55 protein-coding genes and 1 pseudogene (2 of these 56 cut by a window edge) are annotated in these 56,117 nt (G+C 60.2%); 35 read left to right on the top strand and 21 right to left on the bottom strand.

Annotated elements, in window-relative coordinates; genetic code table 11:
• Window positions 1–132: the start of a LysR family transcriptional regulator gene (locus ABH944_RS24915; protein WP_404609876.1), read on the bottom strand. The gene continues 819 nt to the left of window position 1, outside the view; the window shows 132 of its 951 coding nt (coding positions 1–132); its start codon is at window positions 130–132; its stop codon lies off the left edge, out of view.
• Window positions 133–333: 201 nt separating this feature from the next.
• On the opposite strand from ABH944_RS24915, the gene ABH944_RS24910 reads away from it, so the two are divergent.
• The 4 genes from ABH944_RS24910 (at window position 334) to ABH944_RS24895 (ending at window position 4,796) form a co-directional block, all read left to right on the top strand.
• Window positions 334–1,770 (top strand): amidohydrolase, encoded by a 1,437-nt coding sequence (locus ABH944_RS24910; protein WP_404609877.1) that lies wholly within the window; start codon window positions 334–336, stop codon window positions 1,768–1,770.
• 36 nt (window positions 1,771–1,806) lie between these two features.
• Window positions 1,807–2,607 carry an alpha/beta fold hydrolase gene (locus ABH944_RS24905; protein ID WP_404609878.1) on the top strand — a complete coding sequence of 267 codons (801 nt, stop codon included), beginning with the start codon at window positions 1,807–1,809 and terminating at the stop codon, window positions 2,605–2,607.
• A gap of 127 nt (window positions 2,608–2,734) precedes the next feature.
• A complete protein-coding gene (locus tag ABH944_RS24900; protein ID WP_404609879.1) occupies window positions 2,735–2,986 on the top strand; it encodes a DUF4148 domain-containing protein in 252 nt (83 codons plus the stop codon).
• A gap of 658 nt (window positions 2,987–3,644) precedes the next feature.
• Window positions 3,645–4,796, top strand: a complete 1,152-nt coding sequence (locus tag ABH944_RS24895; protein WP_404609880.1) for a sterol desaturase family protein — start codon at window positions 3,645–3,647, stop codon at window positions 4,794–4,796.
• Here ABH944_RS24895 and ABH944_RS24890 read toward each other — a convergent pair.
• Window positions 4,786–5,703: a LysR substrate-binding domain-containing protein gene (locus ABH944_RS24890; RefSeq protein ID WP_404609881.1), complete on the bottom strand. Its 918-nt coding sequence runs from the start codon at window positions 5,701–5,703 to the stop codon at window positions 4,786–4,788. The genes ABH944_RS24895 and ABH944_RS24890 overlap by 11 nt on opposite strands.
• A gap of 156 nt (window positions 5,704–5,859) precedes the next feature.
• Between ABH944_RS24890 and ABH944_RS24885 the strand changes: the two genes are divergently transcribed.
• Entirely contained in the window at window positions 5,860–6,279 is a 420-nt protein-coding gene (locus ABH944_RS24885) for a cupin domain-containing protein (RefSeq protein ID WP_404609882.1), read from the top strand.
• Window positions 6,280–6,430: 151 nt separating this feature from the next.
• The gene (gene ampC, locus ABH944_RS24880; RefSeq protein WP_404609883.1) at window positions 6,431–7,618 is read left to right on the top strand and encodes a class C beta-lactamase; all 1,188 of its coding nucleotides are present in this window, start codon (window positions 6,431–6,433) and stop codon (window positions 7,616–7,618) included.
• Window positions 7,619–7,752: 134 nt separating this feature from the next.
• Here ampC and ABH944_RS24875 read toward each other — a convergent pair whose 3' ends face one another.
• Window positions 7,753–9,042, bottom strand: coding sequence for an MFS transporter (locus ABH944_RS24875; RefSeq protein WP_404609884.1), 1,290 nt, complete (start codon window positions 9,040–9,042; stop codon window positions 7,753–7,755).
• 51 nt (window positions 9,043–9,093) lie between these two features.
• The gene (phnA, locus tag ABH944_RS24870; protein WP_404609885.1) at window positions 9,094–10,323 is read right to left on the bottom strand and encodes a phosphonoacetate hydrolase; all 1,230 of its coding nucleotides are present in this window, start codon (window positions 10,321–10,323) and stop codon (window positions 9,094–9,096) included.
• Between the two features lie 97 nt (window positions 10,324–10,420).
• On the opposite strand from phnA, the gene ABH944_RS24865 reads away from it, so the two are divergent.
• Complete coding sequence (locus ABH944_RS24865) at window positions 10,421–11,320, top strand: LysR substrate-binding domain-containing protein (RefSeq protein WP_404609886.1); 900 nt, start codon at window positions 10,421–10,423, stop codon at window positions 11,318–11,320.
• Between the two features lie 144 nt (window positions 11,321–11,464).
• Here the strand turns inward: ABH944_RS24865 and ABH944_RS24860 are convergent, their stop codons facing one another.
• Window positions 11,465–12,418, bottom strand: coding sequence for a LysR substrate-binding domain-containing protein (locus ABH944_RS24860; protein WP_404609887.1), 954 nt, complete (start codon window positions 12,416–12,418; stop codon window positions 11,465–11,467).
• A gap of 175 nt (window positions 12,419–12,593) precedes the next feature.
• Between ABH944_RS24860 and ABH944_RS24855 the strand changes: the two genes are divergently transcribed.
• The 5 genes from ABH944_RS24855 to ABH944_RS24835 all read left to right on the top strand — a co-directional run bounded on the left by ABH944_RS24855 (window position 12,594) and on the right by ABH944_RS24835 (window position 19,458).
• Window positions 12,594–13,514, top strand: coding sequence for an ABC transporter permease (locus ABH944_RS24855; RefSeq protein WP_404609888.1), 921 nt, complete (start codon window positions 12,594–12,596; stop codon window positions 13,512–13,514).
• Window positions 13,480–14,388: an ABC transporter permease gene (locus tag ABH944_RS24850; protein WP_404609889.1), complete on the top strand. Its 909-nt coding sequence runs from the start codon at window positions 13,480–13,482 to the stop codon at window positions 14,386–14,388. Before ABH944_RS24855 ends, ABH944_RS24850 begins: the two co-directional genes overlap by 35 nt.
• 89 nt (window positions 14,389–14,477) lie before the next feature.
• Window positions 14,478–16,058, top strand: coding sequence for an ABC transporter substrate-binding protein (locus ABH944_RS24845; protein ID WP_404609890.1), 1,581 nt, complete (start codon window positions 14,478–14,480; stop codon window positions 16,056–16,058).
• A 26-nt stretch (window positions 16,059–16,084) separates the two neighbouring features.
• The gene (gene argH / locus ABH944_RS24840; protein WP_404609891.1) at window positions 16,085–17,593 is read left to right on the top strand and encodes an argininosuccinate lyase; all 1,509 of its coding nucleotides are present in this window, start codon (window positions 16,085–16,087) and stop codon (window positions 17,591–17,593) included.
• Window positions 17,594–17,604: 11 nt separating this feature from the next.
• A complete protein-coding gene (locus ABH944_RS24835; protein WP_404609892.1) occupies window positions 17,605–19,458 on the top strand; it encodes a dipeptide ABC transporter ATP-binding protein in 1,854 nt (617 codons plus the stop codon).
• 182 nt (window positions 19,459–19,640) lie between these two features.
• Here ABH944_RS24835 and ABH944_RS24830 read toward each other — a convergent pair.
• Window positions 19,641–19,877 (bottom strand): annotated as a pseudogene (locus ABH944_RS24830) (MFS transporter); the annotation flags it as partial.
• An 8-nt stretch (window positions 19,878–19,885) separates the two neighbouring features.
• On the opposite strand from ABH944_RS24830, the gene ABH944_RS24825 reads away from it, so the two are divergent.
• The gene (locus ABH944_RS24825; protein ID WP_404609893.1) at window positions 19,886–20,278 is read left to right on the top strand and encodes a LysR substrate-binding domain-containing protein; all 393 of its coding nucleotides are present in this window, start codon (window positions 19,886–19,888) and stop codon (window positions 20,276–20,278) included.
• On the opposite strand, the gene ABH944_RS24820 is transcribed toward ABH944_RS24825, so the two are convergent.
• Window positions 20,275–22,032: an IlvD/Edd family dehydratase gene (locus tag ABH944_RS24820; protein ID WP_404609894.1), complete on the bottom strand. Its 1,758-nt coding sequence runs from the start codon at window positions 22,030–22,032 to the stop codon at window positions 20,275–20,277. The two genes, ABH944_RS24825 and ABH944_RS24820, sit on opposite strands and share 4 nt — an antisense overlap.
• Here ABH944_RS24820 and ABH944_RS24815 point away from each other — a divergent pair.
• Both ABH944_RS24815 and ABH944_RS24810 read left to right on the top strand, forming a co-directional pair.
• The gene (locus tag ABH944_RS24815; protein WP_404609895.1) at window positions 22,031–22,207 is read left to right on the top strand and encodes a hypothetical protein; all 177 of its coding nucleotides are present in this window, start codon (window positions 22,031–22,033) and stop codon (window positions 22,205–22,207) included. The genes ABH944_RS24820 and ABH944_RS24815 overlap by 2 nt on opposite strands.
• 271 nt (window positions 22,208–22,478) lie before the next feature.
• Window positions 22,479–23,600 (top strand): ATP-binding protein, encoded by a 1,122-nt coding sequence (locus ABH944_RS24810; protein WP_404609896.1) that lies wholly within the window; start codon window positions 22,479–22,481, stop codon window positions 23,598–23,600.
• Between the two features lie 53 nt (window positions 23,601–23,653).
• On the opposite strand, the gene ABH944_RS24805 is transcribed toward ABH944_RS24810, so the two are convergent.
• From ABH944_RS24805 to ABH944_RS24785, 5 genes are all read right to left on the bottom strand, one after another.
• Window positions 23,654–24,121 carry a response regulator gene (locus tag ABH944_RS24805; RefSeq protein WP_404609897.1) on the bottom strand — a complete coding sequence of 156 codons (468 nt, stop codon included), beginning with the start codon at window positions 24,119–24,121 and terminating at the stop codon, window positions 23,654–23,656.
• 294 nt (window positions 24,122–24,415) lie between these two features.
• The gene (locus ABH944_RS24800) at window positions 24,416–24,964 is read right to left on the bottom strand and encodes a YbaK/EbsC family protein (RefSeq protein ID WP_404609898.1); all 549 of its coding nucleotides are present in this window, start codon (window positions 24,962–24,964) and stop codon (window positions 24,416–24,418) included.
• Window positions 24,965–24,990: 26 nt separating this feature from the next.
• Window positions 24,991–25,209: a pyridoxal-phosphate dependent enzyme gene (locus tag ABH944_RS24795; protein WP_404609899.1), complete on the bottom strand. Its 219-nt coding sequence runs from the start codon at window positions 25,207–25,209 to the stop codon at window positions 24,991–24,993.
• Window positions 25,199–25,486, bottom strand: coding sequence for a pyridoxal-phosphate dependent enzyme (locus tag ABH944_RS24790; RefSeq protein WP_404609900.1), 288 nt, complete (start codon window positions 25,484–25,486; stop codon window positions 25,199–25,201). The genes ABH944_RS24795 and ABH944_RS24790 overlap by 11 nt, the downstream gene beginning before the upstream one ends.
• Window positions 25,487–25,728: 242 nt before the next feature.
• The gene (locus ABH944_RS24785) at window positions 25,729–26,157 is read right to left on the bottom strand and encodes a PRC-barrel domain-containing protein (protein WP_097270310.1); all 429 of its coding nucleotides are present in this window, start codon (window positions 26,155–26,157) and stop codon (window positions 25,729–25,731) included.
• 237 nt (window positions 26,158–26,394) lie between these two features.
• Here ABH944_RS24785 and ABH944_RS24780 point away from each other — a divergent pair, with 237 nt between their 5' ends.
• Window positions 26,395–28,305, top strand: coding sequence for a S9 family peptidase (locus tag ABH944_RS24780; RefSeq protein WP_404609901.1), 1,911 nt, complete (start codon window positions 26,395–26,397; stop codon window positions 28,303–28,305).
• An 82-nt stretch (window positions 28,306–28,387) separates the two neighbouring features.
• Here the strand turns inward: ABH944_RS24780 and gcvA are convergent, their stop codons facing one another.
• Entirely contained in the window at window positions 28,388–29,305 is a 918-nt protein-coding gene (gene gcvA / locus ABH944_RS24775) for a transcriptional regulator GcvA (protein ID WP_404609902.1), read from the bottom strand.
• A 177-nt stretch (window positions 29,306–29,482) separates the two neighbouring features.
• Between gcvA and ABH944_RS24770 the strand changes: the two genes are divergently transcribed.
• From ABH944_RS24770 to ABH944_RS24740, 7 genes are all read left to right on the top strand, one after another.
• The gene (locus ABH944_RS24770; RefSeq protein ID WP_404609903.1) at window positions 29,483–30,328 is read left to right on the top strand and encodes a transketolase; all 846 of its coding nucleotides are present in this window, start codon (window positions 29,483–29,485) and stop codon (window positions 30,326–30,328) included.
• Complete coding sequence (locus ABH944_RS24765; RefSeq protein ID WP_404609904.1) at window positions 30,325–31,323, top strand: transketolase family protein; 999 nt, start codon at window positions 30,325–30,327, stop codon at window positions 31,321–31,323. The genes ABH944_RS24770 and ABH944_RS24765 overlap by 4 nt, the downstream gene beginning before the upstream one ends.
• An 88-nt stretch (window positions 31,324–31,411) precedes the next feature.
• The gene (locus ABH944_RS24760; protein WP_062084241.1) at window positions 31,412–32,176 is read left to right on the top strand and encodes an SDR family NAD(P)-dependent oxidoreductase; all 765 of its coding nucleotides are present in this window, start codon (window positions 31,412–31,414) and stop codon (window positions 32,174–32,176) included.
• A gap of 176 nt (window positions 32,177–32,352) precedes the next feature.
• On the top strand, window positions 32,353–33,396 hold the full coding sequence (locus ABH944_RS24755; RefSeq protein ID WP_404609905.1) for a TRAP transporter substrate-binding protein: 1,044 nt from the start codon (window positions 32,353–32,355) through the stop codon (window positions 33,394–33,396).
• Between the two features lie 4 nt (window positions 33,397–33,400).
• A complete protein-coding gene (locus ABH944_RS24750; RefSeq protein ID WP_404609906.1) occupies window positions 33,401–35,260 on the top strand; it encodes a TRAP transporter large permease in 1,860 nt (619 codons plus the stop codon).
• 149 nt (window positions 35,261–35,409) lie between these two features.
• Entirely contained in the window at window positions 35,410–37,476 is a 2,067-nt protein-coding gene (tkt, locus tag ABH944_RS24745; protein WP_404609907.1) for a transketolase, read from the top strand.
• Window positions 37,469–38,434 carry a D-2-hydroxyacid dehydrogenase gene (locus ABH944_RS24740; RefSeq protein WP_404609908.1) on the top strand — a complete coding sequence of 322 codons (966 nt, stop codon included), beginning with the start codon at window positions 37,469–37,471 and terminating at the stop codon, window positions 38,432–38,434. Before tkt ends, ABH944_RS24740 begins: the two co-directional genes overlap by 8 nt.
• A gap of 33 nt (window positions 38,435–38,467) precedes the next feature.
• On the opposite strand, the gene ABH944_RS24735 is transcribed toward ABH944_RS24740, so the two are convergent.
• Window positions 38,468–38,701 carry a hypothetical protein gene (locus ABH944_RS24735; protein WP_404609909.1) on the bottom strand — a complete coding sequence of 78 codons (234 nt, stop codon included), beginning with the start codon at window positions 38,699–38,701 and terminating at the stop codon, window positions 38,468–38,470.
• Between the two features lie 349 nt (window positions 38,702–39,050).
• Here ABH944_RS24735 and ABH944_RS24730 point away from each other — a divergent pair, with 349 nt between their 5' ends.
• Window positions 39,051–39,500 (top strand): ester cyclase, encoded by a 450-nt coding sequence (locus ABH944_RS24730; RefSeq protein ID WP_404609910.1) that lies wholly within the window; start codon window positions 39,051–39,053, stop codon window positions 39,498–39,500.
• 153 nt (window positions 39,501–39,653) lie between these two features.
• On the opposite strand, the gene ABH944_RS24725 is transcribed toward ABH944_RS24730, so the two are convergent.
• A complete protein-coding gene (locus ABH944_RS24725) occupies window positions 39,654–40,193 on the bottom strand; it encodes a carboxymuconolactone decarboxylase family protein (protein WP_404609911.1) in 540 nt (179 codons plus the stop codon).
• 50 nt (window positions 40,194–40,243) lie between these two features.
• Window positions 40,244–40,993, bottom strand: coding sequence for an SDR family NAD(P)-dependent oxidoreductase (locus tag ABH944_RS24720; protein ID WP_404609912.1), 750 nt, complete (start codon window positions 40,991–40,993; stop codon window positions 40,244–40,246).
• Between the two features lie 125 nt (window positions 40,994–41,118).
• Between ABH944_RS24720 and ABH944_RS24715 the strand changes: the two genes are divergently transcribed.
• From ABH944_RS24715 to ABH944_RS24700, 4 genes are all read left to right on the top strand, one after another.
• The gene (locus ABH944_RS24715) at window positions 41,119–42,039 is read left to right on the top strand and encodes a LysR family transcriptional regulator (RefSeq protein ID WP_404609913.1); all 921 of its coding nucleotides are present in this window, start codon (window positions 41,119–41,121) and stop codon (window positions 42,037–42,039) included.
• A 195-nt stretch (window positions 42,040–42,234) separates the two neighbouring features.
• Complete coding sequence (locus ABH944_RS24710) at window positions 42,235–43,149, top strand: dioxygenase family protein (RefSeq protein ID WP_404609914.1); 915 nt, start codon at window positions 42,235–42,237, stop codon at window positions 43,147–43,149.
• Window positions 43,150–43,162: 13 nt separating this feature from the next.
• On the top strand, window positions 43,163–43,921 hold the full coding sequence (locus ABH944_RS24705; RefSeq protein WP_404609915.1) for an SDR family NAD(P)-dependent oxidoreductase: 759 nt from the start codon (window positions 43,163–43,165) through the stop codon (window positions 43,919–43,921).
• Between the two features lie 18 nt (window positions 43,922–43,939).
• Complete coding sequence (locus ABH944_RS24700; protein WP_404609916.1) at window positions 43,940–44,821, top strand: beta-keto acid cleavage family enzyme; 882 nt, start codon at window positions 43,940–43,942, stop codon at window positions 44,819–44,821.
• A 224-nt stretch (window positions 44,822–45,045) separates the two neighbouring features.
• Here ABH944_RS24700 and ABH944_RS24695 read toward each other — a convergent pair whose 3' ends face one another.
• From ABH944_RS24695 to ABH944_RS24685, 3 genes are all read right to left on the bottom strand, one after another.
• The gene (locus ABH944_RS24695) at window positions 45,046–45,222 is read right to left on the bottom strand and encodes a DUF1427 family protein (protein WP_404609917.1); all 177 of its coding nucleotides are present in this window, start codon (window positions 45,220–45,222) and stop codon (window positions 45,046–45,048) included.
• Window positions 45,223–45,280: 58 nt separating this feature from the next.
• Window positions 45,281–46,240, bottom strand: a complete 960-nt coding sequence (locus ABH944_RS24690; RefSeq protein WP_404609918.1) for a quinone oxidoreductase family protein — start codon at window positions 46,238–46,240, stop codon at window positions 45,281–45,283.
• A gap of 142 nt (window positions 46,241–46,382) precedes the next feature.
• Window positions 46,383–47,198: an AraC family transcriptional regulator gene (locus ABH944_RS24685; protein WP_404609919.1), complete on the bottom strand. Its 816-nt coding sequence runs from the start codon at window positions 47,196–47,198 to the stop codon at window positions 46,383–46,385.
• Window positions 47,199–47,438: 240 nt separating this feature from the next.
• On the opposite strand from ABH944_RS24685, the gene ABH944_RS24680 reads away from it, so the two are divergent.
• Complete coding sequence (locus tag ABH944_RS24680) at window positions 47,439–47,609, top strand: hypothetical protein (RefSeq protein WP_404609920.1); 171 nt, start codon at window positions 47,439–47,441, stop codon at window positions 47,607–47,609.
• A gap of 134 nt (window positions 47,610–47,743) precedes the next feature.
• A complete protein-coding gene (locus ABH944_RS24675; protein WP_404609921.1) occupies window positions 47,744–48,049 on the top strand; it encodes a superinfection immunity protein in 306 nt (101 codons plus the stop codon).
• Between the two features lie 125 nt (window positions 48,050–48,174).
• On the opposite strand, the gene ABH944_RS24670 is transcribed toward ABH944_RS24675, so the two are convergent.
• On the bottom strand, window positions 48,175–49,161 hold the full coding sequence (locus tag ABH944_RS24670) for a LysR family transcriptional regulator (protein ID WP_404609922.1): 987 nt from the start codon (window positions 49,159–49,161) through the stop codon (window positions 48,175–48,177).
• Window positions 49,162–49,572: 411 nt separating this feature from the next.
• Here ABH944_RS24670 and ABH944_RS24665 point away from each other — a divergent pair, with 411 nt between their 5' ends.
• The 5 genes from ABH944_RS24665 (at window position 49,573) to ABH944_RS24645 (ending at window position 55,617) form a co-directional block, all read left to right on the top strand.
• The gene (locus tag ABH944_RS24665) at window positions 49,573–50,355 is read left to right on the top strand and encodes an acetoacetate decarboxylase (RefSeq protein ID WP_404609923.1); all 783 of its coding nucleotides are present in this window, start codon (window positions 49,573–49,575) and stop codon (window positions 50,353–50,355) included.
• A 32-nt stretch (window positions 50,356–50,387) separates the two neighbouring features.
• Entirely contained in the window at window positions 50,388–51,170 is a 783-nt protein-coding gene (locus tag ABH944_RS24660) for a 3-hydroxybutyrate dehydrogenase (RefSeq protein WP_404609924.1), read from the top strand.
• 10 nt (window positions 51,171–51,180) lie between these two features.
• Window positions 51,181–52,434, top strand: coding sequence for a DUF3734 domain-containing protein (locus ABH944_RS24655; protein ID WP_404609925.1), 1,254 nt, complete (start codon window positions 51,181–51,183; stop codon window positions 52,432–52,434).
• 259 nt (window positions 52,435–52,693) lie between these two features.
• Window positions 52,694–53,860, top strand: a complete 1,167-nt coding sequence (locus ABH944_RS24650; protein WP_404609926.1) for a mandelate racemase/muconate lactonizing enzyme family protein — start codon at window positions 52,694–52,696, stop codon at window positions 53,858–53,860.
• Window positions 53,861–53,985: 125 nt separating this feature from the next.
• Window positions 53,986–55,617: an NAD-dependent malic enzyme gene (locus ABH944_RS24645; RefSeq protein ID WP_404609927.1), complete on the top strand. Its 1,632-nt coding sequence runs from the start codon at window positions 53,986–53,988 to the stop codon at window positions 55,615–55,617.
• Window positions 55,618–55,725: 108 nt separating this feature from the next.
• Here the strand turns inward: ABH944_RS24645 and ABH944_RS24640 are convergent, their stop codons facing one another.
• Window positions 55,726–56,117: the 3' portion of a hypothetical protein gene (locus ABH944_RS24640; protein ID WP_404609928.1), read on the bottom strand. The gene runs 130 nt beyond the window's last position; only the last 392 of its 522 coding nucleotides appear in the window; its start codon lies beyond the right edge, outside the window; the stop codon is at window positions 55,726–55,728.

Below are 56,117 nucleotides of genomic sequence, written 5' to 3'. Positions count from 1 at the left end.
ATTCAGATCTTCCTCGAGCTCGCGTATCGCCTTGGTAATGGCGGCTGGCGAGAGGTCCGTGGCGCGGGCTGCGTTCCGGATGCTGCCGGTGTCGGCTATTGCAACAAGTGCGCGGAGTTGATGTAGCTTCATGGTCAATGTATGACGCCAAATTTTGTCAGGAGGAGACAACCGGGAGTCAACAGCAACACTTTCATTGAGGTGTTGGCTTGTCATCTGTCGACATACTCTACGCCAGCAGAAAGCGGAAAGATTGGCGGCCGCCGGCCGCCGCGAACCTTACGGAACCGCCTACCGACTACCGGCTACCCATCCCGAACGAATGGAGGTTATGTGAAGCACGCAGCACAGGTGAAGCGTCTTATCGAGGCAAAACAGCAGCGATACCTTGAACTGGCCAATGAAATCTGGGCACATGCCGAGATGCGCTACAGCGAATATCGCTCGGCCGAGTTGCATGCGGCGCTGCTCGAGGAGGAAGGGTTTCGCGTGACGCGTGGCGTAGCCGGAATGCCGACGGCGTTTGTGGCGGAGGCGGGCAGTGGTGGCCCGGTCATCGGATTTCTTGGTGAATACGATGCCCTGGCCGGACTGAGCCAGGAGAGCGGCGCGCTGACCTGCGTACCGGCCACTGACGCAGTCAACACCAACGGACACGGCTGCGGCCATCACCTGCTCGGCGCAGGCGCACATCTCGCGGCCGTCGCCGCGAGAGATTATTTTGCCGCAAACAACATCAGCGCCACGGTGAGGTTCTACGGTTGCCCCGCCGAGGAAGCGGCTGCCGGCAAGACGTTCATGGCGCGCGACGGCTTGTTCGATGACCTCGACGTTGCGTTGAGCTGGCACCCGTCGGTAGCCAATTCGGTGTTCATGAACGCCACGCTCGCGAACGTCCAGGCGTATTTCCGCTTTCACGGCAAGGCTGCGCACGCGGCATTGGCGCCGCATCTTGGGCGCAGCGCGCTGGACGCCGCGGAACTCATGAATGTGGGTGTCAACTATCTGCGCGAGCACATGCCGGATCAGGCGCGCGTGCATTTCGCCTACATCAATTCCGGCGGCATTTCGACCAACGTGGTGCCGGTGCTCGCCGAACTGCTTTATACCGTGCGATCTCCTCACAGTGCGGACGCGCGCGACCTGTTCGAGCGCGTCAAGCAGATCGCGCACGGCGCCGCATTGATGACCGGCACGCGTCTCGAGATCGTTTTCGACAAGGCCTGCTCGAACGTGCTGCATAACGACACGCTCGATCACGTTCTCGACGCGAACATGCGCGCGCTCGGCGGTTTCGACGTCAGCGACCGCGACGTCGAATTCGCCAGGCAGATTCAGCAGACCATATCGCCGGGCGATTTGGAGAACAGCGCCCGTCATTTCGCGGCGGCCCTTCGCGACCCGCAGCCGATCGTGACTGAAATCCAGCCGTATCGGGCTGACATGATACGGCCGGTGACAGGCTCGACCGATGTCGGCGATGTCACCTGGGTCGTCCCGACCACGCAATGCCTGACGTCGTGCTTCGCGTGGGGAACCGGTTTTCACTCATGGCAAATGGTCTCGCAGGGAAAGGCGACGCTGGCTCACCGGGGCATGTTGCTCGCCGCGCAGACGCTGGCGGCGACGGCGGTTGATCTGGCCGGGCAACCGGATGTGCTGCGCGCAGCGAAAGCGGAACTTGACAAGAAGCGCGGGTACAAGCCCTATGATTGCCCGATTCCGCCCGACGTCCTGCCTCCGCCGGCGCGTATTCTGGCGACCGCCTGAGCGTCGCTGGTCTGGCATATCGGCCAGGAGCTATCCATGCGCGTTCTCAAACTCGCCGGGCACGATGCGACGCTGCGCTTCCATGACCTTCCCGGGTCGGGCACGCCGCTGGTGTTTATCCACGGGCTTGGCTGCGCGTCCTCGCACGACTACCCGCCAGTGATTGCGGATCCGGCGTTGACCGGGCGACGCAGCATCCTGGTCGATTTGCTGGGATCCTGGTATAGCGACCGGCCCGAGCATTTTGGATATCGTGTGGAGGATCATGCTCGAATCGTCGTCGAACTTATTCAGAGTCTCGAACGCGAAGTCGATCTCTTCGGTCATAGCATGGGCGGGGCCGTTGCTATTGTCGCTGCTACGATGGCGCCTCGCGAGGTGCGCAGTCTGGTGCTCGCAGAGCCGAATCTTGATGCGGGCGGGGGATTGCTCAGCCGCAAGATTGCCGGCTATTCCGAATCTGAGTATGTGCGGGACGGCCACGCGCAAATGGCCGCGACCGCGACGAAAAAAGGCAATCCCGGTTGGGCGGCTACTCTCTCGGCCTCCTGTCCCAGAGCAGTCCATCGTGCTGCTACATCGCTGGTACAAGGCGAATCACAGCCGTGGCGCCAATTGCTGCTTGGGCTGCAGATGCCGCGCTCAGTGATTTTCGGCGAGCACTCGCTACCGCATCCCGACACCGTCAACTTGCCGAAGGAGGGTGTCACGGTCGGCATCGTGCAAAACGCAGGGCACTTCATGATGCGGGACAATCCAGCGGGTCTGGCGTCTGCCATCAATGCCGCGTTGTCGGGCGAGTGTTCGGGCGACTCTCTTAACGATTCTTGCGGATAGCTTTCGGGTATCTCGGGTGGCGACACATTTTGCTTTTCACGCCTTTCAGTTGCTGCAGATTCACACCTATACTTGGCTGAGCGAGGCTGGTCCATCCTCATCTAGCGCCTCGCCAGGAGTGTGGATCATGAACATGCCTCGAATGATGGTGCCGCTTGCCGCTACGCTCGTTCTTCTCCCCGCGGTTGCGTTCGCGCAAACATCGAATGCCGGCCCTGTGACCCGGACGAAGGTGACGCAGGAACTCAGGGAACTGATTGGAGTGGGATATCAGCCTGACCTTGTACGGTATGACTATCCGAACGACCTCGTTGCAGCGCAAAAGCGTCTTGACGCCAAACGTGCAGCTCAGGGTATTTCCACGGCTCCAACGCAGTAGTGGACATGCCGGTTTGGGAGTGCCGCGATGCGGAACCCGGCAGGCTCACTTCACGAGCGTCCGCGCTGACAACGGATGATGAATGTTGCCGCTCTCAAACGGCGGAAAGCGGTCGAAATCGGCGCGCATCTGATGAAACACGCTTCCGGTGTTAGCGCTCCAACAGCACGTCGATAATGACGATTACCGCCTGGATTAATCAAGTATCCGGATCATATCGAACTCGCTGACCATTCCCGTCTCACTGCAACATGGCCACCCGCGTGCATGGTGACGTTCGGGGCGCTCGAACTCATGCAAAGCCTTGCCCCTCGAAACCGGCTCCGTCATAAAGCCATTTCGTTTTTATGCCTTACCCGGTCATCTTCAGCGTTGACGAAGCCGGATAATGCAAGCGTAATATAAATGTCGGCTAAGTGAAGCATCGGCAAAATTGACGCGGCTTTTTGGTTGTTTCCACCACGAAGCACTGGCGTTCGCACGCCATATCGCTGGTTAGCAAGCAGTGTTTGCGCAGATTCTGTACGATCCCAGTCAATCGATGATCAGCTAGTGCGGCTACGCTCCCGCGGACGGCGCGCTGCCATCGAATCATTGGCTGCGTGAACCTGGGCGCTTCGTCTTCGTCATGGCCGGGACCACATTGCTGAGATTGTGCATGGACAAGATCATCGTTTTCATACTTCCTGTTTTTGTTGTCCTGATCGGCACCGAGTTTGCTTACGGCTGGTTCAGGCAACGTAATACCTATCGGCTGAGCGACGCACTGAGCAGTCTCAGCCAGGGGCTGATAAGCCAGTTGCTGGCGTTGGTCACGCAGCTCTTTCAAATTGGTTTGTATGTCGTTGTGTTCAATGCGCTGACGTCAACGCCCAACGTCAAGTTCTGGGACACCTGGTACGGCTGGCTGATCGCGATTGTCCTGTTCGATTTCTTCGACTATTGGTTGCATCGCGCGGGGCATGAGTGCGCTGTGATGTGGGCAGCCCATGTCGTCCATCATCAAAGCCAGCACTTCAATTTCTCGACCGCCTTGAGGCAAGAAAGTACCGTCTTGCTCATTGGCTGGATCTTCTACCTGCCCATAGCGGTGATAGGCGTGCCGCCGGAGCAGTTTGGTCTTGCCGGACTGATCGTCCTCTTGTATCAGTTCTGGATTCACACTGAACACGTCGGCAAACTCGGCTGGTTCGATCGCGTGTTTTCGTCGCCTTCCAACCATCGTGTGCATCATGCGGTCAACGACCAGTACATCAACAAGAACTACGGCGGCATGTTTGTGATCTGGGACAGGATGTTCGGGACTTTCGCAGAGGAAGAGGAGCCCTGCGTCTATGGAACGAGGACGCCCCTGCGGAGTTGGGATCCTGGCTGGGCAATCTTTGCGGAATACTGGTCGCTCGTGCAGGCAACGCGGCAAGCGAAGGGGGCAGACAAGTGGCGTATCTGGCTCAACCCTCCGGGTTGGCGACCTTCCGGCTCCAGTGAAGATTTTCATGCAGACATTCAGGCTGAGTCCTCTGCGCCGGCGTTCGACCTGGACGCGGCGAAGCGGTTACATGGAGAGTCGGTTGCCGGCGGCGCAGCGATATTTGCTGTCGTGCAATTTGCCCTGATGATGGGCGCAACGGCCATTTATCTTTGGTACGCGGAAGAACTTTCATATTCGACGGAGCTGGGGCTGACCGCCATTGTCGTCGCCGGACTTTGGGTTCTAGGCGCTTACTTGCAACGCCGTGTGAGCGTCATCCCGGTCATCCTGGTCGACCTGGCGGGCGTAGCGGCCGCGGTCCTGATGTTCAGGGCCTGATAGTCGTTTCCGAAGCCGATCGGGTTTCTCCACAGCCGGCCGCTTCCGCGAGAATCCAGTCACGGAACAATTGCGTGGCGGGGGACATGTGCTTCGATTTCAGCCATGTCAGCCAGTAGCTGCCCGTTCTCACTTCCGAATGGAAGGGGCGAACGAGGAGTTCCGCCTGAAGCTCCCTGGCGAACATGAGCGGGGGAGCCAGCGCTATACCCGCGCCTTGTACCGCAGCTTCCACCATCAAGCGTGACGAATCGAAAACCGGACCATTGACTGGCCACGGATCGAGTCCGGCTGCGTGAAACCAGCCGATCCATTCGTCGGTGCGATACGAACGAAGCAGCGTCTCCTTCGCCAGGTCATGCGGTGTGGAAAGCCTTCTCGCAATATCGGGTGCGCAAAGCACAGTAAGCGGGGCATCAAGCAACGTGACATTGTGCGTTGCAGGCCAGGCGCCGTCACCGAAGCGAATCGCAAAGTCCAGTCCCTCTGCCGCCAGGTCGACCAGATTGTTATGGGTCATCAGCCGCAACTCCACAAAGGGGTGCGTCTGCCGAAACGACTTGAGCCGTGGCAGCAGCCAGCCCACTGCAAAAGTCCCGACAACGCCGATAGTCAACACTTCGTGAAAACGTCCGCCCTCGAATTGCTTCAGCACGCCCTCGATGCGCCCGAATGCATCGGTCAATACCGGAAGCAGCGCGCGGCTTTCGTCGGTCATGCCCAGTCCGCGTGGCAAGCGTTTGAACAGGGTAGTGCCGAGCCGCTCTTCGAGCATCCGAACCTGCTGGCTGACGGCAGCCTGCGTCACATTGAGTTCGAGTGCCGCGCGCGTGAAGCTCAGGTGCCGCGCCGATGCTTCGAAAGCGCGCAGGGCGTTCAGTGGGAGATGAGGCCGGATGGAGTTCATGACATAAGTTTTTCTTTACCCAGACAGAAATTATGCTCGCTTGCGGACAATGCGCAAAGCGACGATATTTTCGTCGCTGCCCGGTGCTTGAGTCCGTCGGAGTATCAGCGGTAAGCGCCAGGCCGATGGCCGGCATTTTTGACAGAAGGAACAATCGTGAAGACATGTCTTTCCATTCCCGTCGTTCTGGGGGCCTTGCTTTCGATGCAATCCGCCTTCGCTGCCAACGCGGCGCCTGCAGCAAAAGAGACGCGGGTTCTGGAAAGAGTGGTTGTAAACGGCACCAATCGGGAGATGGGCATGGGGGTGTCCGAGTTTCCGCCTAATGCCGCGAAACCCCGTCACATGGCGACCGGACCCGAGGTCTGTTATGTGATAAAGGGCGAGATAATCTTGCAGGTGGAGGGGCAACCGGTCCAGGACATCCATGCGGGTGGGAGTTTTCAGATTGCGGCCAATGCGATTCACGTCACCAGGGCCGGACCGGATGGCGCGACTGTCATTGCTACCTGGACATCCACACCCGGGAAACCGTTTAACGTTTCTTCTCCGAATGTTTCGAGTTTTCCGGAGTAATCGGAAACCGTGCGCTCTGTCTTGCGTCAAACGCCGCAGGCTCGATCAAGAGTCAGCCGGGAAAGCACAAGCCGCTGGTTTCGCTTGGTCTGCGCCAGCCGCCCAAACACCTTCTCATCCTATGTTCAGCTTGCTTGCCTACGGAGATTTCATGCGTCCCGGTTTTTTCAAGAAGTTACTGATTTCCACCTTGGTGTCTTCATGTCTTCCAGCGTCCAGCGCATTTTCAGAAAGCGCAAATAGACAGCAAGAAATCTCCGCCGTGATTGACCGCGCAATACGTCCGGTGATGCAGGAATACAAAATTCCAGGAATGGCGGTCGCGGTAACCATCAACGGGGAGAGTTATTTTTTCAACTACGGTGTGGCGTCACTTGAAACACGACGGCCGATTACAAACGAAACGCTCTTTGAGATGGGATCGGATAGCAAGACATTTACGGCAACACTGGCTTCGTACGCGCAGGTCAATGGCAAGCTTTCGTTGTCCGACAGCGCCAGTAAATATTTGCCGTCCCTGCGCGGCAGCAGCTTTGACAACATCAGCCTGCTCAATCTGGGCACGCACACGGCCGGCGGTCTCCCGTTGCAAGTGCCGGATGGTATTCACAATACCAATCAGTTGATGGAATATTTCCGGCACTGGCAACCCACTTATGCCGCGAGTACATACAGAGCCTACTCGAACCCGAGTATTGGCATGCTCGGCATGATCGCTGCCCGAAGCATGAATGAGTCCTTTGACGACGCGATTGAAAAGAAGTTATTCCCCATGCTTGGAATGACGCACAGCTATATCAATGTGCCGCCGGATCAGATGAAGGATTACGCCCAGGGCTACACCAAGCAGGGCGCCTCGATCAGGCTGAACGCCGGGGTCCTGTCCTCGGAAGCGTACGGGGTGAAATCGAACACGGCGGACATGGTCAGGTTTATTGCAGCGAACATGCAGATGATCAAGATTGACAGCAAGTTGCAACGCGCGATTGACAACACCCACACCGGATATTTCAGGTCGGGTGAAATAACGCAGGACCTCATATGGGAGCAATACCCCTATCCTGTGGAACTGAAACAGGTTTTGGAAGGCAATTCGGACAAGATGATTTTGCAGGCTACGAAAGCAACTGAGTTAAACCCTCCGCTCCAGCCACAAGCCAATACGCTGATCAACAAAACCGGATCAACCAACGGGTTTTCATCCTATCTTGCCTTTGTTCCCGCTCAAAAATTGGGGATCGTCATACTTGCAAATAAAAGTTATCCCATCGCTCAAAGGGTGACTGCTGCGTATCAGATATTGACCCAACTTGGCAGTCAGTCCAGTCCAAAGAACTGACCGGTTTCCCGACCGCGCCACCCGCCGCGTCAACGGGCGGACCTGCAACGCCCGGCCGGTCACCAATCAAGCTTTCGAAACGACGCCGATCCGGCGCGATCGGGTTGTCACGCCCCATCGTTCTGACCCGCCAATCAGCGCCTGATCAGCATCGAAAGCACGGCGCTTGCTGCGCAAAGCCCCGCGACAATCGGAAAGATGATCGACGTATGGCCGGTCGTATCGATGATGTGTCCGATCACCGGTTCGCCGATTCCAGCGAACATGTACGACATGGTGTTGAGTACGCCTGTCGCTGTACCCGCCGCTCGGCGCCCGAAAATGTCGGGACACAGGGCCCAGAACGAAGAGGCGGGTCCGAACACAAAAAAGCCGCATAAAAACAGAAGCGCAATCGCAAGCATGCTGCCGTGAGGCACGAACATCATGAAGATCGCGGTCGCACAGGCGAGCACCATGTACCAGACGATCGCCAGATAGCGGCGCCCCTGGAACAGCACGTCGGAAATCCAGCTATTCGACAGTGATCCAAGCGCCATGCCTATGGGTAATGCGACCGTAATCCATTTCGGATCGATCAGCGCCGATGAGCTCTTCCAGTCCATGCCGAGAAAGTGGACCGGCACCCAGACCACCAGCGCATACCGTGCGGCGTTCTGAAAGCCGATCGCGAGGCCCGTGATATAGAGCCTCCAGTTCTTCATCACCAGCGCATAGCGCTGCGCACTCGTCAGTTCATCGTCCGGCTCGACAGCCGATGTTGTGTCGCCCGTTTTATCCACGGCAGGCAGATGCCGGGCCTCCGGCCGTTCAGCAACGAAGAGCAGCAACACCAGGGCGCCGAGCAGCATGGAAAGCGGTGCAAGACGGAAGATCCAGACCCACCCGAGATGCATGGTTCCCAAGATGACGACCGGGAAAATATAGGCTAGCACCGAAGAGAATCCGGAGAAGCCAATGTAGATGCCGTACACAAAACCGCGATGGTCGTGGCCCCACCAGTTGGAGAGCAAGCGGCTGCCCGGTGCGAAACCCATCGACTGGAAATAGCCGTTGAGTCCCCAGGCCAGCAGAAAGAACAGGAACGTATGGCCGAAACTGAACAACCAGTTCGCCGCCAGCGAGAGGATGGCCCCGGCGATCATCATCGTCTTGCCGCCCAGTTTGTCCCCCAGGTTACCGTTGATGAACTGACCGCCTGCATAACACCAGAGCATCGTCGCGCTGATCCAGCCGATCTCGTACTTCGACAGGCCGTAGTCGTGCTGAATGCCGGCAACCGCAAACCCCAGCGTTTGCCGGCCGGTGTAGTAGAACAGGTAGCAGAAGGTCACGCCGATCAACGCACGCCACTTGTATTGCGCGAAACTCGTGCTCCGTTCGACGGATGTGTATCGCAACGCGTCAGGTCTATCTGAGGGCATTACTGTCTCCATGCGGCGCGCGGTCTTTGCCGCGCTGACCGTTTTTTGTTATCAGGCGAGGTGATTGAGTGCGAGGTCGATGACGTCGAAATTGCGTAAGCGCCGTGTACCGTCAATGCCGCCAAGCTTGCGGTTGAAAATGAGCGGCACTTTCTGTTCGGACAGGCCGCCGTGAGAACGCAGCGGCACGGTGAGTCCGGACAGATCGTGTTTATCGGAAGCACTGCCAAGCACCGTCAGCCTTTCGCCGAGTACCACCACTTCACCAATCCGGTCCGGCGGCAGCTCGAACTGCTTGCTTGCCTGCGCCCGTGTCAGTACAGACTCAACACCGCCGATAGCCGCGAGAAAAGCCATGACGTCACGCTGTTTCTGTTCGTCGTGGTCATGCAAATAGACCGTCGCGTACGAGCCGAGCGCACCGTGATGCTTGACGTACGGATCGGTGATCGGCAGGAGCACACGCGTGGTTTGCGCGCCGTACCGTGCATCGAGCCGGTCCTGCAGGAATACGATATTGGGCCGTCCGATCGAATCGGTTTTCGCGTTCATGCCGTGATCGGCGGTGATCGCGAGGACCGCGCCTTCTGCGTGCAGGCGCTGCAGGTAGTCATCCATCATCGCGTAGAAAGCATTCGCTTCCGGCGTACCCGGTGCGTGTTTATGCTGCACATAGTCCGTGGTGGACAGGTACATCAGGTCGGGGCGCTCCTTGCGCAGGAGGGACAGGCCGGCAGCGAACACAAATTCCGATAGCTCCGAGCTGTACACCGAAGGCACAGGCATGCCGACTCTCGCGAGGATGTTCTCGATGCCGTGCTGCTGCAACGTCACCTGGTCAGCTTTTTCAGCCGAGAAACAGATTCCCTCAAGCCGGTGGCCAAGCAGGCTGCGCAGCTTGTCCTTCGCGGTAACAGCAGCGACCCGTTGGCCCGCACGCGCCATCTCCGCAAGAATCGTGGGCGCGCGCAGGTATTTGGCGTCGTTCATCAGGACTTCGGTGCGCGTCTCTTCGTCGTAGAAGAAATTGCCGCAAATGCCATGTACCGACGGCGGCGCGCCGGTGACGATCGACAGGTTGTTCGGGTTCGTGAACGAGGGCACGACGCAGTCCCCCGCCAATACCGTTCCTCCCGAACCCAGGCTCGCCAGGAACGGCGCCTTGCCCGCCAGGATCGCCTGGTTGATGTATTCCTGCTCGCAACCATCGACGCACACAACGATCGTGGGGGCAGAGGGCAATTGATAAGTCCGGGAATTGACAGTGATCGACTGGGTCATGATGAAGGCCTCCTGAGTGGAATACCGTCAGCGTATGATGATCAATTTGCTCACACAATCGATAAAATTGTGCAGAATTTGTTAAATAAACTCACATATGCGATCCAAGCTTCCTCCGCTTAACGCGTTGCGTGTTTTCGAAGTAGCTGCCCGCGCGGGCAGCTACTCCGCTGCCGCGCGTGAGCTCAACCTGACGCACGGGGCGGTGAGCCGTCATATCGCCGTTCTTGAAGACTGGCTCGGCCAGCCGCTGTTCGTGCGCGAGGGACAGAGCATGGTTGCGTCCGGGCACGCGCGGGCTTTCGCTCGCGAAATCAGCGCGGCCTTCGACCACATGGCGGATGCGGCGGAACGATATGGCAAGAGCCAGCACGTCAAGGTGATTCGGGTCAGCGCGTCGGCCACCGTCGCCATGCGCTGGCTGATTCCTCGCCTGCCCTTGTTCGCGGCGGTCTGCCCGGACGTTGACGTGCGCGTTTCCACGGCGCTGTCCTCCGATTCCGCGCTACGCGGCAGTTTTGATCTGGCCATCCGCCGCGAGGTCCCCGCAGGGGGCCAGTTCCAGGCGTGGCCATTGTTCGAAGAGCGCAACACGGTGATCGCGAGTCCGGCGCTGATCGCGCAATCCGGCATTTCGTCTGTTCAACAACTTGCCGACGAAACGTGGCTCACGACGGAATCGCGTCCACGGGACTGGGAGATGTGGACGGACGCAGCTGGTCAACCGTCCCTTCGAGCGGGCCGAACCTTGAGGTTCGATCATTTTTTTGTGACTTTGCAGGCGGTTGTCGATGGTCTGGGATTCGGCATCGGGCCATTTCCCACGCTCGACGCCGATTGCTCGGCAGGGCGTGTGCAGAAGCTGTTTCCCGATCTGACTTCGAAGGGCGCAACTTACTATGCGTTGTTACCGCTGGATGCCGATAAGCCCGTGCACATGAGGGATTTTATTGACTGGCTGAGGTCAAGCGGCGAGAACGAGCGTTCCGGCAAATAGCGGATCAACTCCACTCGGAGTCATCAGGCGCTTGCCATGTTCAATTCGATGAATCGGACTACTTTCTAAAGCACTCGAAAAGTTGCGCCTAAAAAGCAGGATGCCGCGCGCTCAAAAGAGCTGACAAAGAATCGCGTGCGCCAATCAGATGACTGCGGTGGGCACGCTCTTGCGCGAACTGATCTTGCCGTCGATCTGCGGAAGGAACTCTTGTTTGAAGAGTTGCTGCATGACGTGCATGAAGTCTGTCACGATTCGGGAGCGCGGCTCGTGGGTCGGAAGGACCATGGCCACCTCGTACGAGATCGACGGGGTCAGCCGGCGGCATACCGCGCCGGGGTATCGGGTGTAGGTGGCGGAGAACGGGTCGCATACCGTCAGGCCCAGACCGCCGGCTACCATGCGGCACGCCGAGTGCGCCAGCGCGGTTTCCACCGGGCGTTCGCAAGTCACGCCCGCCGCGTCCATCGCCATTTCCAGGCGCATGCGGATGGGGCTGTTAGGGCTAAGGGAAATCAGGGGCTGGCCCCGCAGGTCCTCAATCCTGATCACTTTCTTGCGAGCAAGCGGATGGTCGCTCGGAAGCATGCACACGGCCTCGACAGCGGGGAACGGGATGATATCGATCCCTGGGTATTCGCTTCCCATGGTCTGGACAAAACCAATGTCGACCTGGTTGGCCGCGGTCAGCTCCATGATGCCCAACGATTGCCGCACGTCCAGCGACGTAGTCACGCCGGGCCGATCGCGGGAAAAGCGGCGCACACCTTCGGTTACCACGCTAAGACCCAACGCGCTCATTGCGGCTATACGCAGGGTACCCGTGCGCAGTGTTTTCAAGTCCTGCGCCACGCGCTCGATCTGTTCAATGCCTTGATAAAAGCGATCGACTTCCCTGAACAGGCGCCGTGCTTCCGCGCCCGGTATCAGGCGATTTCCCTCCCGGCGAAACAGGCGCACATGCAAGGTCTGCTCGAAATCCTTGATCAACCGGCTCACCGCCGGCTGGCTGATTTTCAGCATCTCCGCGGCGATCGTCATGCTGCCGGTGATCATGACTTTGCGAAATGCTTCGAGTTGCCGAGGGTTCAGTTGCATGGCGACCACCAACAATAAACAGGGGGGAAACTTCAGCATAACATTTTGTTATGCGCGTCTAATGCCGTATGGGTTTGCGTTAGGAATATCGGAGCGGAATTATCACTTCCGTTGTAACCGCTTTGCCACATGCCATCGGCTTGCCCGTTGGTTCCCTCCACCTTTGGGAGCCGCTTTGCTGAACTACGCTATTCGACGCTTATTGCTGCTGCCTCCCATGCTGCTGGCGATCTCCATTGCCGTGTTCATGGTGCTGCATTTCATTCCCGGCGATCCGGCTCGGTTGGCTGCCGGCCCGGATGCCACGGAAGCGGACGTACAGCAGATACGCGAGAACTACGGTCTCGATCGCCCGTTGCCAACGCAATATTTCATCTATCTCGGCAAGCTCTCGCGCGGCGATCTGGGTGATTCGTTTCAGACCTATACACCGGTGAGTGAAGGCATCGCCCGAACGCTTCCCGCCACGCTGGAGCTGACCACGGCGGGCATGTTGCTGGCGGTCGCGCTGGGCGTACCCATGGGCGTTGTTGCAGCGCTCAGGCCGCATGGCGTGATCGACAACTCGTTGACGACGCTCGCGGTATTGAGCATTTCCATGCCGGGGTTCTTCATGGGCCTGCTGCTCATGCTGCTATTTGCCGCGACGCTCGGCTGGTTGCCACCCGGTGGTCGCGGGGGCCCGGCTCATCTGGTCATGCCGGCGATAACCCTGGGCTTGCCCTACGTTGCGACGTTCTCGCGGTTGGCGCGCTCGACCATGATGGATGTCCTGGACGAGGACTATATCCGTACGGCTTACGCCAAAGGTGTCCCGCGCTACAAGGTCGTGTTCAAACACGCCTTGTCGAATGCCGCGATTCCCCTGGTCACCGTATTTGGCATGGATTTCGGCCGCTTGCTGGGAGGCGCGGTCATTGTAGAGACCGTATTTGCCTGGCCCGGCATGGGGCGTTACATGCTCGATGCCATCGTCGCCCGCGACATCTACGTCGTGCAAGGGACCATTCTTGTTTTTGCCGCCCTCGTGGTGCTCATCAATCTCATTGTGGATCTTGCATATGGAATCCTCGACCCTCGCATCGCGTACGCCTGAGGTGGCAGTGCCGGCTGCCCGTGCGCCGCGCGGCGGGTTTATCCGGTTCCTGTTTTCGAGGCGGCGCTGGGTAGCATTGACTGCCCTGACGATCATCGCCGGGATCCTGCTGGCGGCGATCGCCGCGCCCTGGCTGTTCGACTGGAATGCGGTAACGCGGGTCGATCTGGAGAAGTCGCTGATCGCGCCCAACGCCTCCTACTGGCTTGGTACCGATGAACTCGGCCGGGACCTGTTAGGGCGGGTAATCTGGGGCGCCCGCATAACACTTGCCGTCGCGTTTGGCAGCGTGGCGATCGCCACGGTGGTCGGCGTCGCGCTAGGTGCAGCCTGTGGATACTATTCCGGCGTCGTGCCCAACGCGATCATGCGGTGCATGGATTTCATGATCGCATTTCCCCGCACCCTGGTCGCCATCGTAGTGATCACCGCGGCGGGCAATAGCGTGCTCAGCTTGACCCTGGCCATTGCAATTTCCACGATCCCGATCTACGTGCGGTTCTTCTCTGCCCCCGTCAAGGCGTTGAAGCAGCGCGAATTCGTGCTGGCGTCGAGATCCATCGGAATGGGTGACTTGGGGTTGCTGGTCAATCACATCCTGCCTAACGTCGGATCGCTCATCATTGTCCAGGCCACGGTATCGCTGGCCGAGGCCATTCTGATCGGATCGGGATTGAGCTTTCTCGGGCTAGGGCCGCCGCCGCCTGTTCCAGAGTGGGGCGCCATGATCGCGGCGTCGCGCCCGCTTCTCGCCATTCACCCCTACGTACTGGTTGCGCCAGGCGGGGCTTTATTCTTCGTCATCCTGAGTTTTAATCTGGTGGGAGATGCTCTGCGCGACTACGTCGATCCGAAATCCCGTCACGGCCGCTGATTTATCCGGGTCTTTTCGTGTGACGGCAATACCGGCGTTCAGGTAACGGCGGCAGCTTTGTCCATCCAGAATACAAGGGGATATAACGCATGAAGCAGCATGGCATCAAATTCGCGCACTACTGGGTCCTGGGCGCTTTGGCTGCGACTGTGTTTGCCATGCCGGGAACCACGCGAGCCCAGGCATCGGACCCAATAACCTACGTGCAGGGTGCCGACATCGACACACTGGACCCTGCAGTGACGCGCAGCACGACGTCCCAGATCGTAATCTCGCACCTGTTCAATCGCCTGGTCGCGTGGGATGGTCGGGAATTGAAGAGGATCGTGCCGGACCTTGCGGAGTCCTGGTCCACATCAGCGGACGGCAAGACCTGGACGTTTAATTTGCGGAGGAACGTGATGTTCCAGGACGGCACTCCGTTCAATGCGGCAGCGGTCAAATTCAATCTCGATCGCATCCGTGACCCCAAACTGGGATCACCGAACCGTTCCTACTATGCCGATATCGACTCGGTGGCGGCATCCTCGGAACAGGTCCTGCAGATCACGACAAAACACCCGTCACCGACCTTGCTGGAAATGCTTGCCGAAGAATGGTCGGCAATCAGCAGCCCCACGGCGATCCGGAAATTCGGCCGCGCCTATGGGCATCATCCGGTGGGTACCGGACCGTATGAGTTCGACAGTTGGGTACCCAATGATCAGGCCGTCATCAAGCGCAATCCTGGCTACTTCGGTACTTCTTCGAAGGCCGCCGACCTTGTTTTCCGGCCGATGCCTGAGGATTGGGCGCGGGTGATCGAAGTGCAAACGGGCAATGCCGATGTGGCGGCCGACCTCTCGCCCGAGTCCGCGTCGCAACTCAAGGGCAATAACAAGGTGTTGTTGTTGCAGGCGCCAAGTTCATACCAGGTGTTTTTCGAATTGAACGTGACCAAGCCGCCGTTCGATGACGTGCACATACGGCGGGCGGTGAATCTGGCCATAGACAGACAGGCCATTGTGAACAAGGTGCTGATGGGCTACGGCAAAGTCCCGACCAGTCCCTTTGCGGAAGGTACGCAAGGACGACGGACGTTTCAGCCCATGGCGTTCGATCCCGATGCCGCACGAAAGCTGATACGCGCCGTCTATCCGAACGGTTATCCCGGGACGGTTGTGATTTGGACTCCTTCTGGTCGTTACACCAAGGACAGGGCAGTGGCCGAGGTCGTCCAGGGCTATCTCAATGCAGTAGGCCTGAAGACGGAATTCAAGGTGTGGGAGTGGGCTTCGTATCAGAAAACCCTGTACAGGCCGGAACCTGGAAAAGGCACTGGCAAAGGAACTAACGAAGCCAACATGTGGCTGCTGGGGACCGGTATCACCAACGCTGAGATCCGCTTGCGGCGCAAGCTCGCAACGGGTGACCCGTCCAACCTCACGGGCTACAGCAATCCGGAAGTCGATCATTTGCTCGCGCTGGCAGCGACCGAGATGGACTACGACAAGCGGATGAGTTACTACGGCGACATCCAGAAAATCATATGGGAAGACGCACCAAACACTATCCCGTTGTTTGACCAGGTGCAGCTGTTCGGGACGCGCAAGAACTTGACGGGTCTGGTGGTGTATGACGACGGGACTGTCGACTTGAACCAGGCCACGCTGACCAAGCGAGCAAATTGAACAAATTGAGCTAAGTGAGAAAACCGATGACGACACAGACGATACACAACGAAACCCTCCTGACTGAAGCGCGGTTGAGCGCCCCCCCTGCGGAACGCCTGGTCAAGTACCACGACATACCGGGTCTTGACCGCGAGAAATCCCAGTTCCAGGAGTTTGTTGCCGTAGACCTCGCGCATACCACCATGCTGGTCGAGGAGGGCATCATCAGCCGTCTTGTCGGCCGTTCCATCCTGAGGCAACTCTTGTTGCTGAAGAGCATGCAAGCCGGGGATTTTCCGACCGATGTGCGCAAAGGCAGTTTCCTGCTCCAGGTCGAGTCTTACCTGCTCTCGGCGATTGGCGAGGACTTCGCCGGCCAGATGCATACGGGGCGAAGCCGCATCGACCAGGGCGCCACCGTCCGGCGCCTTTACGACCGGAATCGCATGCTGGATGTCATGGACCGCCTCAATGCCCTGCAAACCGCTATCGCCGCTCAGGCGGCCCGGCATGCACGAACCATCATGCCCGGCTATACCCACATGCAGCATGCCCAGCCGTGGGTGTTCGGACATTACTTGCTGAGCTTCGCCACGCGGCTGCACGACAGTTTTGATCGCCTCACGCAAGCTTATGCACGCGTCAACCGCAACCCCCTTGGCGCCGTGGGGCTGGCCGGAACCTCGTGGCCGCTGAACCGGGTGCGCACCACCCATCTGTTGGGCTTCGACGCCATGCTCGAGAATTCGAAACTGGGTCGGGAAGCCTGGTACGCGGCCGAGGCGATCAGCGCACTGTCGTTTGTCATGGCGGATCTCAACGACCTGGCAACGGACCTGCACCTATGGTCAAGCACGGAGTTCGGATTGGTCGAGAGTGATGACAGCTACTGCGGCACCAGCAGCATCTTTCCACAGAAGAAAAATCCCGCTGCACTGGAAACCATCAAGAAGGCAGCGGGCGAAGCCGTCACCTGGCTGGCGACAGCCCTGGCGACATTTCGTGCCGAAGGAACCGGGGACCAGGCCATGCGGGATTTACCGCTGATCCATAGCGCCCTGCAAACCACGGAGGGCATGCTGGACCTGTTCGCCGGCGTCATGGATACCCTGATCGTTCATGAGGAGCGCATGTCGGCATTGCTCGCCGGCAGTTGGTGCACGGCCAGCAATCTGGCCGATGTCATTGTGCGCGAGAGCGGCATGTCGTTCCGGCAGGTGCATCACATTGTTGCCCGGGTGGTGCGTAACAGTCTGGCCGCAGGCATCAGGCCCGACGAGCTGACCGGTGCGGCACTCGACCAGGCTGCGATGGAAACGGCGGGTGTGTCGCTGGGTTTCAGCGACACGCTGGTGCGCGACGCGCTGGATCCGCGCAGTTTCGTGGAAACGCGGGTGACAACGGGAAGCGTGGGTCCCTCGCAGGTGGACCGGCTGCTGGTGCAGGCGCAAGCCGAGCGCGAGACGGATTGTGAATGGGTTGCGAGAGCAAGGCGCAAGCTCGCGCTGGCTCAGACCGAACTGGACAGATCCGTCGCTGCAATCGTGGCATGAGGGAGCACGGCATGGACGAGAATCTGGTTGCCTGTGTACAAAATCTGAGCGTGGCGTTCGGCGGGAGCCCAAGCGTGGTTCCCGTGGTGCGGGACGTCTCTTTCGAGGTCCACCGAGGGCAAACGCTGGCGATCGTCGGCGAGTCGGGTTCCGGCAAATCCGTCACATCGCTCGCGATGATGCGGTTGATCGAACTGGGTGGTGGCCGCATCGTGTCGGGCAGCATGCAGTTGCGTACAAGATCTCAGGGCGTAGTCGATCTGGCTCAGGCGCCGGAGAGTGCCTTGCGCCGGTTGCGGGGCTCGGCCATGGCGATGATTTTCCAGGAGCCCATGACCTCCCTGAACCCGGTGTTCAGGATTGGCGCGCAGATTGTAGAGGCTATTCGACTGCATCAGCGCGGCGATCATCGGGCTGCTGAAGCACAAGCCTTGAGGATATTGGATCTGGTCCGCATTCCCGACGCACGCCGGGTGATGGAGCGTTTTCCGCATCAATTGTCAGGCGGCATGCGGCAGCGAGTCATGATTGCCATGGCGCTGGCCTGCGAACCCACTCTGTTGATTGCGGATGAGCCCACCACTGCATTGGATGTCACGGTGCAAGCCCAGATCCTGCAGATTATTCGATCGCTGCAGGACGATATGGACATGGGAGTCATCTTCATCACGCACGATATGGGCGTGGTGGCGCAGATTGCCGACAACGTCATGGTGATGCGGCGGGGCGATACCGTTGAGAACGGTGCAGTGGAAAAAGTATTCAGCTTGCCGAAACATGCCTACACGCGTGCGCTGCTGGCGGCAGTGCCGAAATTGGGTGCAATGAACGGAACCGATCAACCCGCCAAATTCGCGCTGGTGGGAGATGAGCCGGGCGAGCGGCCACCGTTACCACCGGCGCTACCTGCATCGTCGGGTCCGGACTATTCGGCCGCGCCGCTGCTCAGCGTCAAGGGTCTCGTCAGTCGCTATGATTTGCGCGGAGGGATATTGGGCAAAGTGCAGCGGCGTGTGCATGCTGTCGAAGGCATTGATTTCGATGTGTATGCAGGCGAGACCCTGGCGTTAGTGGGTGAATCCGGTTGCGGAAAATCCACGACCGCACGCGCTGTGGCGCGGTTACTGCATACGCAGGGTGGTGTCATCGAGTTCCAGGGCAGGGACATCGGCGACCTGAAAGGCGCCGCGCTCAAGACGCTGCATCGCGATATCCAGATGGTGTTCCAGGATCCATATGCGTCACTGGATCCGCGCCGAAGCATTGAGGGCAGCTTGCTGGAGCCGCTTCAGGTTCATGGCATTCTGGATGGCGCCGCGGCCCGCACGCGGGTGGGCGAATTGCTGGAACGTGTCGGGTTGCCGGCAGCCTGTGCGCAACGCTACCCGCACGAATTTTCGGGTGGCCAGCGCCAGCGTATCTGCATTGCCAGGGCCCTGGCCTTGTCGCCGAAGCTGGTCGTCGCCGACGAATCCGTGTCCGCTCTGGACGTGTCGATCCAGGCGCAGATCATCAACCTGATGCAGGATCTGCAGAAAGACCTGGGCATCGCGTTCCTGTTCATCTCGCACGATCTGGCGGTGGTGGAGCGGGTCAGCCATCGTGTGGCGGTCATGTACCTGGGACGTATTGTCGAGATCGGTACCCGGCGCCAGATCTTCGAGACGCCGCGCCATCCTTATACGCGCAAGCTGCTGGCAGCGGTGCCATTGGCCGACCCCGGCCGGCGCAAGCGGGACCAGACGTTGATGAGCGGCGATATTCCCAGCCCTGTGCACGGCCTGGACTATCAACCGGAGTCGCTCAGTCTGAGTCAGGTCGCGCCTGGGCATTTCGTGGCCATGACGCCAAAGCTGTGCGCTTGAACGCTGCGGCCGTGATCCTGGCGTCAGGCATTGTGTTGTGCCAAAAACTTGTCTGCGAGGAAAGGAACAAGGGCGGACAGCACCTCATTCAAGGCGTCCTCAGGCAGCTCGCGAAGCAAGATCGTCTCCTTGGTGTGCACGGTACCGGCCTCTCCGACTAGATGGTTGCAGCGCCAACGGCGTCAGCGATTCACCATCCGCGCCGGAATGAAGGCCCACACCAGAAAGGCGGACACCGTCAGTGAACCGGCAACCAGATACAGGCCGGACGACAGCGTGCCGGTCTGGCCTTTCAACCAGCCAATAACGGTAGGACTGACAAACCCGGCCAGGTTCGCGGCCGAATTGATCAGCGCAATACCGGCTGCAGCACCCAACCCGCCCAGGAACGACGTGGGCAGGGCCCAAAACATGGGCACCGGCCGCCATGGCCGGCCGCGACGCGCACGAGGTGCTGCGAAACGAGCCTTTTATTCGCTATGAGCGCTCGGTGCTGGGCGGTCAGTTGGCCGATCGCTACCTGCGCGACCACCAGATTCATCCGCATCAGCGGCTCGAGATCGACGGCTTGCTGGCGATCGCCGCACTCGTCGATCAGGGCATTGGTGTATCGCTGCTGCCGGACTGGGTGTCGCTCTGGTCGAGTGGCATGTCGCTGGCGCGGCTGCCGTTGCCAAGCCGCGCGCCAGTGCGGCGCAGTGGCTTGATCTGGGCGAGCAACGGGCCGCACGCAGCCTTGGCTCGCGATTTTTTCAAGGATGCGCGGGCGATTTTCGGAACCGCCCGGCCTGTGTCTAAAGGTACGGCACGGGGCAGCTAGCCCTTGGGTGTCGTGCCGTGAATTCTGGCCGCGCGCAGGAAATCGAAATCCACACCCTGGTCGGCCTGCAGCACCGTGTCGAGGAACAGCTTCTTATATCCGCGTTCTGCTGTGGGCGCCTCCACGGGAGCGGCGGCTGCACGGCGTGATAGTTCGGTATCCGATACAAGCAGGGTGATTTCGCGGGCCGCTACGCTTAGCCGGATACGATCGCCGTTTTGAACATGGGCCAGCGGGCCGCCGACGGCCGCCTCGGGCGTCACGTGCAACACGATGGTGCCGAAGGCGGTCCCGCTCATGCGCCCGTCGGAAATGCGCACGATGTCTTTGACGCCGGCGCGCGCCAGCTTCTTCGGGATCGGGATATAACCGGCCTCGGGCATTCCCGGCGCCCCCTTCGGACCGATGTTCTTCAGCACCAGGATGTCGTCGGCCGTGACGTCGAGATCGTCCGAGTCAATGCGCTCAGCCATGTCCTTGCCGTTCTCGAACACCACAGCGCGTCCTTCGTGCTGCATGAGTCTGGCATCGGCGGCGGATTGCTTGATGATTGCGCCACCGGGTGCGAGGTTGCCCTGCAGGACGGCAATGCCGCCTTGCGGATAGATCGGGTTGGCGATCGTGCGCACCACGTCCTGTTTGAAGCCGGGACCGGCGAGTTCGATCTCCTCTCCCAGGGTGCGTCCGGTGACAGTCATCGCGTCGAGTTTGAGCAGCGGCTTGAGTTCGCGCAGCAATGTCGCCATGCCGCCGGCGTGGTGGAAGTCTTCCATGTAATGCTGGCCGGATGGTTTCAGGTCCAGCAACACCGGCGTATCGCGACCCATGCGGTCCAGCGCCTTCAGGTCCACATCCAGTCCCATCCGTCCCGCAATGGCGGTCAGGTGCACGATGCCGTTGGTCGAGCCGCCGATCGCAAGCAACACGCGGATGGCGTTCTCGAATGCATCGGCGGTCAGGATCTTGTCGATGGTCAGGCCGCTGTGCGCCATCTGCACCGCCTGGGCGCCGGTCGCTTCGGCGATACGGATACGGTCGGCCGTCACCGCAGGCGGCGATGCGCCGCCCGGCACCGTCATCCCGAGTGCTTCGGCTACGCAGGCCATGGTGCTGGCGGTGCCCATCACCGAGCAGGTTCCGACGCTTGCCACCAGTTGGTTGTTCACGGCGGCGATCTCCGTGCTGTCGATCTCGTCGGCACGGAATTTCCCCCAATAGCGGCGGCAATCGGTGCACGCACCGACGCGTTCGCCGCGGTGCGAGCCGGTCAGCATGGAGCCCGTGATCAGCTGGATGGCGGGAATATTCGCCGATGCGGCGCCCATCAACTGCGCCGGCACGGTCTTGTCGCAGCCGCCGATCAGCACGACCGCGTCCATTGGCTGGGCACGGATCATCTCCTCGGTATCCATCGACATCAGGTTGCGCAGGTACATGCTGGTCGGCTGCGAAAAACTCTCATGGATGGAAATGGTCGGGAAATCCATTGGCAAGCCGCCGGCCAGCATCACGCCGCGCTTGACCGCCTCGATCAATTGCGGCGCGTTGCCGTGGCATGGGTTGTAGGCGCTGCCGGTGTTGGAGATCCCGATGACCGGTCGATCCAGTGCTTCGTCGGTGTAGCCCGCCCCTTTGATGAAGGCTTTGCGCAAGAACAGGGAGAAACCGCTGTCACCATAGTTGGTGAGACCTTTGCGGATCCCGGTGACCGGTGCGGCTGCGGGATCTTCTGGTTGGGTCTTGGGCGTGGACATGGGGAAACCCGGGGTAGTAATAAGTGAAAAAGGGCATGGCAGGCCCACAGGGTGGTGCGGCGCACCTGCTTTGCAGGACAACCTTCAGCTTCATTATGGAAAAGGCCGGACAATAAAAAAAGCTGCTTTTGATATCTTCAAACAACAAAAATTTTTCTATCCGGCGAAAGCCTGAGTGCGCGCCAATGGCTCGTTGACTCTGCATTCCAGTTACCCAGAGGCCGCATAGGCATACGCTTTACAGAAGAGATCGTAAGTCGCCAACAAACCTGGAGCGCAATCCGTAATCCGCGAGGCGCCGGCACTCCAATTTCCCGGAAAATATCTATTGTCTGCAGGTTGCCCGAGCGCAGCCGTTTAAGGTGCCAGTAGAATATGAAACAATCCAGGCGCGGCATCGGATTCAACAAATACCTTATAAGATTTTTTCCGATACTCGGGGCGACATGCGACTGGCTGACTTCATCTTACGTGACATGGAAACAATCCTGGGGCAATGGGAGGCGTTCGCGCTTACCTTGCTGCCTGCCCCGGCAGACATGAAGTCGCTGGCATTGCGTGATCATGCGCGGCAGATCCTGGAGGCCGTGGCAAAGGATTTATCGACTTCCCAGACCAAGGAGGCCCAACTCGAAAAATCAATGGGGCGAGCCCCCAGACTGATTGGAGCCCCGGAGACAGCGGCGCAAACACGCGCCGTTCTGCGGGCGCGAGGGGGTTTCGACATCAACCAGCTGGCCGCCGAGTACCGTGCGCTGCGTGCCAGCGTCCTTCGCTTGTGGATCGATGCGTGTCAGACTGAGGCTCCTCATGCGGATGACGTCATCCGGTTTAACGAGGCCATTGACCAGGCGCTTGCCGAATCGATCAGCTTTTTCAGTGTCCAGGTGGACCAGGCTCGTAACCTCTTGCTTGGGATGCTTGGGCACGACATGCGCAGTCCGCTCCAGACCATTCAAATGACAGCGGTGTATCTGTCGAACCTGAATGCCGGGGACAAAGTATCGGGAGCCGCTTCTCGCTTGATCAGGAGCGGCGCTCGCATGCAGGCGCTTCTGGGCGATATGCTTGACTTCAATCGAACGAAGCTGGGCCTGGGGATCAACATTGCACCCACCGATGTCGATCTCGCGAATCTGCTAGCCGATGAACTGGACCAGTTGCGAGCAGCGCATCCGGAACGCCGGGTGGAACTGGAGGTGGAGGGCGACTCCCAGGGTGTTTGGGACGGCCGGCGTTTGCAACAGTTGCTCGGTAATCTGGTGACGAATGCGATCAAGTACGGAGCATCTGACGCACCGGTACGCGTGGTCATGACTTGCGGGGAGACGGACGTCAGCTTCGAGGTCAGGAACCGGGGGCCTGTTATAGATGGGTCGAGCCTGGACCGGATCTTTGATCCTCTCCAGCGTGGGCTGAATCAGGTAAAGACCTACGATACCGATGGCAACCTGGGACTTGGGTTATACATTGCGCGCGAAATTGCCAAGGCCCACGGGGGTGAGATCGCAGCGAGGTCCGACGAAACTGAAACCGTGTTCGCCGTGCGTCTGCCACGCCGCAAATAGCGCGATATTGTTATCGCCGTGGACCTTTTCGAAGACCTTTTGAAGGGGCTTCGTCAATGACGGAAACTCATCACCAGGGCCGCCAGCTTGTTCGGTGGCTGCCCTTTCTGGCTATAGCCGTCAAACGAGTGATCAACAAGGTGTTTGTGCACGTCGCCGTCATCGTTTAACGCTGTAAAGGCCACGATTACCGTTCCGCTGGTGCGTGAATCCTGCCGCAAAGCGAAGGTGGCCTCGTAGCCATTGCATTCGGGCATGGAGATATCCATGAGGATGACGTGGGGCGCCCAGTGTGTTCCGATCGCAATGGCTTCCAGTCCGCCGAATGCGACGCGGCATTCCATGCTCTCGAACGACAAATAGCTTGCCATTGCTGCGGCGGCATTCTGGTTGTCGTCGACCACTAAAACGCGCAACGGCATTCCGGCGAGCTCGAAGCTGCGCCTGGTCCATGGATGAGGTGCAATTTTGATGGCATTTGAATGCATATGTTCTCCGGGATAGAGAGCATGACGCATCATGCATGCCGCGTCGCATTTTTGTTGAGCCTCCTCCCTCGGTGCACCACGCCGACACGGTTCACAGAGACAAATACTCGCGCCATTTCAGCCGAACCTTGGTGATTTCATCTAGTCGCGGTTGATCTGGTGGGGTGGTCGACCTGAATCGGTCAAGGCTGCCTTGACCGATTTTTACCGTAGTGATGGCTCGACAATCATGGGAATGGAGCGTAACGCCGGGCATCCAGGAACAAGTTTCATGTGCATGGTGGTCAAGTATTCCCTAACGGTATCTCCAACGGCGGAGCGGGATAGTCACGCTTGCTGGAGCGTCAGCGAAGCGACCTCTGTGTTGGCAAGTCCGCGCAAAACGTTCGGGTCCAGCAGGATCTTGCTTCGGCGATACCCGGCCCCCATTACGACAAATTTTCGCTTCGTTACTTCCTCGTCGACCAGGATCTTCATCCCCTCCGGCAGACCAAATGCGGTAATCCCGCCAAACTCCATGCCTGTCAGTTCCGCCGCCACTTCCCGCTTGGCGAACGACACGCGTTTGGCCGCTAGCAGCGCCTTCACTGCACCATTGACATCGAGGCGTCGCGAGCCGAGATTGACCACGGCCGCATGGTGTTCAATACCGTCCCTTGCAAACCTGAGGATCAGCGTATTGGCGCAATCGTCGAGGCTGAAGCTATAACGTTCGCTGAACTGCGCGGTATCGGAATGCTCATCGCGCACCGAGAAGACCGCGACATCCTGTGCAGGAAGCCCGGAAGCAACCGAGGGCGGGAGATGCATAGGCCATTGGTCGCGCGGGATTGCATCGAAGTTATGTTTTTTGGCTAAGTCGAGAAGTTGCATCATGAGTTTCCAGAAAGATCCTCGATCGTTCAAGCGTTCCAGAGATCCGTCGACAGGTACTTGAGACCTGAATCGCAGATCACCGCGGCGATTGTCCTGCCCCGCATCTCTCCGGCAAGCAATTGCAGCGCGGCGGCAACGTTGGCCCCGGCAGAAAACCCGCCGAAAATTCCTTCTGCTCGCGCAAGCTCCCGTGCCACACGGCGCGCGTCGTCACCGGAGACCTGAAGATAACCGTCAGCGTTCACGCCATGCATAAACTGCAGGTGGGCAATCGCATAACCCGTTCCCCATGTTGCCTGAGGTCAACTCAACGACGGTCTGACCGGGTCGCAACGCGCCGCCGCGTTCGGCCTCATCGATGATGCCAAGAGCCGCGCGATCGTTCTTCGAAAAACCTGGATTGAGGTAATCAAGCTTGGCGAGAATGGACCCCTCCACGCCATATGATTTTGTAAGGCGGTCCAGCCGAACCAGCGGAGTATGTCCGATTGCGTCGATCACTGAATCGAGTACCTTCGGCATGACGAACTCCTCTTTGCGCGTTCACGGAAAATCGCTACTTTGAAGCGTATCCACGTTCACTGGCTTGTACGTTCTTGCTAAAGAGGGCCCATCTTTGCCTTGTCACGGCAGCCGTCGCCCGCGGGTCTATCAGGGAAATTTGCCGCAAGAGATCGCCGCCTCCGCCAACAAGAAAACCGCGCTGATTGCTGAGCGCGGTTTTTGCACAAGGCGCGCGGCAAACGCGCGCTTTATATTTATGGTTACTGGGCTTGAATCTTTCTCGGCTTCGGCGGCGTCTGCACCTTGCTGTACTGGAACTCGGGCGTTTCCTTTAGCGCGTCCTTCGTTGCACCCGCCAGATAGAAGTTTCCGTTGCGTATGTCGAGCGAGCCAATGGGCACCGCGACGTCATGCGTGGCGACACCCAGGAAACCACCGGTGGCGATGACGGCCGCCGACACGGTCGTATCCGGCGAAATGACCAGGTCGAGGATTGAACCGATTTTCTCGTTCTTGTCGTTGTAGACCGCTTTCCCAAGGATGCTCTTTTTAGCGCTCCAGCCCTGCAGCAATGCCTGCGACTGCTGGACCGTCACGGACAGCGGCTGGGTGCCGGCCACTTGTGCTTGCGCGCCCATACTTGCCGCGCCAATCAGGGTTGCAACCGTCACGCTTTGCCAAATTTTCATATCGATGTCTCATTTCATTAGGGTGCCCTGAATGCGCAAGTTTCAGGCCTGCCAGCCAGATTTTGTTCTTCCGCGCCGTTGAACCCGGATCCAACTGCTTCGAGGCACCTGCCGTTGCGTCGCTCACACGCTCACGAGGACCGTTAGCGGTCATGGATCCGTAAGCCACGGCAGCGGACTCACTGGCGTGCATGGCGATGCCTCTCGTGTTCAAATGCAGCTTTCAGGGAGGCAGACATGGTCGCTGAAGGTCAACTGAAGGGTAGCGGTAACGGTAGCGGTGGCGCAGTCAAACGGTACGCGGTGCGAGACTTCTTCCGTAGACCGGACAAGCGTTCGTTCACGATCGCTCCCGATGGCCGGCACCTGTCCTTTCTTGCACGGCGCTCCGGCCGCCAGAATATATTCGTGCAGGGGATCGATGCTGACGGCGCACCCGCAGGCGAGCCGCGCGCCCTGACCAACGAGACAGAACGCGACGTGCCCGGCCACGTATGGAAGGGCAACGACCAGATTCTGTTCGTCAAGGATTTTGGCGGCGACGAGAACTTCCACGTGCTTTCGGTACCGATCGACGGTGGTGACCCGTGTGATCTGACGCCGTTCGATGGTGTCAGGGCCGGCATTGTCGATGACCTCAGGGACGACGACCGCCACGTGCTGATCCAGATGAATCGTCGCGATCCAAAGGTCTTCGACGTTTTTCGTGCTGACGTGACGACGGGCGAACTGACGCCGATCGCCGAGAATCCGGGCAACGTCATGGGCTGGATGACGGATCACGAAGGGCGCTTGCGCGTCGCGATCGCGTCGGATGGCGTCAACCAGACGCTGCTCTACCGTGACGTCGAGGCAGAGCCTTTCAGGCCTGTTCTGACGACGGACTTCCGCGAGACTGTGTCACCGTTGTTCTTTACGTTCGACAACAAGGGGCTATACGTTTTATCGAATCGAGGGCGCGACAAAACCGCTATTTTCGAATTCGATCCCCAGACGGGCAAAGAGGGAGCGTTGCTGTTCGAGACCCCGCATGTCGACGTGAGCGGACTTTCATATTCGGAACATCGACATGTGCTGAAAGCTGCGTCCTATGTCGATGATCGGGTTCATCGTCATTTCTTCGACAACTGGGCCCGAGACGTCAGGGCCGATCTTGAGCGGCAGTTGCCGGATCAGGAAGTGACTATCGCGAGCATCACGCGCGACGAGTCGCGCGCGATCGTGCGTGCCACAAGCGATCGGTCGGCCGGCTCGGTGTGGATCTACGACATCGGGCGCCGGCACCTTTCCAAGCTTGCGGACATGATGCCCTGGCTCGACCCCGCCGATATGGTGCCCATGTTGCCGATCCGTTTCAAGGCACGCGACGGCTTGCAACTCAGCGGATACCTGACGTTGCCCGCAGGATTCGAGCTTGGGCGGGAATTCGCCGAGCCCTTGCCGTTAGTCGTCAATCCGCATGGCGGTCCCTGGGCGAGAGACATGTGGGGCTTCAATGTCGAAGCGCAGCTGCTTGCGAACCGCGGCTATGCGGTGCTGCAGGTCAATTTCCGTGGCTCGACGGGATATGGCCGCGCCTTCTGGCAAGCCAGTTTCGGGCAGTGGGGCCGCGCGATGCAGAATGATATTGACGACAGCGTCGACTGGCTCGTGTCGCAAGGGATCGTCGATCCGGCGCGCATCGGGATCTACGGGGCAAGTTATGGCGGCTACGCGACGCTTGCGGGCGTGACGTTTACGCCGGATCGATATGCGGCTGCCGTCGACTATGTCGGCGTATCGAACCTCTTCACTTTCCTTGAATCAATGCCGCCGTATTGGAAGCCCATGATCGACATGATGTACGAGATGGTCGGTAACCCGCAGACCGAAGAGGGCAAGCGGGCGCTGCACGATGCGTCGCCGCTGTTCTTCGCGGACCGGATCGTGACACCGCTTCTTGTCGCCCAAGGCGCAAACGATCCCCGAGTCAAACAGGCCGAGAGCGATCAGATTGTCGAGGCTTTGCGTGCGCGCGGCGTGGATGTCAAATACATGCTCAAGGAAAACGAAGGGCACGGCTTTCACAACGAAGAGAACCAGTTCGAGTTCTATGAAGCGATGGACGAGTTTCTTGCCGAGCATCTCGGGGGCGTGGCGAGGAAGTGACCAGGTCCGCATCGCCAATTTCAAATCCCGCGGCTGCGGCAAAGGATCCATGGCAGGACTCTTCAATGGCGGGGGGCGCCCATCACTTCTCGAGTTCGGCAAATAGCCAGTCCTGAAAGCTGCGCAGCTTCGGCAAATCGGCGCGTGACTTCAGCAGGTTCAGCGTATAGCCGTGCACCTCAAGGCCATCGAAGCCGAAAGGTGCGACAAGCCGTCCCGTCTCCAGTTCGCGTTGCGCCAGCAGCAGGCTTTCAAGGCAAACTCCCAGGCCGTCCACGGCGGCGCTAAGCGCCATGAACGAGCGATCGAAACGCGGCCCGCGGACTATATCCACCCGCGTCTTGCGATGCAGGCGCATCCAGTCGCGCCAGCCCACCAGGCAGCCCTCGCTGTGAATGAGCGGGTGGTGCTGCAGGTCCGCAATGCCACGCAGCGGATAGTCGCCCTCCATGAGCGCCGGCGCGCATAGCGGCACGATGGTTTCCGGCGGCAATTCCAGCACCATCGTGCCGGCCGGTTGCAGCTTGCGTGGACCGTAGCGAATATCGATATCGACCGCTTCCGAAATCAGATTCGCCGCCTCCGAAGAGGCATTCAACCGCACATCGATATCCGGATGCGCCGCGCTGAAACGCGCGATGCGCGGCATCAGCCATTGCGTTGCAAAACTCGGCGTGCAATGGATCGTGAGTATGTCGCTCTTCGCCACGCGTCCGATCTCGCGCGTGGCCGAATCGATTCGCGCGAACGCCGAACTGATCTCTTCCGCGTATTGCCGTCCCGAGTCCGTCAGGATCACGGCGCGATGCAAGCGATGGAACAGACGAATACTCAATTGCTCCTCGAGCAGCTTGATTTGATGGCTGATTGCCGAGGCTGTCACGAACAGTTCGTCTGCTGCGAGCGCGAACGACGAGAGCCGGGCAGCGGCTTCGAATGCTTGTATGGACTTGAGAGTAACGCGATTGTGCATGGCAACATCAAGCTGAATTGAATTCATCCATTGACCATCTTAATTCGTTTGAGCGCGTGCAGGGCAAAGATTACGCTTGAGTCACTGGCCGCGGACTCAGTGCGGTTCATGCAAAGAGACCCATGCGCAACCACGCCGCATGGGACTGGAGTAACGCGTTGAAGCACCAGAGCGCGAACTTCGATCGACAGGAGGAGACACACTGTGAACATCAGCGAAACCGCGCCTTACGCCGAACTCGCGGAGCACGCCTACCAGATCCGCCGCAACGCGCTGCGAATGGGCGAGGTGCAAGGGCAGGGTTATATCGGCCAGGCGCTCGACATTGCCGACGTGCTCGCCGTTGCCTACTTCCGCGCCATGCGTTACCGCGCCGAGGATCCCGAATGGGAGGGCCGCGACCGCTTCCTCTTGTCGAACGGCCATTACGCGATCGCCCTTTACGCGGCGCTGATCGAGGCCGGCATCATCGCCGACGAAGAACTGGAAACCTACGGCAGCGACGACAGCCGCCTGCCGATGTCGGGGATGGCGAGCTATACCCCGGGCATGGAAATGTCCGGCGGCTCTCTCGGGCAAGGGCTCACGATCGCGGTTGGCCGTTGCCTGGGCCTGAAGCGCAAGGGTTCGGACGCCCGCGTCTATACCCTGTTCTCCGACGGCGAACTCGACGAAGGCGCGATCTGGGAGGGCCTGATGTCGGCCGCTCACTGGAAGCTCGACAACCTGATCGCGATGGTCGACGTCAACAACCAGCAGGCCGATGGTCCGTCGTCGAACGTCATGGCGTTCGAGCCGCTGGTCGACAAGCTGCAGGCCTTCGGCTGGTTCGTGCAGCGCGTGGATGGCAACGATCTCGCAGCCGTAATCACCGCGTTCGATGCGGCACGCGCCCATCCTCATGCGCAGCCCCGGATCATCGTCTGCGATACGCGGATGGGGTGCGGCGTGCCGTTCCTCGAAGCGCGCGAGAAGAACCACTTTATCCGCGTCGATGCGCACGAATGGCAACTCGCGTTGCAGGCGCTGGAAGCCGGGAGAAACGTATGAGCACCGCCGCACCGAAACCGCGTCTGAAAACGTCGGCGATGATCGCCTCGATTGCAGGCGAAGGGCAGCTCACGCGCTCCGCGCCGTTCGGCCACGCGCTGGTCGAACTGGCGCGCAACCGGCCCGAAGTGGTTGGCATGACCGCCGATCTCGGCAAATACACCGACCTGCATCTGTTCGCGAAGGAATACCCCGAGCGCTACTACCAGATGGGCATGGCCGAGCAACTGCTGATGGGCGCCGCGGCCGGCATGGCGCACGAAGGCGCGCAGCCGTTCGTCACCACGTACGCCGTATTTGCCGCGCGCCGCGCCTATGACTTCATTCATCAGGCGATAGCCGAGGACAATCTCGACGTGAAGATAGTCTGCGCGTTGCCCGGCCTCACGACCGGTTACGGCCCCAGCCACCAGGCGGCCGAGGACCTGGCGCTGTTTCGCGCGATGCCGAACCTGACCGTGATCGACCCTTGCGACGCGCTTGAAATCGAGCAGATGGTGCCGGCCATGGCCGGCCATCGCGGGCCGGTCTATGCACGCCTGTTACGCGGCAACGTGCCCGTCGTGCTCGAGGAATACGGCTATCAGTTCGAGCTCGGAAAAGCGAAGCTCCTGCGCGACGGCGCCGAGGTCCTTATCATTTCATCTGGAATCCTGACGATGCGTGCGCTAGAGACAGCCAAGGCGCTCGCCGCTGACCGTGTCGACGTGGGGGTACTGCATGTGCCGACCATCAAGCCGCTCGACACCGTGACGCTGTTGCGCGAAGCGCGCCGTCCGGGGCGTCTGGTCGTGGTCGCGGAGAACCATACGGTGATCGGCGGGCTCGGGGAGGCGGTGGCCACGGTGCTGCTGACCAACGGCGTCACGCCGGCGTTCCGTCAGATCGGCCTGCCCGACGCGTTCCTCGACGCCGGCGCGTTACCGACCTTGCACGACCGTTACGGCATTTCCACCGAGCGGATGTGCGGCACCATCAAAGGATGGCTGCGGTGAGGTTTCATCAGCAGGACACGTACACGCGTAGTTACCGATAGCCAACCACGTAGCAAACCATAAGCATCACACTCAGGAGATCCGCATCATGTCAGAGTCACGTCTTCTCGACGGCAAGGTGGCCGTCATTTCCGGCGGCGCGTCGCCGCGCGGCATTGGCATGGCGACCGCCCGCATGTTCGCGGCGCACGGCGCTCGCATCGCCATCTTCGATCTCGACGAACACGCCGCGGTGGAAGCTGCCGCGTCAATCGGACCGGAGCATCGTGGTTATGTGTGCAACGTCACCGACCGTGGCGCATGCCAGGCTGCCGTCGAACGCACCGTCGCCGATTTCGGTTCGATCGATATCCTGATCAACAATGCGGGGATTACCCAGGCCGCCAAGCTGCTTGAGATCGACCCGGAAAGCTGGGACCGGATTCTCGACGTCAACCTGCGTGGCGTGTTGTACCTGTCGCAAGCGGTCGTTCCCCAGATGAAGAAACAGAAGAGCGGTTCGATCGGCTGCATGTCGTCGGTGTCCGCCCAGCGCGGCGGCGGCATTCTCGGCGGTCCGCATTACTCGGCGGCGAAGGCCGGGGTGCTCGGTCTGGCGAAAGCGATGGCGCGCGAACTCGGCAACGACGGAATTCGCGTGAACTGCGTGACACCGGGCCTGATTCAAACCGACATCAACGCCGGCAAGATCAGCGACGACAAGCGTGTCGAAATTCTCGCCGGCATTCCGCTCAACCGGCTTGGCGTGCCCGACGACGTGGCCGGCGCGTTCCTGTTCCTCGCGTCCAGCCTGTCGTCGTATATTACCGGCGCGGTGATCGACGTGAACGGCGGCATGCTGATTCATGGATGAGCCACGGCTGATTCAGCGCTCATCCAGGTCCGGCAGGACGGGCCGTCTGGCGGGAGGCTGACGGCGGCGATGGAGACCCTGTAGTAGAGAACAGACAGGCGCGGCGCGCGACACGTGCAGCCGCCGCACTTCAGATTCGAAAACTATAACGACACGCCATATTGGAGGAAGACACCATGACTAGCCGTTCCAACGCCCCGAAGGGCATCAGCCGCCGCACCTTTTTGAAGGCCGGTGCGGCCTTGTCCGCCGCCGCGCCGCTATGGAGCATCTCGCGCAGCGCGATGGCGGCCCCCGAGTTTTCGTACAAGCTGGCCACCGGCCAGGATCCGACGCATCCGGTCAACATCCGCGCCCAGGAGGCGATCAATCACATCCGCGAAGCGACCAACGGCCGCCTCGATATCAAGCTCTTTCCGCAGAACCAGCTCGGCTCCGACACGGATCTGCTCTCGCAAGTGCGCAATGGCGGCGTGGAGTTCTTCAACCAGGCGTCGTCGATTCTGGCGACGCTCACGCCCGCTGCCGGCATTGTCAATACGGGCTTCGCGTTCAAGGACTACGACGCGGTCTGGAAGGCGATGGACGGGGATCTCGGCAACTATATCCGCGCGCAGATCGGCAAGTCCGGCATCGTCTCGGTGAGCAAGGTGTGGGACAACGGCTTCCGGCAGATCAGCTCGTCGACCAAGGCGTTGCGTGCGCCGGCCGATCTGAAGGGCTTCAAGATTCGCGTTCCGCAAGCGCCCATGCTGACCTCGCTGTTCAAGGCACTCGACGCCGGCCCTGCACCAATCAATTTCAACGAGCTGTATTCGGCGTTGCAAACCGGCGTGGTGGAAGGTCAGGAGAATCCGCTGCCGATCATTGCCACGGCCAAGCTCTACGAAGTGCAGAAGTACATCAGCCTGACATCGCACGTGTGGGACGGTTACTGGATTCTCGGCAACCGCACCGCATGGGAGCGCTTGCCGGTCGACATCCGTGCAATCGTCACGCGTGAGTTCGAGAAGGCCGCCATGCTGCAACGCGCGGATATCGCCAAGCTCAGCCTGTCGTTGCGCGACGACCTGAAGTCGAAGGGCATTACCTTTATCGATGTCGACCGCGAGGCCTTCCGCGGCACGCTGGCGAAGACGAGCTTCTATCACGACTGGAAAGCCAAGTACGGTGATGAAGCGTGGGGCTTGCTGGAGAAGTCCGTCGGAAAACTGGGGTGATGCGATGATCTCGATCTCTTATTCGCACGAGCGGCAGCATCGCTTCGCCTGTGCGCTCGACACCGCGCTCGGCCACCTTGTGGAGATTCCCGCGGCGTTGCTGGTGCTTGCGGAAATTGTCGTGCTGCTGGCCGGCGTGACGAGCCGTTATCTGCTGCACGCGCCGCTCGTGTGGTCCGATGAACTCGCATCCATGCTGTTCCTGTGGCTCGCCATGCTGGGTGCCGTGCTGGCATTGCGGCGCGGCGAGCATATGCGGATGACGGCGCTGGTCGGCATGGCGCCGCCGGGCGTGCGCGCGTTTCTCGACGTGATCGCCATCGCCGCGCCCATCGCATTCCTCGCGATGGTGATCGGCCCGGCTGTCAGCTTCGCGCAGGACGAGGCGTTCATCACCACCCCTGCGCTCGAACTGTCCAACGCATGGCGTGCGGCCGCCTTGCCGGTCGGCTCGGCGCTCATGCTGCTGGTTGCGCTGGTGCGATTGGCGCGTGTGGCCAACTGGCGGCTGACGCTCGCCGCCATTGCGACAGTCGGCGCGGTGGTCGGTGGTTTCGTCCTGCTCGGTCCGCTGTTGCGCGACCTCGGCAATATCAACCTGCTGATCTTCTTCGTTGGGCTGGTGGCATTGTGCGTGTTCAGCGGCGTGCCGATCGCGTTCTCGTTCGGACTGGCTACGTTCGGCTATCTCGCGCTCACCACGAGCACGCCCATGCCGGTGGTGGTCGGGCGGATGGACGAGGGCATGTCGCACCTGATCCTGCTGTCCGTGCCGCTCTTCGTGTTTCTCGGCCAGCTGATCGAGATGACCGGGATGGCCGCGGCGATGATCGCGTTCCTCGCGAGTCTGCTGGGTCATGTGCGCGGCGGTCTTTCGTACGTGCTGGTCGGCGCGATGTACCTGGTGTCGGGTATCTCGGGGTCGAAAGCCGCGGACATGGCGGCGGTTGCGCCGGTGCTGTTTCCGGAGATGAAAGCGCGCGGTGCGAAGCCCGGTGATCTGGTCGCGCTGCTGGCGGCGACGGGCGCGCAGACCGAGACGATTCCCCCAAGTCTGGTGCTGATCACGCTCGGCTCGGTGACCGGCGTGTCGATCTCCGCGCTCTTCACCGGCGGCATGCTGCCGGGGATCGTGCTGGCAATTACCCTGTGCATCGTGGTGCAGTGGCGTTACCGGCGCGAGGACATGTCGAGCGTCAAGTGCGCGACCCGCGGCGAGATTCTGCGCAAACTGGTGATCGCATTTCCGGCGCTTGCGTTGCCGTTCGTGATTCGCGCGGCGGTGGTCGAAGGGATTGCGACGGCCACCGAGGTCTCCACGATCGGGATTGTCTATGCGGTGCTGGCCGGTCTGCTGATCTATCGCCGGTTCGCGTGGAAACGGCTCAAGCCGATGCTGATCGATACGGCGACGCTGTCCGGCGCGATCCTGCTGATCATCGGCGCGGCGACCGGCATGGCTTGGGCCCTGACGCAATCCGGCTTCTCCGGGCAGCTTGCGCAGACCCTGGGGGCGCTGCCGGGCGGCGCGGCAATGTTCATGGCGGCCTCCATCTGCGTGTTCGTGATACTCGGCAGCGTGCTCGAAGGCATCCCCGCCATCGTGCTGTTCGGCCCGCTGATGTTCCCGATCGCGCGGCAGATGGGCATTCACGACGTGCACTACGCAATGGTCGTGATCCTGTCGATGGGCGTGGGGCTGTTCGCACCGCCGTTCGGCGTGGGCTACTACTCGGCTTGTGCGGTCAGCCGTATCCATCCGGACGAAGGCATGAAGCCGATCCTGGGCTATATCGCCGCGTTGATGGTCGGCCTGATCGTGGTGGCCGCGGTGCCGTGGATCTCAACCGGTTTCCTGCATTGACCGTTTGCGCGTGAGGCTGCGTCTTGCGCAACGCAGCCTCGCGTGCCGTTCTTCCGCGCGGTTCGTTTGACTCTCGTTTGACCCTCGTCTCATCCGTTTGAATTGCCGCCGCCTCGCTTGGCCGGGACGGCGTAGAGGAGCCTTTTGTCATGTCCACTACCGAAGCTCAACCTGTTGTCCCGATTGCTTCGCCCCCACCGCCGCTGCAGGCCGCGTCTCTGCCCCCACTGCCTCTGGCCGACGCAATCCGTTTCCTCTCTGTCGACGCCATCCTGCGTGCCGGCGAAGGTCATCAGGGCGTGCCGCTCGGCATGGCCGAAATCGCGACGGCGCTGTTCACGCGGCATCTGAAGTTCAATCCGGCGGATCCGGCATGGCCCGACCGCGACCGCTTCGTGCTGTCCAACGGCCACGGTTCGCTGCTGCTTTATTCTCTGCTCTATCTGACCGGATATGCGGCGATCGGTCTCGATCAGCTCAAGACCTTTCGCGAACTCGGCTCGCATTGCGCGGGACACCCTGAATACGAGCCGGCACATGGCATAGAAGCCACCACGGGGCCGCTTGGCCAAGGCATCGCCAACGCCTTCGGCATGGCTATCGCCGAAGCGTATCTCGCCGCCAGATTCGGCTGCGGCCTTGTCGATCACTACACGTATGCATTCGTTGGGGACGGCTGCCTGCAGGAAGGCATCGGCCAGGAGATGATCTCGCTCGCCGGGCATCTGCGGCTGGGCAAGCTGATCCTCTGCTGGGACGACAACCAGATCACCGACGACGGCAGCACCTCGCTGTCCATCAGCGAAGACGTTTGCGCGCGGTTTCGGGTGGGCGGCTGGCACGTCGAGGAAGTCGACGGTCACGATCTTGAGGCGGTATCGGCGGCGCTGACGCTCGCGCGGCAGGATTCGCGGCCGTCGATGATCGCCTGCAAGACGGTCATCGGCCGGGGCATCGCGCGCCTGCAGGGCCAGCGTGGTGGTCATAGCGGCAAGCTGTTTCAAGCGGATGCCGACGTGGCTCGCGAACAGCTTGGCTGGCCGCATGCGCCTTTCCACGTACCCGCGGAGATCCTCGCTGCCTGGCGTGCAGCCGGGAGGCGCGCCGATCACGTGCACAGCGCATGGCAGGCGCGCGTCGCGGCTTTACCCGACGCCGAACGCGCCGAATTCGAACGCGTTCAATCCGGCGACTTGCCGGAAGGCTGGCGCGATGTACTCGACGACTACCGCAAGCGCGCAGTCGAGCGCGACGAGCCGCAGCCCGGCATCACGGTGTCGGGTGAGATCAGCGACCTGCTCGCGCCCTTGCTGCCCGAACGCATGGTCGGTTGTGCGGATCTCGAAGCGCCTACGGGCCACAAGCGCCGCCTGCACGCGTTCACCGCCGATGATCGCAGCGGCGCCTACGTCCACTGTGGCGTGCGCGAGCATCTGATGGGAGCAATGGCCAACGGCATGGCCGCGCATGGCGGCATTGTTGCCACCAGCGTGACCTATCTGGCGTTCTCCGACTACCAGCGTCCGGCGATGCGCATGGCCGCCTTGATGGGCCTGCCGGTGCACTTCGTATTCAGTCATGACTCGATCGGTGTCGGCAAAAATGGACCGACGCATCAACCCGTCGAGATACTTGCTTCGCTACGCGCCATGCCGAACATGCGCGTGCTGCGTCCCGCCGATGCCGTGGAGGCGGCCGAGTGCTGGGCGATCGCGCTCGAACATCGACGAGGGCCAAGCACGCTGATATTCGCACGTCAGGCGTTGCCCCTGGTTCGGCGCGCGCATAGCGACGAGGCGTTGTCGCGTCGCGGCGCTTACGTCCTGGCCGAGGCCGAGGGTGGGCCGCGCGCGGTGACCTTGCTGGCGACCGGCTCTGAAGTGGCGCTGGCGTTGCAGGCGCGCAGCCGGTTGCAGGACGAAGGCATTGCGACCGCGGTGGTGTCCATGCCGTGTTGGGAAATCTTCGATGAACAGGACGCCGGCTATCGCGCTGCAGTTCTGGGTTTGAACGCGGTGCGCATCGGCGTGGAAGCGGCGTTGCGTTTCGGTTGGGACCGGTATCTGGGTGAGCGGGGCGGTTTCGTCGGCATGACGGGTTTCGGTGCTTCCGCCTCGGCCGAGACGCTGTATGAGCACTTCGGCATCACGGCGCAGCATGTGGTCAATGAAGCGAAGCGGCAGTTGTCTCTTATCGACGGGGATGCACATGCATAAAATCGTTTTTCTCGATCGCGCCACGCTCGCGCCGCAAATCGTCTTGCGTGAACCGCGCTTCGATCACCAGTTGATCGAGCACGATCGCACTACACCCGGGCAGGTCCTGCAGCGTTTGACCGGCGCAGCGATCGTGATCACCAACAAGGTGCCGTTGACGAAGGACGTGCTGGAGCAGTTGCCGGATCTGAGACTCGTCGCGGTGGCGGCCACCGGCACCGATTGCGTCGACAAGGCGGCCTGCCAGCGACTCGGCATCGCGGTGAGCAATATTCGCGGCTATGCGATCAACACCGTGCCTGAGCACACCTTCGCGTTGATCCTCGCGCTGCGGCGCAATCTGATTGCCTATCGCGAAGATGTGCTCGCCGGCGAGTGGCAAAAGTCCGAGCAATTCTGCTTCTTCACGCACGCGATTCACGATCTGGCCGGCGCGCGGCTTGGCATTATCGGCGAAGGGGTCCTGGGGCAGCGCGTCGCGGAAATCGGCAAGGCCTTTGGCATGCTGCCCATGTTCGCCGCTCACAAGGGCAGGGACGGTCTCGGCCCGCTTTACACGCCGTGGGACGAGGTGCTCGCGACCAGCGACATCATCACCGTGCACAGTCCGCTCACACCACACACCCGCAACATGCTGGCCATGCCGGAGTTTCGTGCGATGAAGCGCAAGCCGTTGATCATCAACACGGCACGCGGAGGCCTTGTCGATGAAGGCGCGCTCGTGCAGGCGCTCGACGAAGGTTTGATCAGCGGAGCAGGTTTCGATGTGACCACCAGCGAACCGCCTGCCGGGGACAACCCGCTGTTGCGCGCAGCCGGCCGTTCAAATGTGATCTTGACGCCGCATGTTGCGTGGGCTTCGGACGAGGCGCAGCAGAGTCTGGCGGATCAGTTGATGGATAACATCGAAAACTTCGTGAACGGTGCAGCGACCAACCTGGTGCACGGCGCGTATTGATCGAGTATGCGATGCGTCCGGCGCCGATCAATTCTACGACTCGGCAACATTGGCAGCGCCTGGCATAGCGACCGCAGTTCCCCCGCGGTTTTCCGCCGCGGTGTCTATGTCTCCTGCCTGGTAGAGCGGTTCTGTTTCGACAGGTTCGATAGTGGCGGCGAGACCCGTCTCTGCTCGGGCATGGCGTTCGAACAGGGCCGGGAGTTCGGGGCGCAGTCCATCGCCGCGTTGGGCTGCGAGAGCATGAAGTGAAAGAAGTCGCAACATGATTGAACTCCAGTCGGTGAAAGTAGGCGACCGCCTGTGAGATACGTGTGGTCAGGACGCACCGCACGTTGTCCGCTGATCCGCGCTACTGAGGGATCGAGTGATCAGGTTGTGACAGCGGGCCGGCGCGAACACTCCGTTTCTTGCTATCTGGTTGCCTTGTGAATGTAAATGACGCACAGATGCATCGCAGCGTGGACACGCTCAGCGGGCAGGCACGCATGCGCATTCGCATCTTCGAGTATTGCCGCAAGAAACGGGGGGTATCTGGCTGCATGCGTCGATATTGTCTGGGCAGAGAGAGGCGATCGTGCCGCTCTCTTCCAACCATATCGATGAGGAATTCACCATGTCCAGAGAAGACGACAACAAGGCCATCGTAGGCCGCTGGTTCACCGATTTCTGGGGCGAGACGTGCAACCTCGACATCGTCGACGAACTTGCTGCTTCCGACATGCTGCTGCGCTACTCACTCCACGAGCCGCGCCGTGGCCGCGAGGACATCAAGGCATTCATGACGGGTTTCCGCGAAGCGTTCCCCGACCTCAACTTCTGGGGAGCAGCCGATCTCATTGCCGAAGGGGACTATGTAGTCGGCCGTTGGGAGGGGGGCGGCACGCATACGGGTCCGGCATTCAGCGATTTCCTGATTAGATCGTTGCCGGCTGCGACTGGCCGGAAAATGCGCTTCACCGGTACGACTGTGCTTCGCCTCAAAGACGGCAAGATCATCGAGGAAATCGGCCTGGACGACGGCGTGACCGCCCTGCAGCAACTCGGACTCATCAAGGCAGTTTGAACGGGGCACGGTGCTTTCGGTATCTTCGGCAACGCCGCTCTGGACCCGGTGGCTCGAAACATTGCACTGACTTGATTACCCTGCATCGCGCCATGCCCGCGAGATACGACCGCGGGCATGGCGTGAGTTCCGCGCCTTATCCTGCTTCAAGCGTCAGGCAGGGAGGGACGGTGCAGCGGGAAAATCCACCGGTACGCGCGTCGTTCCATGCAGATAGTTGGTGACGGTCTTGTCGCCGATCACAACGATCACGTCGACCAGATTCGCCTTGGTCCAGCCCGCCGCGAAGAATGCATCGACGAGCGCCTGATCGGCATGCCCGCGGTTGACCGCGATGTTCTTCACGAGCCGCGCGAGTGCGTCGAACTTCGCATCGAAGCTTGCCCGGCCGCTGCGGATCTCTAGGATCCGCTCGTCGGTGAAGCCATTCATCTTGCCGATCACGGTGTGCGCCGCCAGACAATATTCGCAAGCGTTGACCTGGCTGACGACAAGGTTCACGATTTCGCGCGCCTTGCCGGTGATGCTGCTCTTCGCGTTCTGGAACGCGAGGTAGCTGCCGAGCGCATGCTCCGAATAAGCCAGCGTCGCGTACAGGTTGGGCATCGTGCCGAGACTGCTCTTGAGCTTGTCGAAGAGGGCCTGGTTAGCGGGGGAAACTTCGTCGCGTGTCGGCACATTGATGGTGGTCATGGTGATACTCCCGGGTAAAAGATGCATGAAATGCGTTGAAAAAACGTGGGTCATTGCGCCGTGTACGCGCCGTCGACTGCAATGTTCTGGCCGGTGAGGTAACGCGCCTTGTCGCTCGCCAGAAACACAATCGTCTGGGCTATTTCGTCCGGGGCCGCGGCGCGCCTCGCCGGTATCGTCGAGAGGAAACTTGCCTTGCCTTCTTCGGTGCCGCCGGCAAAGCGATCGAGCATTTCCGTGGCGACAGGACCCGGCGCCACGGCGTTGACGCGCACGCCTGCAGCCGCTCCTTCGAGCGCCGCGCTCTTCGTAAGGCCTTCAACCGCATGCTTGCTGGCCGCATAGACCGACGCGCCTGCGACCCCGACCTGACCCGCTATTGACGAGAGGTTGATGATCGAGCCCGCGCCCTGCGCCAGCATCACGCGCATCTCGTGCTTGAGCGACAGCAGCGTGCCGAGCACGTTGACCGCGAACGTGTCTTCGTAATTGGTCGCGGTCTCCTCGACGATCGGTGCCAGTTGACCTTCAGTGCCGGCGTTGTTGACGGCCACGTCGATGCGCCCGAAACGCGCAACGGTCTGCTCGACCACATTGCGCACTTCAGCTTCGAAACGGACGTCAGCGCGCACGAATTCGGCTTCAGCGCCAAGGGAGCGCAGTTCCGCGGCGAGCGCCTGGCCTGCCTCTTCGCGACGGCCGCTGACGACCACGCGGTTGCCTTCGCGAGCGAAGGCAAGAGCGGTAGCGCGGCCGATACCGGTCAGCGCACCAGTGATAAGGACGACGGGTTGGTTCATGACAGTGCTCCTTCAGGTGGGTTGGCATCGCGTTTGCGATGACTGCACTTTGACTGATTCCAGATGCGCGATATAGACGGTGTATGCTCATATAACTCATTCCCATCAGGAATATATTGAGCAAAATGGACAAGCTACAGGCAATGAAAACGTTCGTGCGCGTGGTGGAGGCGGGCAGTTTTTCCGCGGTCGCGCACGAGTCGGATACGACGCAAAGCGCAGTGAGCAAACAGGTCGCGGCGCTTGAGCGTGAGCTGGGTGCGCGGCTGCTGACAAGAACCACGCGTTCGCTCGCACTGACAGAGGAAGGTGAACACTATTTCGAACAGGCGCGGCGCCTGGTTGCGGAAATCGCGGAGGCCGAAGGCGCGTTGCGACGCGGTGAGCAGCAACTGACGGGCTGGCTGCGGGTCGCCGCTTCGGTCGGCTTCGGACGTCTCAAGCTCATGCCATTGGTTCAGTCATTTCTGGCGGAGCACCGGGGCGTGAAGATCGACCTGCGCCTGAGCGATGGGTTCATCGATCTCGTGGAGCAGGGGATCGACGTCGCGGTGCGTATCGGCGATCTGCCGGACAGCAGCCTGATCGCACGTCGCGTGGGAACGGCCCACCGGATGCTGATGGCGCATCGCAGCTATGTGCGCTCACTGCGCAAAGGCACGAAAGCGCCGCGCGTTCCCGACGACCTGGTCGATCACAACTGTATCGTCTACACTGAACTGGCCATGCGCAACGCATGGCGTTTTACGGCCGGGCCCGGCGCGGTGGATCCGGTGGGAACCACGCGCATTGTTCGCGTCGAAGGCAATCTGCAAACCAACAGCAGTGAGGTCATGCGGGCGTCGGTTCTTGGCGGCATGGGGATCGGATATTCACCGACCTGGCTCTTCGATGACGAACTGGCGCGTGGCGAAGTACAGCGGATGTTGCCGGACTGGGAAACGATCCCTATCCCGATCCATCTGGTGAGCCCGTTGGAGCGCCGGCATTCGGCAAAGGTCAGGGCATTCGCCGACCATGTCGGACAGGCGATGGCTCGCGGGTGAATGGCCGCAGTGAGCTTCCATGAGCTTGGCAGAAACTCGAAAGCGATTGACCGCCGCCTGACCTCGAAGTGGATAGCATTCAGATAGGGCTCGGCGCAAATTCATCGGAACAAACTTCAAGTGCTTGATAGACGCGATCGTGGGATTGCCGCGCCGAGCAGTCGTTTGCAATTGCACACCTTGGTGGAGACGGGTATGACCGATTTATCTTATCTGGACAGTATCGTTGACGATGCCGGGTCGATTACAGAGGTAGTGCTTGCTGCAATGAGCCGAACCGATGACGCCCGGCTCAAGCAGATCATCGACGCCCTTGTCCGGCACGCGCACGCATTCTTCCGGGAGGTCCAATTGACGGACCGGGAGTTCGAGCAGGGCATCGAATTCGTCAAGGCGATTGGCCAGGCCACGGTCGACAATCACAACGAGGTCGTGTTGTGCGCCGACGTGCTCGGCTTCTCGACACTGGTCACGCTGCTCAATACGGTGGACAAGACCAACCGGACGCCTGGCGCACTGCTTGGGCCGTTCTATCGCGGCAATTCCCCTGACTACGGCAACGGCGAATCCATCGTCGCCGAGGGTTCTCCAGGTGCGCCGCTGTTCGTGCGCGGACACGTGGTTGACAGCGCACGCCGGCCCATCGCGAACGCCAGAGTTGACGTGTGGCAGGCGTCGCCAGTGGGACTCTATGAAAACCAGGACCCGGACCAGCCCGATATGAATCTGCGTGGCAGCTTCAGGACCGATGCGCATGGTTATTTCCGCTTCCGCTCGGTCAGGCCTGCTGGTTATCCGGTTCCCACTCATGGCCCGGTGGGCGCCCTTCTGGCGAAGCAGCACCGCCATCCTTATCGACCTGCTCACATTCACTTCGTCGTGGTTGCTGAAGGGCACGAGACCCTGGTCAGCCAGGTCTTTGCTGACGACTCGGAGTATCTCGGCTCGGATGTCGTGTTCGGAGTCAACCGCTCGCTGGTCGGTAAATTCGCGATGCACGATGACGGCCGGGCACCTGACGCAGACGTGACAGGGCCGTACTACACGCTCGAATACGACTTCGTGCTGGCTGAAGGTACGTCGACCTGTCCAACACCCCCCATCAAGTAAGCCGGAGACTCAAGTGTCCAACCATCTCGAAGGAAAAGTCGCGGTCATTCTTGGGGGCACGGGCGGCATTGGTGCCGCTACTGCCACCCGGTTAGCCAACGCCGGAGCCACCGTCGTCGTCACCGCGCAGTCTGAGCTTGCCAAGGCGCAGCGTGTGGTCGATTCGTTGCCCGCAAACGGTGATCGGGGTCATCTGGCGACGGTGGCGGCGATCACCGACAGCGCGTCGCTCGTCGAACTCGCCAGCCGCGTCAAAGCCCGCTTGGGACGGCTTGACATCCTTGTCAACACCGCTGGTTTTACGAAGCCGGTGAAGCATGGCGACCTGGATGCGCTGACGGACGAACTGATCGACGAAATCATGAAGGTCAACTGGCGTGCGCAGTTTGCTGCCATCCGCGCTTTTCGCACCCTGCTCGATGAGTCGGGTGATGGATTGGTGGTGAACGTATCGTCGATTTCAGCCAGCACGGGCGTGGGCAGCAACATTGCGTACTGTGCGGCAAAAGCAGGGCTCGATGTGATGGCCGCCTCGCTCGCACGAGCACTCGCTCCGCGTATCCGGGTCCTGAATGTTTCCCCCGGCGTGGTGGACACGAGCTTTGTGCCGGGGCGTGGCGCGGACTTCAATGACAAGGTTGCCGCGACAACGCCGCTTGGACGAATCGGCACGCCCGACGATATTGCCGCGGCGATCGAAGCGTTTGCAACCCATCTGACATTCAGCACCGGCGTGACGATCGTGGTCGATGGCGGCCGACGTCTGAACTGAGCTCAAGCGAGACGAATCATGCATGCACGTAAAACCATTATCACCTGCGCCGTTACCGGCAACCTGACGAAACCGGAACAGCATCCCGGCCTGCCGATTACGCCGCAGCAGATCGCAACGTCGGCGCTGGAGGCGGCAAATGCCGGTGCAGCCGTCGTTCACATTCATGTGCGCGAGCCTGGAACCGGTCGACCATCGATGGATATCGATTTGTATCGCCAGGTCATTGAGCGCATCCGTGCAGTCGACAAGGAACTCATCATTAACCTGACCACCGGTCCCGGAGGCCGCTTCATTCCGAGCGACCACGATCCCAGGATTGCGGCTCCGGGAACGACACTGTTGCCACCGGAAAAACGGGTCGGGCACATTGCCGCACTGAAGCCCGATATTTGCAGTCTCGACCTGAACACGATGAATTCAGGCGGCGACGTCGTGATCAATACTCCGAAAAATGTGCGGCGCATGGCTAACGTGATACGTGAAGCCGGAGTCAAACCGGAGCTCGAAATATTCGACTCGGGTGACTTGCACCTTGCACTGGATCTGATCAAGGAAGGCGTGCTTGATGGACCCGGACTCTGGACGTTTGTGATTGGCGTGAAGTACGGTTTTGCGGCGATGCCGGAAACGCTGCTGTATGCGCGCAACTTTCTCCCGCAGGGTGCGGCGTGGTCGGCCTTCGGTATTGGCAGGACAGAATTCCCCATGGTCGCCCAGGCATGGCTGGCCGGTGGGCACGTGCGTGTCGGCCTCGAGGACAACATCTACCTGTCCAAAGGCGTGCTGGCCGAAACCAACGCGGTGCTCGTTGCCCGGGCCCGCGACATCGTAGTGTCGCTGGGTGGCGAGATTGCGACGGCAAGCGAAGCGCGCGAGCAACTGGGGTTGGTGAAATGAGCGAGGATCAGCTCATGCATATGTTGAGCAGGCCAAACAACGTCACGTTGCTCTGCGTATGGGAGATTGAAGTGCCGACGAGCGCTGCGATGGAGCCAGGGTTGCCATCCTTATTGTTTTGATATCCTTATAATCAATTCATGGATCGAGGAATAGCCAGGCCCGCACAGCATTACTTTAGAAATGAAGGGCAAGACTCAATCAAGCCGCTCTTGCCGCCCCGGTCAGCTTGTGACGTGAACCAGCAAGGTGCGCACGAACGTAATAGCGTGCTCGCCTGCAAGCATGCCCAGCAATCCGGCAAGTGCGACGGTCGGCGGGGCCGGTGATTTCACACCGACGACGTGATAGATCAGTCCGACCACCACGCCGAGAAGGAGGGAGAGCAGATAGGCTTTCATGATGTTGTCACCCTAAGGAGGGGCCCAAAGGCCCCCAGTTGGATTCCGGCCGCGTTAATTACATGTTGATCACAACACGGCCCGGCGTGCCCGCCGTGACTGCCCGGTAGGCGTCCTGGCCATGTTGCAGATCGAAGCGTTGCGCGATCACCGGCGGCTTGAGCTTGCCGCTTTCAAAGCCTTCGACCAGCGCTGCCATGAGCGGCGCGGACTCGGCGACACCGAGCTTCGCGCTATCAGTGCCGAACAACTGCGTCTCGTTGTGGTAAAAATCTATGATGTCGAAATCGACGCGGCGCTTTCCGGTCGCGCTGATCTCGACAACGCGGCCGCGGCGCCGGACCAGACTGAGTGCGGTTTCGAACGCGACACCGCCAACAGCGTCATAGACCACGTCGACACCGCCCGTCAATTCGCGTACACGCTGCGTGGTGTGCTCATCAAACGGCACGTAGTCGTCGATCAGCAAGCTGGCCGGGGAGCCCACGGCGGGTGCCTTGCGATCGACGCCAATCACGCGGCAGCCACGCGCTTTTGCGATCTGCGTGACCGCACCGCCTACGCCGCCGCCTGCTCCGATGACCGCAATGGTTTCGCCCTCGGCCAGCTTGGCGTAGTCGACCGTGCCCAACCAGGCGACGACAAAATTCACGCCAATGGCGGACGCTTCTTCGTGGCTTAATGTCTGCGGCTTGCGGGCCAACGCGGCAACCGGGATCTTGATGAATTCCGCATGGGTACCGTTGCGCGTAAAGCCGATGTCGCCGCCGGTGCCCCAGACCTCTGCACCGATCCAGTCAGCGGGGCCATCCACGACCACACCGCTGAAGTCCCGGCCGGGTACGCGCGGCGGCGTGGTGTGATCGAAATGCCCCGACACATTCTTGACGTCGCTCGGATTGACCGACGCGCTGCTGACCTGAACGATCGCGCTGTCGTGATCACATTCCGGCATGTCCAGATCAATGTACTCAAGCACCTCTGGGGCACCGAACGACTTGAATTGCAGGGCTTTCATCTCATTCACTCCTGGATCGTGGATCAGGCTGCGAAGTGCAGCGTATGACCAGAGTGTATGGGCCGGCGGAAGGGTCGATCAGACAGGTGCTTTCGAACTTTGGACAAACTGAACCCGGGGGCTCAGGTACCGCGGCTTCCCGCTAGCGATCCGTGGGCGTGATGGTCAAGTCCTCCGGGGCGGCCAGTGTTTCGTCAGGACGGAACTCGCTAGGCGCCGTGCCCAGTTCGCGGCGAAACATGTCGCTGAAACTGCTGGGCAGATAGCCCAGGGATCGTGCTACCGAGCTTACCGTTTGACCCTCCGCTAGTTTGGACAAGGCAATCGCGAGCTGTACCTGCCGGCGCCATTCCGCGAATCCGAGACCCAGCTCACGCGTGAACAGCCGCGCAAGCGTGCGCACGCTTGCACCCACGGACGCTGCATGATGTTCAAAGCTGATGTCGACAGAGGGATTGCTGATGACAGCCCGGCACAGTACCTCGAGACGGCGATCCGATTTGTCCGGCAGCGGAATTCTCAGCGAATAGCGCGGTGCGTGAGTCAGTTCCAGTGCGGCCAGATGATAAGCCGCATTCAGGTATTCATCGTCGCGTTCGCTTTCGTGTTCTGCAATGGTCGTAATGAGCTCCCTTAGCAAACCGTTGATTTCAAAGACGTCGCCCTGCTTGCTCAGGTGCTGAACGTCTTGTCCTCGCAGATAAAGGTTGCGCATTTCAACCTCGCTCATCATGTAGATGGAGTGCTCGGTTCCGGGCGGCAGCCAGACCGCTCGCTGCGGCGGGACAATCAGCGCTTCGCGACCGACTTCAACCCACATGACACCCGTGACCGCGTAGAGCACTTGAGCCCATTCGTGAACGTGCGGGTCAATGCGAAGGCCGCGCGGATAGCATCTTGCCAGCGATCGGCCTCGTCCGGATTCGTCATCGAGATCGGGAGGGACAGCTTTCGGCATGGTGATCAGCCTGTAAAGGAGCGGAAAGAAAAAAGCATGGCTTGAAGAAACGGCGGATTGGAGCGCGCGTCAACGAGTCCTGTGAGGGGCTCATGCAGCACGGCCCGTATCAATACGACGGACTTAGGAAAGTGTCTGTTATCCGTGCGCGCATTTTTCAGTATTCGACCATGCCGTAGGCTTCTTTCATTGAAACACACCAGCAGGCAACTGCTGCCATGGGACAGACGGCAGCCCACAATGATCAACTGCTTGAGGCATCAACTCTATCATCCGGCAGTGATCCTGCCTGTGTTGGCACTGGGTCAACTCATGGCTGAACATGATTTCAACATGGGGCAGGTTGCCGTGATTCTCCTCATGCAAGGGGTGCTGCATGCGTGGCATGCCGGGACGTTCTGCCGCCGCTGAAACCGGGGATTCTTGCGTCAGGAAGAATAATGTTTTCGCGGATCAACTATTTAAGTTAGATATCGATGATCGTAGTATTGCTTGTATCTGTTGGATTAGTGGCAGGTCTTTCGACGTAACATGTCGAGCCGGAGATGAAGATGTTTCGCTACCTTTTAGAAGGTCTTGCGGTTACCGCTGCAGTCATCGTGTATTTTCTGCCAGCCATCGTGGCCGACCGAAAGGGACGACGTAACGTCTTACTGTTGGCGCTGCTGAATGCGTTATTCGGATGGACCGTGGTGTGCTGGATCGCAGCGCTTTACTGGGCACTTCATCCGGACAGTCAGGGCCGGGTAAGCCGCACAGTCCGGGCAACGCGGCGCACGCAAGCTCATAACACCGTCGCCGCGATTGTCGAGCGGGCGCAGAGACGGGCGGATGCCGGGCGGACGAGATGAACCGGTAAGGTATGAAAATTACATTGAACTGACGGCACTACTTGAGTGCCGCTCGAGACCGGTTGCTTGCAAACCCAAGTTTTCAAAATCCCGACATAATCTGTACCACGCATTTGGCGCTGGTATTAGTTCGCGGTCGGCGTTTCGCTGTCTTCCGCTGCATCTCGCGGGGTCTCGTCCGGCCGGAAATCGCTGGGTGCCCGCTCCTGGTGCGTTTCCTTTTCCTGACGAAAGTGCTCAATGGCGATGTTGATGAACGCCTTGACCTTGAGCGAGAGAAACTTGCGGTTTGAATAGGCGATACGGAATTCCCGGTCTGCAAGACGATACTGGGGCATCAGCCGCGTTAGCCGGCCCGATCGAATGTCGTCGTCAATCAGGTAGCCCGACAAGGTGGCAATGCCCATCCCTGCCAGTGCGCTTTCCCGGACCATTCCAATGTTGTTGGTTATCAGCGCGGGTTTCGGATGGACAGCAATCTGGGCACCGTGCGAGTCCAGGAAAGTGACTTCCTCGTTGCTGTGCCCTGTGCGAAACGCTATGTACGGATGGTGAAGCATATCCGCCGGATGAGCGGGCGCGCCGTGCTGTTCGATATAACCGGGAGCGGCGCAAATATAGAAGTCCGTAGACGTGAGATGTCGTGACACAAGACTCTGGCTGCTGACGCGGCGCGCCGCGAGAACGCCCAGGTCAAACTCCTCCTCGATCAGGTCGACGGATCGATCGGCCAGCACGAGGTCGACTACGATATTCGGGTAGGCACGCTGGTATGCCGTGAGCACGGGCGAAAGTTTGCGCATCGCAAAGAGCGCGGGCGCCACGACGCGAATTCTTCCCGACGTGGACACCGCATTAGCCGACAACATCAGATAGGTCTCGTCCAGTTCACCGAGGATCTGGCGGCATCGGTCCAGATAAATCCGGCCCGCTTCCGTCATGGACATCCTGCGCGTGGTTCTCTGGAGCAAGCGGGTCCCAAGGTGCTCTTCCAGGTCGGCAAGCGCCCGGCTGATTCGAGGGACCGCCAGGTCGAGCGATTCCGCCGCACGAGCGAAGCTGTTGAGCTCGGCGACCTTGGTAAAGATCCGCATCGAATTCACGATGTCCACGTAACCTCTCCTCATGTTGGACGACGGACCTGGCATGCACCGCCGCTGTCAGGCAGAACCTCAGTCAGAACCTTAGCGGTCGAACTGCCGGTTGAAGGGTCAATGACTTTCGAGTTTCGGACAGCTATCGCGGCAGTCCGCGCGGCCGATAGCGGTTGGCCGAAACTCGAAATCGATTGGCATCCGTGCCTTTTCCGAGGCGATAGCATGTGAAGCACCGCGATCGGGCAGGACCCGCGGTCGAGCACACGCACCACTTTCGTGCTGATCGACTGACATCCTGATGCAAAGTTTCAGTCGCAATATTGCAATCCGGTTAATGGTGTTTTGGGAAACAGCCGTTCACCAGGCGTGAGCATTGCCTCTACTATTGCACCGGCGCCGTATGCGCCGTCAGTCATAAGGAGCCCCATGAATCTTGCTTCGATCCGCAAAGACGCCTTTGCGATGCCCGTTCACAATCCCGCCTATCCCCGCCCGCCGTATCGCTTCATCAATCGGGAATACTTCATCATTTCATACGAAACCGATCCCGATGCGCTGCGCGCCATCGTGCCGGAGCCGTTGCATCCGGAAAACAATCTCGTACATTACGAATTCATTCGCATGCCGGACTCGTCGGGCTTCGGCGACTACACGGAGAGCGGTCAGGTTATCTCGGTGCGGGACCAGCAGGGGCACCTTGGCAACTACACGCATTCGATGTACCTCGATGACGAAGGCCCGATCGCCGGCGGCCGCGAGATCTGGGGCTTTCCGAAGAAGCTGGCCAGGCCGACCCTGAGCGTCGATGGCAACGACACGCTGCTGGGCACGCTCGACTACGGTACGCAACGTATCGCGACCGGCACGATGGGCTTCAAGCACGTGCCGCTCGACATGGAAGTCGAACGCAAGAAGCTTGCGGAGACGCCGAATTACCTGTTGAAGGTGATCCCGCACGTCGACGGTACGGCTCGCGTGTGCGAACTGGTGCGCTTCTATCTGCGCGACGTGAGCGTGATCGGTGCATGGTCGGGTCCGGCCGCGCTCGAACTGCATCCGCACGCGTTGGCGCCCGTCGCCGATCTGCCGGTGAAGCGGGTGGTCGGCGCGCGGCATGTGATCGCCAATCTCACACTGGATATTGGCGAGGTTGCGCTCGATTACCTGGCCTCGGTCGAGAGCGTGAAGCTCGTCGCCGTCAATGAATAACGATTCGTGAACCCATAGGGAAGGAAAGCAACATGTCCTTGAACAATAAAGTCGCACTCGTGACCGGTGCAGCAAGCGGTATTGGTGAGCAGTGCGCGCGTAAGCTCGCCAGTCTTGGGGCCGCGGTGGTGATCGCCGACCTGAATCTCGAGAACGCGCAGAAGGTGGCCAGCAGGATCGTTGCAGCAGGCGGCAAGGCGCTGGCAGTCGCAATGGATGTGACAAACGAAGAAGCGGTCAATAGCGGCATTGAACGCGCGGTGCAGGAGTTGGGCAGTCTCGACGTGCTCGTGTCGAACGCAGGTATCCAGATCGTTGCTCCCATTGAGGAATACGAGTTTTCCGACTGGAAGAAGATGCTGGCGATCCATCTGGATGGCGCCTTCCTCACCACCAAGGCTGCAATCAAACATATGTACGCGGGCGGCAAGGGCGGCTCGATCGTCTATATGGGCTCGGTGCATTCACATGAAGCGTCGAAGCTGAAGTCCGCGTACGTGACGGCCAAGCATGGTCTGCTGGGACTGGCCCGGGTGGTCGCGAAGGAAGGCGGTCCGCGCGGCGTGCGGGCGAACGTGGTGTGTCCGGGCTTCGTTCGCACACCGCTTGTCGACAAGCAGATTCCCGAGCAGGCCAAGGCCCTTGGTATCTCCGAAGACGAAGTCGTCAAGAACGTGATGCTCAGGGAAACCGTCGACGGTGAATTCACCACGGTCGAAGATGTCGCCAACACGGTGGCGTTTCTCGCGGGTTTCGAATCGTCTGCGCTCACCGGGCAGTCGGTGATCGTCAGCCACGGCTGGTCAATGCACTAAGGGGTCGCGTATGCGCAGCAGCACAAGAAAAACTAACCGGCAGCCGGATGCGTTCGTGCTGCCGCGCTACGACGAAATTGCCCTGGTGCTTCAGGGCGGCGGCGCACTCGGGTCTTATCAGGCAGGCGTTTATGAAGGCCTGGCCGAGGCCGGCGTGCAACCGAACTGGATTGCAGGCGTTTCGATCGGCGCACTGAACACCGCGATCATTGCGGGTAACGCGCCGGAGAACCGCGTGGAAGCGTTACGCGGTTTCTGGAATTCGATCTGCCATCCGCTCGACTGGCTCGGTGGCCTGGGCGCCTGGACGCTGCCCGGACTCGGGCTGCAAGACCTGTCGCGCAAGTGGGGCAGCATGTGGGCAGCCGGGCGTGCGTTGACCGAGGGCCAGCCGGGCTTTTTCTTGCCGCGCGTTCCCTTGCCTCTGGCAGGTTTCGGCAAGCAAAGCCCCAACGTGGTCAGCTACTACGACACGGCCGCGCTGAGGGAAACGCTGTTGAAGTTTGCTGATTTCGACCGTATCAACGACGGCGATATCCGCGTTTCAGTGGGTGCGGTGAACGTGCGGACCGGCAACCTGGCGTACTTCGACAACGCGAAAATGCGCCTGCAGCCGGAGCATTTCATGGCGTCGGGAGCATTGCCGCCAGGTTTTCCCGCGGTCGAGATAGACGGTGAATTCTACTGGGACGGCGGCCTGGTTTCCAATACGCCGCTGACTGAAGTGCTTCGTGATGCTGAACACAAGGACACGCTGGTGTTTCAGGTGGATCTGTGGAGCGCGAGAGGTAATGCGCCGGGAGATTTCCTCGACGTGTCCGAGCGTGCCAAAGACATCCAGTTCTCGAGCCGTACGCGTGCCATTACCAGCATACTGGCGGATCGTCAGAAGCATGCACGTTTCATCAAGGAATTGCTCGCGCATGTTCCGCCCGAACTGCTCAAGACCGATCCGCTATTTCGTCTCGCTGAGGAAGCGGCGGATGGCAGCGCGATCAATGTGGTCCACCTCATCTACAAGAACAAACCTTACGAGGGGCACTACAAGGACTACGAGTTCAGCATCGACACAATGCAGGAGCACTGGGAAAGCGGCCTGGAAGACATCCGCGATTCGTTCGCTCATCGGGAGTGGTTCGATGTGCCGAGTCGCGAACAGGGTTTCGTGACGCACGACGTGCATCGCCGGCTTGGCTCCGTGCCGCAGTCGGATCGTGAGATGCCTGAATTGCCTCTTGGCGTGGAACGAAAAGCCGCTGCCTGAGCGCACGCATCGGGTGGTCGCCGGATTGACATGGTTCACCCCAGGTCAGGTGACCCCGGATAACTTGTCGATATGAGCTCTGGAAATTCCCGATCATGCCTGGCGAGGACGGCATGGAGGGTACCACGCCACTGATTCTTCACTTTAACTGAATAATCAAATGAGTACTGGTGAAGTGTAACGCTGCTGGGCGAGCGTAAGCTTCGTTATGCGCCTGAACATTCATTCGCGCATTTGCCGGTACTCAGGAGACAGTTATATGAAAATCGTGGAAATCCGCGAGCAAACCATTCCGATCAGTTCATCCATCCGGAATGCGTATATCGATTTCAGCAAGATGACGCTGAGTCTCGTTGCCGTGATCACCGACGTAATGCGTGACGGCAAGCCAGTGGTTGGCTACGGCTTCAATTCGAACGGACGGTACGGCCAGGGCAAGCTGATGCGCGAGCGGTTCATTCCACGCGTGCTCGAAGCCGAGCCGGATTCGCTGATCGATGAGTCAGGTAACAACCTCGATCCTCACAAGATCTGGGCCGCGATGTTCACGAATGAAAAACCCGGCGGTCATGGCGAGCGCTCGGTGGCGATCGGCACGATCGACATGGCGGTGTGGGATGCGGTTGCGAAGATCGAAGGCAAGCCGCTGTTCCAGTTGCTGGCGGACCGGTATGGCAACGGCACGCCGGATCGGGAGGTCTTCGTTTATGCCGCCGGCGGTTATTACTATCCCGGCCAGGACTTCAGCAAGCTGAAGGACGAGATGCGCACCTACATTGACCGCGGTTATACGGTCGTCAAGAAGAAGATAGGCGGTGGTTCGCTCGACGAGGACCTGCGCCGGATCGACGCGGTGCTGTCCGTGCTGCAGGACGGTCAAAAACTCGCCGTCGATGCAAATGGCCGCTTCGACCTGGACACGGCTATCCAGTATGCAAAAGCCCTCTCGCAATACGACTTGTTCTGGTACGAAGAGGCGGGCGATCCCCTCGATTTCGAACTGCAGGCCACACTGCGGAACTACTACGACAAGCCGATGGCGACCGGCGAGAATTTGTTCTCCATGCAGGATGCGCGTAACCTGATCCGCTATGGCGGCATGCGGGCGGACCGCGATTACCTGCAATTCGACTGCGCGCTGAGCTATGGGCTGGTCGAATATTTGCGGACGCTGGACATGCTGCACCAGCACGGCTGGTCGCGTTCACGCTGCATTCCTCACGGTGGCCACCAGATGTCATTGAACATTGCAGCAGGCCTTGGCCTGGGCGGCAATGAATCGTATCCGGATCTGTTCCAGCCATTCGGCGGCTTTCCGGACGGCGTGAAAGTGCATAACGGCCATGTGACCTTACCGGATCTTCCCGGCATCGGCTTTGAAGGCAAGAGCGATTTGTATGTCCACATGCAGGCTTTGTCGTCTTAAGGCTTTTCCCTTTCCGTCGTCGCGTGGCTTGGCTACTCTCTAGCGGTTGGTGTGGTGGAGCGTGACGCGACGTATTCATACGCTATTCGGCGCAGTCCCTGGCGCCGGTTGACAGGAATATTGCAATGCAAAAACCTAGCGAGCTTACCGGCCGCGATCTCCTTCGCGATCCCCGTCTTAACAAAGGCTCCGCCTTTAGCGAGGCCGAACGCCGCCAATACCATCTAGAAGGGCTGCTGCCGCCGGGCAGCAGTTCACTGGAATTGCAGGTTGCGCGTACGCACACGGAACTGGCCGCGCTCGACAACGACCTGCAAAAATATCTTCTGCTGTCCGATCTGCAGGCACGCAACGAGACCTTGTTCTACGCCACGATCATGTCCGATCCGGCCACGTTCATGCCCCTGGTGTACACGCCGACAGTGGGCGAGGCATGCCAGAAATTCAATCATATTTTCCGTGCGACGCGGGGCATGTATATCCCCATCTCGGCTCGGGGAAGGGTAAAGGAGCTGCTGCAGAACTGGCCGGAAACGGACGTTCGCTTCATCGTGGTGACGGATGGCGAACGCATTCTCGGACTGGGTGACCTGGGCGTCGGCGGAATGGGCATTCCTATCGGCAAGCTCTCGCTCTACACCGCGTGCGCAGGCGTGCCGCCCCAATACTGCTTGCCGGTGACGCTGGACGTGGGCACCAATAACCGTGACCTGCTCGACGATCCCCTCTATCTGGGCCTGCGGCAGGAACGTGTACGCGGTGACGAATACCATGCGTTCGTGAACGAGTTTGTCGAAGCAGCGCTGGCATTGCATCCGAAATGCTGCATCCAATGGGAAGACTTCGCCAACTTCAATGCCGTGCCGCTGCTCGCGCGATACAAGGACAAGATCTGCACCTATAACGACGACATCCAGGGCACTGCCGCGGTCGCGCTCGCGGGGATCTTCGCCGCGCTTCACATTTCGAAGCAGAAGCTTGTCGACCAGCGGTTCCTGTTCCTGGGCGGCGGCTCCGCGGGGACCGGCATTGCCGAGCTGATCAGCCAGGCGATGGTGCTGGAGGGTTTGAGTATTGACGAAGCGCGGGCGCGCAATGCGCTGTTCGACGTGAACGGGCTGATGGTGAAATCGCGTCAGGACCTGGCCGATTTCCAGAAGCCTTTCGCGGTGGATCATGCGCCGGTGAGTACATTTACCGACGCGGTGAAGGCGCTGAAGCCGACCGGCATCATTGGTGTGAGTACCGTGCCCAAGCTTTTCAACCAGCACGTGATCGAGGCCATGGCGGAGATCAACGAGCGTCCGATCATCTTCCCGTATTCCAACCCGACCTCACGCTCCGAGTGCACGGCCGAGGAAGCGTACCGGTGGTCCTCCGGCCGCGCTATTTTCGCGAGCGGCAGTCCGTTCCCGCCGGTGGAAATAGAAGGGCGTACGTTTGTGCCGGGACAAGGCAACAATGTCTATATTTTCCCCGCGCTCGGCATGGCGGTGTTCGCCACCCAGGCGACCCGGGTCACGGACGAAATGTTCATTGTCGCGGCGAAAGCAGTGGCCGAGCAGGTCTCCGAAACCAGTCTTGCAACCGGGTTGATCTACCCGCCGCAGAGCAAGATTTTCGAGGCCTCGCTCCATGTGGCCGTGCGCGTGGCCGAGTGCATTTTCGACAATAACCTGGCGCGCGTGCCAAGGCCGGACGACATCACCGCACTGATCCGCGACTGCGCTTACAAGCCGGCGTACGCAACGCTCTAAGCCGCGCGGACGTTTGATTTGCGCCGAGACGGATTTTGCCGGACTCGAGTATATCGGCGGGTTCGGGCCGGGGAAACCGGCCCAAACCCGCTTCATCGTGCGGATGCGCTAGGCGAGTGCGGCCCGGATGCGGTCGATCGCTTCCAGGTCCGGTGCGCCCCGGCCAAGGTGTTCGCGAGGGCACCACGGGTACGGCAGGGAGTCGGCCCATCGCAAGATCGGCTCCGCCGTGTCGTGCGGCAGCGTGGTCATTTCTTCTATCGTGATTCGAAGTTGCCGGACCTGTCCCGAATCCGTCGCCAACCAGTCGTATCGGCCGAAACCGGCTCGCGCGAGACCGGTGCTCTTCTCCGACATACACACCAGCCAGTCGCAGCTGAACGCCGTTCCTGCCGCGGGCGCGTCGCCGATGCAGAAGATGGTGACATTCTCATAACGCTGGGAAAACTCGCTCACCAGAACATTCGAAATGGCTTTCGCGCCCTTCACTGTGCCCGGAA

Origin of the sequence: Caballeronia udeis, assembly GCF_044909315.1 — a bacterium.
In the GTDB taxonomy this organism is placed as follows: domain Bacteria; phylum Pseudomonadota; class Gammaproteobacteria; order Burkholderiales; family Burkholderiaceae; genus Caballeronia; species Caballeronia udeis_A.
The sequence above is the reverse complement of the archived record's forward strand: the minus strand, read 5'-3'. Positions and strand labels throughout refer to the sequence as shown.

Excerpts from the sequence above, each read along its gene's own strand:
- ABH944_RS24905 (WP_404609878.1), top strand. The coding sequence starts at position 1,807 with ATGCGCGTTCTCAAACTCGCCGGGCACGATGCGACGCTGCGCTTCCAT.
- ABH944_RS24900 (WP_404609879.1), top strand. The coding sequence starts at position 2,735 with ATGAACATGCCTCGAATGATGGTGCCGCTTGCCGCTACGCTCGTTCTT.
- ABH944_RS24895 (WP_404609880.1), top strand. The coding sequence starts at position 3,645 with ATGGACAAGATCATCGTTTTCATACTTCCTGTTTTTGTTGTCCTGATC.
- ABH944_RS24890 (WP_404609881.1), bottom strand. The coding sequence starts at position 5,703 with ATGAACTCCATCCGGCCTCATCTCCCACTGAACGCCCTGCGCGCTTTC.
- ampC (WP_404609883.1), top strand. The coding sequence starts at position 6,431 with ATGCGTCCCGGTTTTTTCAAGAAGTTACTGATTTCCACCTTGGTGTCT.
- ABH944_RS24875 (WP_404609884.1), bottom strand. The coding sequence starts at position 9,042 with ATGCCCTCAGATAGACCTGACGCGTTGCGATACACATCCGTCGAACGG.
- phnA (WP_404609885.1), bottom strand. The coding sequence starts at position 10,323 with ATGACCCAGTCGATCACTGTCAATTCCCGGACTTATCAATTGCCCTCT.
- ABH944_RS24865 (WP_404609886.1), top strand. The coding sequence starts at position 10,421 with ATGCGATCCAAGCTTCCTCCGCTTAACGCGTTGCGTGTTTTCGAAGTA.
- ABH944_RS24860 (WP_404609887.1), bottom strand. The coding sequence starts at position 12,418 with ATGCAACTGAACCCTCGGCAACTCGAAGCATTTCGCAAAGTCATGATC.
- ABH944_RS24850 (WP_404609889.1), top strand. The coding sequence starts at position 13,480 with ATGGAATCCTCGACCCTCGCATCGCGTACGCCTGAGGTGGCAGTGCCG.
- ABH944_RS24845 (WP_404609890.1), top strand. The coding sequence starts at position 14,478 with ATGAAGCAGCATGGCATCAAATTCGCGCACTACTGGGTCCTGGGCGCT.
- argH (WP_404609891.1), top strand. The coding sequence starts at position 16,085 with ATGACGACACAGACGATACACAACGAAACCCTCCTGACTGAAGCGCGG.
- ABH944_RS24835 (WP_404609892.1), top strand. The coding sequence starts at position 17,605 with ATGGACGAGAATCTGGTTGCCTGTGTACAAAATCTGAGCGTGGCGTTC.
- ABH944_RS24825 (WP_404609893.1), top strand. The coding sequence starts at position 19,886 with ATGGCCGGCCGCGACGCGCACGAGGTGCTGCGAAACGAGCCTTTTATT.
- ABH944_RS24815 (WP_404609895.1), top strand. The coding sequence starts at position 22,031 with ATGGGGAAACCCGGGGTAGTAATAAGTGAAAAAGGGCATGGCAGGCCC.
- ABH944_RS24820 (WP_404609894.1), bottom strand. The coding sequence starts at position 22,032 with ATGTCCACGCCCAAGACCCAACCAGAAGATCCCGCAGCCGCACCGGTC.
- ABH944_RS24810 (WP_404609896.1), top strand. The coding sequence starts at position 22,479 with ATGCGACTGGCTGACTTCATCTTACGTGACATGGAAACAATCCTGGGG.
- ABH944_RS24805 (WP_404609897.1), bottom strand. The coding sequence starts at position 24,121 with ATGATGCGTCATGCTCTCTATCCCGGAGAACATATGCATTCAAATGCC.
- ABH944_RS24800 (WP_404609898.1), bottom strand. The coding sequence starts at position 24,964 with ATGATGCAACTTCTCGACTTAGCCAAAAAACATAACTTCGATGCAATC.
- ABH944_RS24790 (WP_404609900.1), bottom strand. The coding sequence starts at position 25,486 with ATGCCGAAGGTACTCGATTCAGTGATCGACGCAATCGGACATACTCCG.
- ABH944_RS24785 (WP_097270310.1), bottom strand. The coding sequence starts at position 26,157 with ATGAAAATTTGGCAAAGCGTGACGGTTGCAACCCTGATTGGCGCGGCA.
- ABH944_RS24780 (WP_404609901.1), top strand. The coding sequence starts at position 26,395 with ATGGTCGCTGAAGGTCAACTGAAGGGTAGCGGTAACGGTAGCGGTGGC.
- gcvA (WP_404609902.1), bottom strand. The coding sequence starts at position 29,305 with ATGAATTCAATTCAGCTTGATGTTGCCATGCACAATCGCGTTACTCTC.
- ABH944_RS24765 (WP_404609904.1), top strand. The coding sequence starts at position 30,325 with ATGAGCACCGCCGCACCGAAACCGCGTCTGAAAACGTCGGCGATGATC.
- ABH944_RS24760 (WP_062084241.1), top strand. The coding sequence starts at position 31,412 with ATGTCAGAGTCACGTCTTCTCGACGGCAAGGTGGCCGTCATTTCCGGC.
- ABH944_RS24755 (WP_404609905.1), top strand. The coding sequence starts at position 32,353 with ATGACTAGCCGTTCCAACGCCCCGAAGGGCATCAGCCGCCGCACCTTT.
- ABH944_RS24750 (WP_404609906.1), top strand. The coding sequence starts at position 33,401 with ATGATCTCGATCTCTTATTCGCACGAGCGGCAGCATCGCTTCGCCTGT.
- tkt (WP_404609907.1), top strand. The coding sequence starts at position 35,410 with ATGTCCACTACCGAAGCTCAACCTGTTGTCCCGATTGCTTCGCCCCCA.
- ABH944_RS24740 (WP_404609908.1), top strand. The coding sequence starts at position 37,469 with ATGCATAAAATCGTTTTTCTCGATCGCGCCACGCTCGCGCCGCAAATC.
- ABH944_RS24735 (WP_404609909.1), bottom strand. The coding sequence starts at position 38,701 with ATGTTGCGACTTCTTTCACTTCATGCTCTCGCAGCCCAACGCGGCGAT.
- ABH944_RS24730 (WP_404609910.1), top strand. The coding sequence starts at position 39,051 with ATGTCCAGAGAAGACGACAACAAGGCCATCGTAGGCCGCTGGTTCACC.
- ABH944_RS24725 (WP_404609911.1), bottom strand. The coding sequence starts at position 40,193 with ATGACCACCATCAATGTGCCGACACGCGACGAAGTTTCCCCCGCTAAC.
- ABH944_RS24720 (WP_404609912.1), bottom strand. The coding sequence starts at position 40,993 with ATGAACCAACCCGTCGTCCTTATCACTGGTGCGCTGACCGGTATCGGC.
- ABH944_RS24715 (WP_404609913.1), top strand. The coding sequence starts at position 41,119 with ATGGACAAGCTACAGGCAATGAAAACGTTCGTGCGCGTGGTGGAGGCG.
- ABH944_RS24710 (WP_404609914.1), top strand. The coding sequence starts at position 42,235 with ATGACCGATTTATCTTATCTGGACAGTATCGTTGACGATGCCGGGTCG.
- ABH944_RS24700 (WP_404609916.1), top strand. The coding sequence starts at position 43,940 with ATGCATGCACGTAAAACCATTATCACCTGCGCCGTTACCGGCAACCTG.
- ABH944_RS24695 (WP_404609917.1), bottom strand. The coding sequence starts at position 45,222 with ATGAAAGCCTATCTGCTCTCCCTCCTTCTCGGCGTGGTGGTCGGACTG.
- ABH944_RS24690 (WP_404609918.1), bottom strand. The coding sequence starts at position 46,240 with ATGAAAGCCCTGCAATTCAAGTCGTTCGGTGCCCCAGAGGTGCTTGAG.
- ABH944_RS24685 (WP_404609919.1), bottom strand. The coding sequence starts at position 47,198 with ATGCCGAAAGCTGTCCCTCCCGATCTCGATGACGAATCCGGACGAGGC.
- ABH944_RS24680 (WP_404609920.1), top strand. The coding sequence starts at position 47,439 with ATGATCAACTGCTTGAGGCATCAACTCTATCATCCGGCAGTGATCCTG.
- ABH944_RS24675 (WP_404609921.1), top strand. The coding sequence starts at position 47,744 with ATGAAGATGTTTCGCTACCTTTTAGAAGGTCTTGCGGTTACCGCTGCA.
- ABH944_RS24665 (WP_404609923.1), top strand. The coding sequence starts at position 49,573 with ATGAATCTTGCTTCGATCCGCAAAGACGCCTTTGCGATGCCCGTTCAC.
- ABH944_RS24660 (WP_404609924.1), top strand. The coding sequence starts at position 50,388 with ATGTCCTTGAACAATAAAGTCGCACTCGTGACCGGTGCAGCAAGCGGT.
- ABH944_RS24655 (WP_404609925.1), top strand. The coding sequence starts at position 51,181 with ATGCGCAGCAGCACAAGAAAAACTAACCGGCAGCCGGATGCGTTCGTG.
- ABH944_RS24650 (WP_404609926.1), top strand. The coding sequence starts at position 52,694 with ATGAAAATCGTGGAAATCCGCGAGCAAACCATTCCGATCAGTTCATCC.
- ABH944_RS24645 (WP_404609927.1), top strand. The coding sequence starts at position 53,986 with ATGCAAAAACCTAGCGAGCTTACCGGCCGCGATCTCCTTCGCGATCCC.